Annotated in this window: 55 protein-coding genes and 5 tRNA genes; 35 read left to right on the top strand and 25 right to left on the bottom strand. The window is 66.0% G+C overall.

All coding sequences use genetic code 11. The features are described 5' to 3' along the window. Positions 1-37 precede the first annotated feature (37 nt). The 5 genes from rbfA to O0J15_RS10205 all read left to right on the top strand — a co-directional run bounded on the left by rbfA (position 38) and on the right by O0J15_RS10205 (position 5605). Positions 38-421 (top strand): 30S ribosome-binding factor RbfA, encoded by a 384-nt coding sequence (gene rbfA / locus O0J15_RS10185; RefSeq protein ID WP_019660575.1) that lies wholly within the window; start codon positions 38-40, stop codon positions 419-421. A 108-nt stretch (positions 422-529) separates the two neighbouring features. After that, positions 530-1438 carry a tRNA pseudouridine(55) synthase TruB gene (truB, locus tag O0J15_RS10190; RefSeq protein WP_021202194.1) on the top strand — a complete coding sequence of 303 codons (909 nt, stop codon included), beginning with the start codon at positions 530-532 and terminating at the stop codon, positions 1436-1438. Positions 1439-1612: 174 nt separating this feature from the next. Beyond that, complete coding sequence (gene rpsO, locus O0J15_RS10195) at positions 1613-1873, top strand: 30S ribosomal protein S15 (protein WP_005417886.1); 261 nt, start codon at positions 1613-1615, stop codon at positions 1871-1873. A 151-nt stretch (positions 1874-2024) separates the two neighbouring features. Further along, a complete protein-coding gene (gene pnp / locus O0J15_RS10200; protein WP_308305595.1) occupies positions 2025-4133 on the top strand; it encodes a polyribonucleotide nucleotidyltransferase in 2109 nt (702 codons plus the stop codon). A gap of 281 nt (positions 4134-4414) precedes the next feature. Then, positions 4415-5605, top strand: a complete 1191-nt coding sequence (locus tag O0J15_RS10205; RefSeq protein ID WP_308305596.1) for a glycoside hydrolase family 18 protein — start codon at positions 4415-4417, stop codon at positions 5603-5605. A 126-nt stretch (positions 5606-5731) separates the two neighbouring features. Here the strand turns inward: O0J15_RS10205 and O0J15_RS10210 are convergent, their stop codons facing one another. The 3 genes from O0J15_RS10210 to O0J15_RS10220 are packed head-to-tail and all read right to left on the bottom strand — an operon-like array spanning position 5732 to position 7861. Then, positions 5732-7291: a PepSY domain-containing protein gene (locus O0J15_RS10210; protein WP_227845064.1), complete on the bottom strand. Its 1560-nt coding sequence runs from the start codon at positions 7289-7291 to the stop codon at positions 5732-5734. A 10-nt stretch (positions 7292-7301) separates the two neighbouring features. Next, on the bottom strand, positions 7302-7565 hold the full coding sequence (locus O0J15_RS10215; protein WP_111097927.1) for a hypothetical protein: 264 nt from the start codon (positions 7563-7565) through the stop codon (positions 7302-7304). Beyond that, positions 7565-7861: a hypothetical protein gene (locus O0J15_RS10220; protein ID WP_021202190.1), complete on the bottom strand. Its 297-nt coding sequence runs from the start codon at positions 7859-7861 to the stop codon at positions 7565-7567. Before O0J15_RS10220 ends, O0J15_RS10215 begins: the two co-directional genes overlap by 1 nt. A gap of 429 nt (positions 7862-8290) precedes the next feature. Here O0J15_RS10220 and thrS point away from each other — a divergent pair, with 429 nt between their 5' ends. From thrS to O0J15_RS10290, 14 genes are all read left to right on the top strand, one after another. Further along, positions 8291-10192, top strand: a complete 1902-nt coding sequence (thrS, locus tag O0J15_RS10225) for a threonine--tRNA ligase (protein ID WP_058979607.1) — start codon at positions 8291-8293, stop codon at positions 10190-10192. 48 nt (positions 10193-10240) lie between these two features. Continuing rightward, a complete protein-coding gene (infC, locus tag O0J15_RS10230) occupies positions 10241-10783 on the top strand; it encodes a translation initiation factor IF-3 (protein ID WP_019660568.1) in 543 nt (180 codons plus the stop codon). A gap of 266 nt (positions 10784-11049) precedes the next feature. Continuing rightward, the gene (rpmI, locus tag O0J15_RS10235) at positions 11050-11247 is read left to right on the top strand and encodes a 50S ribosomal protein L35 (RefSeq protein WP_005410436.1); all 198 of its coding nucleotides are present in this window, start codon (positions 11050-11052) and stop codon (positions 11245-11247) included. 11 nt (positions 11248-11258) lie between these two features. Next, positions 11259-11618 (top strand): 50S ribosomal protein L20, encoded by a 360-nt coding sequence (rplT, locus tag O0J15_RS10240; protein ID WP_005410435.1) that lies wholly within the window; start codon positions 11259-11261, stop codon positions 11616-11618. Positions 11619-11811: 193 nt separating this feature from the next. Then, positions 11812-12807, top strand: a complete 996-nt coding sequence (gene pheS / locus O0J15_RS10245; RefSeq protein ID WP_207049019.1) for a phenylalanine--tRNA ligase subunit alpha — start codon at positions 11812-11814, stop codon at positions 12805-12807. 121 nt (positions 12808-12928) lie between these two features. Beyond that, complete coding sequence (gene pheT, locus O0J15_RS10250) at positions 12929-15325, top strand: phenylalanine--tRNA ligase subunit beta (protein ID WP_308305597.1); 2397 nt, start codon at positions 12929-12931, stop codon at positions 15323-15325. A 27-nt stretch (positions 15326-15352) separates the two neighbouring features. Further along, the gene (locus O0J15_RS10255) at positions 15353-15652 is read left to right on the top strand and encodes an integration host factor subunit alpha (protein ID WP_005410432.1); all 300 of its coding nucleotides are present in this window, start codon (positions 15353-15355) and stop codon (positions 15650-15652) included. Beyond that, positions 15633-15989: a MerR family transcriptional regulator gene (locus tag O0J15_RS10260; RefSeq protein WP_005410431.1), complete on the top strand. Its 357-nt coding sequence runs from the start codon at positions 15633-15635 to the stop codon at positions 15987-15989. The genes O0J15_RS10255 and O0J15_RS10260 overlap by 20 nt, the downstream gene beginning before the upstream one ends. Before the next feature lie 68 nt (positions 15990-16057). Next, positions 16058-16134, top strand: a tRNA-Pro gene (locus O0J15_RS10265). A 606-nt stretch (positions 16135-16740) separates the two neighbouring features. After that, positions 16741-17382, top strand: a complete 642-nt coding sequence (locus O0J15_RS10270) for a hypothetical protein (protein WP_171952888.1) — start codon at positions 16741-16743, stop codon at positions 17380-17382. Between the two features lie 38 nt (positions 17383-17420). Further along, the gene (locus tag O0J15_RS10275; protein WP_308305598.1) at positions 17421-17984 is read left to right on the top strand and encodes a M35 family metallo-endopeptidase; all 564 of its coding nucleotides are present in this window, start codon (positions 17421-17423) and stop codon (positions 17982-17984) included. Positions 17985-18213: 229 nt separating this feature from the next. Continuing rightward, positions 18214-18283 (top strand) — tRNA-OTHER (locus O0J15_RS10280). 118 nt (positions 18284-18401) lie between these two features. Beyond that, positions 18402-18602 carry a hypothetical protein gene (locus O0J15_RS10285; protein ID WP_171952885.1) on the top strand — a complete coding sequence of 67 codons (201 nt, stop codon included), beginning with the start codon at positions 18402-18404 and terminating at the stop codon, positions 18600-18602. Beyond that, a complete protein-coding gene (locus tag O0J15_RS10290) occupies positions 18599-18940 on the top strand; it encodes a low molecular weight protein tyrosine phosphatase family protein (RefSeq protein WP_021202184.1) in 342 nt (113 codons plus the stop codon). Before O0J15_RS10285 ends, O0J15_RS10290 begins: the two co-directional genes overlap by 4 nt. Here O0J15_RS10290 and O0J15_RS10295 read toward each other — a convergent pair. Both O0J15_RS10295 and O0J15_RS10300 read right to left on the bottom strand, forming a co-directional pair. After that, positions 18919-19368, bottom strand: coding sequence for a GNAT family N-acetyltransferase (locus O0J15_RS10295; protein ID WP_171952883.1), 450 nt, complete (start codon positions 19366-19368; stop codon positions 18919-18921). The genes O0J15_RS10290 and O0J15_RS10295 overlap by 22 nt on opposite strands. A gap of 85 nt (positions 19369-19453) precedes the next feature. After that, positions 19454-19963: a DUF3011 domain-containing protein gene (locus O0J15_RS10300; protein WP_111102445.1), complete on the bottom strand. Its 510-nt coding sequence runs from the start codon at positions 19961-19963 to the stop codon at positions 19454-19456. A 243-nt stretch (positions 19964-20206) separates the two neighbouring features. On the opposite strand from O0J15_RS10300, the gene O0J15_RS10305 reads away from it, so the two are divergent. Further along, the gene (locus tag O0J15_RS10305) at positions 20207-20602 is read left to right on the top strand and encodes a hypothetical protein (RefSeq protein WP_019660558.1); all 396 of its coding nucleotides are present in this window, start codon (positions 20207-20209) and stop codon (positions 20600-20602) included. A 24-nt stretch (positions 20603-20626) separates the two neighbouring features. On the opposite strand, the gene O0J15_RS10310 is transcribed toward O0J15_RS10305, so the two are convergent. Continuing rightward, complete coding sequence (locus O0J15_RS10310; RefSeq protein ID WP_026347077.1) at positions 20627-21319, bottom strand: aspartate/glutamate racemase family protein; 693 nt, start codon at positions 21317-21319, stop codon at positions 20627-20629. 86 nt (positions 21320-21405) lie between these two features. Between O0J15_RS10310 and O0J15_RS10315 the strand changes: the two genes are divergently transcribed. From O0J15_RS10315 to O0J15_RS10335, 5 genes are all read left to right on the top strand, one after another. Further along, positions 21406-21717, top strand: a complete 312-nt coding sequence (locus O0J15_RS10315; protein WP_308305599.1) for a metalloregulator ArsR/SmtB family transcription factor — start codon at positions 21406-21408, stop codon at positions 21715-21717. Then, positions 21717-22067, top strand: a complete 351-nt coding sequence (locus tag O0J15_RS10320) for an SRPBCC domain-containing protein (RefSeq protein ID WP_134735700.1) — start codon at positions 21717-21719, stop codon at positions 22065-22067. Before O0J15_RS10315 ends, O0J15_RS10320 begins: the two co-directional genes overlap by 1 nt. A 37-nt stretch (positions 22068-22104) precedes the next feature. Continuing rightward, positions 22105-22713 carry an ATP-dependent Clp protease proteolytic subunit gene (locus O0J15_RS10325; protein ID WP_155029888.1) on the top strand — a complete coding sequence of 203 codons (609 nt, stop codon included), beginning with the start codon at positions 22105-22107 and terminating at the stop codon, positions 22711-22713. Positions 22714-22811: 98 nt separating this feature from the next. Continuing rightward, entirely contained in the window at positions 22812-23453 is a 642-nt protein-coding gene (locus O0J15_RS10330; RefSeq protein ID WP_308305600.1) for a LysE family translocator, read from the top strand. Positions 23454-23547: 94 nt separating this feature from the next. Beyond that, entirely contained in the window at positions 23548-23721 is a 174-nt protein-coding gene (locus tag O0J15_RS10335) for a DUF1328 domain-containing protein (protein ID WP_021202178.1), read from the top strand. A gap of 22 nt (positions 23722-23743) precedes the next feature. Here the strand turns inward: O0J15_RS10335 and O0J15_RS10340 are convergent, their stop codons facing one another. The 4 genes from O0J15_RS10340 to O0J15_RS10355 all read right to left on the bottom strand — a co-directional run bounded on the left by O0J15_RS10340 (position 23744) and on the right by O0J15_RS10355 (position 25056). Next, positions 23744-24076 (bottom strand): SMR family transporter, encoded by a 333-nt coding sequence (locus O0J15_RS10340; protein WP_019660551.1) that lies wholly within the window; start codon positions 24074-24076, stop codon positions 23744-23746. Further along, complete coding sequence (locus O0J15_RS10345) at positions 24073-24279, bottom strand: hypothetical protein (protein WP_229301557.1); 207 nt, start codon at positions 24277-24279, stop codon at positions 24073-24075. The genes O0J15_RS10340 and O0J15_RS10345 overlap by 4 nt, the downstream gene beginning before the upstream one ends. Before the next feature lie 246 nt (positions 24280-24525). Next, complete coding sequence (locus O0J15_RS10350) at positions 24526-24759, bottom strand: DUF1653 domain-containing protein (protein ID WP_019660549.1); 234 nt, start codon at positions 24757-24759, stop codon at positions 24526-24528. Positions 24760-24771: 12 nt separating this feature from the next. Further along, the gene (locus O0J15_RS10355; protein WP_308305601.1) at positions 24772-25056 is read right to left on the bottom strand and encodes a hypothetical protein; all 285 of its coding nucleotides are present in this window, start codon (positions 25054-25056) and stop codon (positions 24772-24774) included. A 400-nt stretch (positions 25057-25456) separates the two neighbouring features. Here O0J15_RS10355 and O0J15_RS10360 point away from each other — a divergent pair, with 400 nt between their 5' ends. The 3 genes from O0J15_RS10360 to O0J15_RS10370 all read left to right on the top strand — a co-directional run bounded on the left by O0J15_RS10360 (position 25457) and on the right by O0J15_RS10370 (position 26732). After that, positions 25457-25663: a hypothetical protein gene (locus tag O0J15_RS10360; protein WP_021202175.1), complete on the top strand. Its 207-nt coding sequence runs from the start codon at positions 25457-25459 to the stop codon at positions 25661-25663. A 133-nt stretch (positions 25664-25796) separates the two neighbouring features. After that, on the top strand, positions 25797-26360 hold the full coding sequence (locus O0J15_RS10365; protein WP_308305602.1) for a DUF3011 domain-containing protein: 564 nt from the start codon (positions 25797-25799) through the stop codon (positions 26358-26360). Positions 26361-26528: 168 nt separating this feature from the next. Beyond that, complete coding sequence (locus O0J15_RS10370; protein ID WP_005417823.1) at positions 26529-26732, top strand: hypothetical protein; 204 nt, start codon at positions 26529-26531, stop codon at positions 26730-26732. Positions 26733-26875: 143 nt separating this feature from the next. Here O0J15_RS10370 and dxs read toward each other — a convergent pair whose 3' ends face one another. The 8 genes from dxs to O0J15_RS10410 all read right to left on the bottom strand — a co-directional run bounded on the left by dxs (position 26876) and on the right by O0J15_RS10410 (position 34199). Further along, positions 26876-28783, bottom strand: a complete 1908-nt coding sequence (dxs, locus tag O0J15_RS10375; protein ID WP_308305603.1) for a 1-deoxy-D-xylulose-5-phosphate synthase — start codon at positions 28781-28783, stop codon at positions 26876-26878. 107 nt (positions 28784-28890) lie between these two features. Beyond that, complete coding sequence (locus O0J15_RS10380; protein ID WP_019660544.1) at positions 28891-29556, bottom strand: HNH endonuclease; 666 nt, start codon at positions 29554-29556, stop codon at positions 28891-28893. A 597-nt stretch (positions 29557-30153) separates the two neighbouring features. After that, on the bottom strand, positions 30154-31944 hold the full coding sequence (locus tag O0J15_RS10385; protein ID WP_308305604.1) for an acyl-CoA dehydrogenase C-terminal domain-containing protein: 1791 nt from the start codon (positions 31942-31944) through the stop codon (positions 30154-30156). 65 nt (positions 31945-32009) lie between these two features. After that, complete coding sequence (locus O0J15_RS10390) at positions 32010-32486, bottom strand: LEA type 2 family protein (RefSeq protein WP_010486516.1); 477 nt, start codon at positions 32484-32486, stop codon at positions 32010-32012. 162 nt (positions 32487-32648) lie between these two features. Further along, positions 32649-33200, bottom strand: coding sequence for a lipocalin family protein (locus tag O0J15_RS10395; RefSeq protein ID WP_308305605.1), 552 nt, complete (start codon positions 33198-33200; stop codon positions 32649-32651). Between the two features lie 97 nt (positions 33201-33297). Further along, the gene (locus O0J15_RS10400) at positions 33298-33873 is read right to left on the bottom strand and encodes a hypothetical protein (RefSeq protein WP_171952872.1); all 576 of its coding nucleotides are present in this window, start codon (positions 33871-33873) and stop codon (positions 33298-33300) included. Positions 33874-33974: 101 nt separating this feature from the next. Further along, positions 33975-34050 (bottom strand) — tRNA-Phe (locus O0J15_RS10405). 73 nt (positions 34051-34123) lie between these two features. Next, positions 34124-34199: transfer RNA gene (locus tag O0J15_RS10410), tRNA-Phe, on the bottom strand. Between the two features lie 365 nt (positions 34200-34564). Here O0J15_RS10410 and O0J15_RS10415 point away from each other — a divergent pair. Next, positions 34565-35590: an NADP-dependent oxidoreductase gene (locus O0J15_RS10415; RefSeq protein ID WP_308305606.1), complete on the top strand. Its 1026-nt coding sequence runs from the start codon at positions 34565-34567 to the stop codon at positions 35588-35590. A gap of 73 nt (positions 35591-35663) precedes the next feature. Here O0J15_RS10415 and O0J15_RS10420 read toward each other — a convergent pair whose 3' ends face one another. After that, positions 35664-36506 (bottom strand): bifunctional transcriptional activator/DNA repair enzyme AdaA, encoded by an 843-nt coding sequence (locus O0J15_RS10420; RefSeq protein WP_288041456.1) that lies wholly within the window; start codon positions 36504-36506, stop codon positions 35664-35666. A gap of 132 nt (positions 36507-36638) precedes the next feature. Between O0J15_RS10420 and O0J15_RS10425 the strand changes: the two genes are divergently transcribed. Continuing rightward, complete coding sequence (locus O0J15_RS10425) at positions 36639-37400, top strand: SDR family oxidoreductase (protein ID WP_134735705.1); 762 nt, start codon at positions 36639-36641, stop codon at positions 37398-37400. Between the two features lie 6 nt (positions 37401-37406). Here O0J15_RS10425 and O0J15_RS10430 read toward each other — a convergent pair whose 3' ends face one another. Next, complete coding sequence (locus O0J15_RS10430; protein WP_308305607.1) at positions 37407-37892, bottom strand: hypothetical protein; 486 nt, start codon at positions 37890-37892, stop codon at positions 37407-37409. 159 nt (positions 37893-38051) lie between these two features. Between O0J15_RS10430 and O0J15_RS10435 the strand changes: the two genes are divergently transcribed. After that, entirely contained in the window at positions 38052-38222 is a 171-nt protein-coding gene (locus O0J15_RS10435; protein ID WP_019660537.1) for a hypothetical protein, read from the top strand. Positions 38223-38284: 62 nt separating this feature from the next. Here the strand turns inward: O0J15_RS10435 and O0J15_RS10440 are convergent. The 4 genes from O0J15_RS10440 to O0J15_RS10455 all read right to left on the bottom strand — a co-directional run bounded on the left by O0J15_RS10440 (position 38285) and on the right by O0J15_RS10455 (position 41341). Then, positions 38285-38360: transfer RNA gene (locus O0J15_RS10440), tRNA-Ala, on the bottom strand. Between the two features lie 94 nt (positions 38361-38454). After that, complete coding sequence (locus tag O0J15_RS10445) at positions 38455-39381, bottom strand: alpha/beta hydrolase (RefSeq protein ID WP_308305608.1); 927 nt, start codon at positions 39379-39381, stop codon at positions 38455-38457. Further along, on the bottom strand, positions 39371-40264 hold the full coding sequence (locus O0J15_RS10450) for an alpha/beta fold hydrolase (protein ID WP_155029880.1): 894 nt from the start codon (positions 40262-40264) through the stop codon (positions 39371-39373). The genes O0J15_RS10445 and O0J15_RS10450 overlap by 11 nt, the downstream gene beginning before the upstream one ends. Positions 40265-40285: 21 nt before the next feature. After that, positions 40286-41341: a sugar phosphate isomerase/epimerase gene (locus O0J15_RS10455; RefSeq protein WP_233653916.1), complete on the bottom strand. Its 1056-nt coding sequence runs from the start codon at positions 41339-41341 to the stop codon at positions 40286-40288. Between the two features lie 101 nt (positions 41342-41442). Here O0J15_RS10455 and O0J15_RS10460 point away from each other — a divergent pair, with 101 nt between their 5' ends. Both O0J15_RS10460 and O0J15_RS10465 read left to right on the top strand, forming a co-directional pair. Then, positions 41443-42024 carry a TetR/AcrR family transcriptional regulator gene (locus tag O0J15_RS10460; RefSeq protein WP_010486565.1) on the top strand — a complete coding sequence of 194 codons (582 nt, stop codon included), beginning with the start codon at positions 41443-41445 and terminating at the stop codon, positions 42022-42024. A gap of 180 nt (positions 42025-42204) precedes the next feature. Next, a complete protein-coding gene (locus O0J15_RS10465; RefSeq protein ID WP_308305609.1) occupies positions 42205-44535 on the top strand; it encodes a TonB-dependent receptor in 2331 nt (776 codons plus the stop codon). Positions 44536-44667: 132 nt separating this feature from the next. Here the strand turns inward: O0J15_RS10465 and rnd are convergent, their stop codons facing one another. Continuing rightward, entirely contained in the window at positions 44668-45747 is a 1080-nt protein-coding gene (gene rnd, locus O0J15_RS10470; protein WP_308305610.1) for a ribonuclease D, read from the bottom strand. 84 nt (positions 45748-45831) lie between these two features. On the opposite strand from rnd, the gene O0J15_RS10475 reads away from it, so the two are divergent. Continuing rightward, the gene (locus O0J15_RS10475) at positions 45832-47718 is read left to right on the top strand and encodes a formylglycine-generating enzyme family protein (RefSeq protein ID WP_308305611.1); all 1887 of its coding nucleotides are present in this window, start codon (positions 45832-45834) and stop codon (positions 47716-47718) included. An 88-nt stretch (positions 47719-47806) separates the two neighbouring features. Continuing rightward, a complete protein-coding gene (locus tag O0J15_RS10480) occupies positions 47807-48703 on the top strand; it encodes a M48 family metallopeptidase (RefSeq protein WP_019660530.1) in 897 nt (298 codons plus the stop codon). Positions 48704-49127 lie beyond the last annotated feature (424 nt).

Raw genomic sequence — 49127 nt, forward strand, 5'->3', positions numbered from 1 at the left:
ACCGTTGGTCGGGCGACAACTGAACCAAGAGCTCCTCGTGCCCAAGACTTTCCATCGAACCGACCGTGTCTCTGCCCAGCTGCGCCGCGAACTCGGCACCCTGGTGCACAACGCCGTGCGCGAGCACGGGTTGCCCTCGGTGAGCGTGTCCGACGTGGAAATCACCCGCGACATGGCTCATGCCAAGGTCTTCGTCACCGCGCTGATGCCGGAGCGTTCGGCGGAAGCGGTGGCCGGCCTGAAGGAACTGGGCTACCGCCTGCGCATGGACCTGGCCCGGGCGATGAAGCTGCGCCATGTGCCGGAGCTGCATTTCCACTACGACGACTCGGTCGATCGTGGCGAGCATATCGACAACCTCCTGCGCGACCTGCCCGATACGCTGGCCGCGGAGAAGCGTCGCGAGAGCGACGAAGAATAAGCCAGCGCCGGGCCCATGCCCGGCGTCTTTTCATTCTGACCGTGCGAGGCCGGACGCTGGCCGCGCTTCGCGCTCGCCGGGCATGGCCCGGCGCTACCCGTATCTGTCATGACCCGAATTCAGTTCCGCCGCCTGGATGGCATCCTGCTGCTCGACAAGTCGACCGGCATGAGCTCCAACGCCGCCCTGCAGGTGGCCCGTCGCCTGTTCCGTGCCGAGAAGGGCGGCCACACCGGCAGCCTCGACCCGCTGGCCACCGGTCTGCTGCCGCTGTGCTTCGGCGAGGCGACCAAGATCGCTGGGCTGCTGCTGGGGTCGGCCAAGGCCTACGATGCCGAGATCGTGCTCGGCCAGACGACCGATACCGACGATTCCGAGGGCCAGGTGCTGCTGCAGCGCCCGGTACCGGCGATCGGTGCCGAGGCCCTGCAGGCCGCGTTGGCGCCGCTGACCGGCAACATCCGCCAGCGTGCCCCGGTCTATTCGGCACTGAAGCAGGGTGGTGAGCCGCTGTATGTGAAGGCCCGCCGTGGTGACGTCATCGAGGCGCCGGAACGCGAGGTGCAGGTGCACGCCATCGACGTGCTGGAGCAGCAGCCTGAGCGCTTGCGGCTGCGCGTGACCTGCGGTTCGGGCACCTACATCCGCAGCCTGGCCCGCGACCTGGGCGAGGCGCTGGGATGTGGCGCACACATCAGTGCGCTGCGCCGGCTATGGGTGGAGCCGTTCCGCGAACCGGCGATGGTCACCCTGGACCAGCTGCGGGCGATGGCCGAGGCCGGCGACGAGGCGGCCATGGATGCGCTGCTGCTGCCGCTGGCGGCCGGCCTGGCTGAATACCCGCGGGTCGATCTCGATGCCGACCAGACCCATCGCTTCTGCGTCGGCCAGCGCCAGCGCGACCCGTCCTGGCCCCACGGCCTGGTGGCGGTGTTCGGTCCGGGCGATACTGTCCAGGGGCTGGGCCAGGTCGATGACAGTGGTCTGCTGGCTCCGCAGCGTCGTTTCAACCTCTGACCGGGGCCAGGGCGGTTCAGCCCCGGTCCTTGTCCCGGAAGCCCCTGGCCGTTACAATTTCGCGGCCGTTTTCCGGCAGCCTGCCTCGTGCAGGTTTCATCCTCGTAGTCCACGGCGAGCCTGGCGGTGCGCGAAGCGCGTTCCTGCCGGCCACGCATCACAGAGAAAAAAGAAATGTCGATCGACACCCAGAAGGTCATTGAAGACAACAAGCGCAGCGCCGCTGACACCGGCTCCCCGGAAGTCCAGGTGGCCCTGCTGACCGCCCGCATCGAACTGCTGACCGGCCACTTCAAGACCCACAAGAAGGACCACCACAGCCGCCGCGGCCTGCTGCAGATGGTCAACCGCCGTCGCAGCCTGCTCGACTACCTGAAGAAGAAGGACGTCGAGCGTTACAAGGCCCTGATCGAGAAGCTTGGCCTGCGTCGCTAAGCAACGAATTCCCCGCGGCGCAGCGATGCGCCGCGGTTTTGTTTTGTAGTACCGCAATCCCCGATTCAGGCCGGAACGATCCGGTCACCCGCTGGCGGCAAGGGTCGCCGACGGTCCAAATTCGCAGACAGCATCCCCAAGGACACCCTCCGTGGCAAAAATCACCAAAACCTTCCAGTACGGCAAGCACACCGTCACGCTTGAGACCGGCGAAGTCGCCCGCCAGGCCAGCGGTGCCGTCATCGTCAAGATGGACGACACCGTACTGCTGGTCACCGCCGTCGCCGCCAAGAGCGCGCGCGAAGGCCAGGACTTCTTCCCGCTGACCGTCGATTATCAGGAAAAGTTCTACGCCGGCGGCCGTATCCCGGGTGGTTTCTTCAAGCGTGAAGGCCGTGCGACCGAGAAGGAAACGCTGATCTCGCGCCTGATCGACCGTCCGATCCGCCCGCTGTTCCCGGAGGACTACAAGAACGAAGTGCAGATCATCGCCACGGTGATGTCGCTGAACCCGGACGTGGACGGTGACATCCCGGCCCTGATCGGTGCCTCGGCTGCCCTGGCCCTGGCCGGTACCCCGTTCATGGGTCCGATCGGCGCTGCCAAGGTCGGTTACAAGAACGGCGAGTACATCCTGAACCCGACCGTCAGCGAACTGGCTGACTCGCAGCTGGAACTGGTCGTCGCCGGTACCTCCAACGCCGTGCTGATGGTCGAATCCGAAGCCGCGCTGCTGTCCGAAGAAGTGATGCTGGGCGCCGTGACCTTCGGTCACCGCGAAATGCAGAAGGTCATCAACGCGATCAATGAGCTGACCGTCGAAGCCGGCACCAAGCCGTCGACCTGGGAAGCCCCGGCCAAGAACGACGCGCTGATCTCCGCCCTGAAGGAAGCCATCGGCCCGCGCCTGGGCGAAGCCTTCCAGGTGCGTGACAAGCTGCAGCGCCGCGACGCCATCTCGGCGATCAAGAAGGACGTATTCGAAGCCCTGGCGGGCCGCGTGGCCGCCGAAGGCTGGAACCCGGCCGAGCTGTCGAAGGAATTCGGCGAGCTGGAATACCGCACCATGCGTGACTCGGTGCTGGACACCAAGGTCCGCATCGACGGCCGTGCGCTGGACACCGTCCGCCCGATCACCGTGAAGACCGGCGTGCTGCCGCGTACCCACGGTTCCTCGCTGTTCACCCGCGGCGAAACCCAGGCCATCGTGACCATCACCCTGGGCACCGCCCGTGATGGCCAGGTCATCGACGCCGTTGCCGGTGAGTACAAGGAAAACTTCCTGTTCCACTACAACTTCCCTCCGTTCTCGGTGGGCGAGTGCGGCCGCATGATGGGCCCGAAGCGCCGCGAAATCGGCCACGGTCGTCTGGCCAAGCGCGGCGTGCTGGCTGTCATGCCGTCGCTGGAAGCCTTCCCGTACACCATCCGCGTCGTTTCGGAAATCACCGAGTCGAACGGTTCCTCGTCGATGGCCTCGGTCTGCGGCTCGTCGCTGGCCCTGATGGACGCCGGCGTGCCGGTGAAGGCCCCGGTGGCCGGTATCGCCATGGGTCTGGTCAAGGAAGGCGATCGTTTCGTGGTCCTGTCCGACATCCTGGGTGACGAAGATCACCTGGGCGACATGGACTTCAAGGTGGCCGGTACCGCTGAGGGCATCTCCGCCCTGCAGATGGACATCAAGATCGAAGGCATCACCGAAGAAATCATGAAGCAGGCCCTGCAGCAGGCCAAGGCTGGCCGCCTGCACATCCTGGGCGAGATGGCCCACGGCCTGACCGCTCCGCGTGAAGAGCTGTCGGACTACGCGCCGCGCCTGCTGACCATCAAGATCCACCCGGACAAGATCCGCGAAGTGATCGGCAAGGGCGGCTCGACCATCCAGGCCATCACCAAGGAAACCGGCACCCAGATCGACATCCAGGACGACGGCACCATCGTCATCGCGTCGGTCAACGCCATCGCTGCCCAGGCTGCCAAGGGCCGCATCGAGCAGATCACCTCGGACGTCGAGCCGGGCCGCATCTACGAAGGCAAGGTCGCCAAGATCATGGACTTCGGTGCGTTCGTCACCATCCTGCCGGGCAAGGATGGCCTGGTCCACGTCTCGCAGATCTCCAGCGAGCGCGTCGAGAAGGTCGGCGACAAGCTGAAGGAAGGCGATGTGGTCAAGGTCAAGGTGCTGGAAGTCGACAAGCAGGGCCGTATCCGCCTGTCGATGAAGGCAGTCGAAGAAGGCGAAGGCGCCAGCGCCGAATAATCGGTACTGCTGATCGTGCGGTGGGTGAGGACCGTTGGTCCTCACGCTTTCGCAAATGAAAAAGCGGGCTTCGGCCCGCTTTTTCTTTGCCTCGATGTTGCGAAGAGAAGCTCATCCAGGTCGCTGCATGTCCTGCTGCAGTGCATGATCGCCGCCACGCGGCCATCGTTCTGTCTCGGTTGCACGGATCGCGCCTGTCCATGGGACGACATGCCGCGATACCCGTACCGCAGCCCCATCGGTTTGCTAACGTGGCGGCGCCTTCGAACCGGGAGATCTCCATGTTCCGCCAGACCGTGGCCGTCCTTGCCGTGCTGATTGCCGGTGTCTTGCCCATCGCCGCGCACGCGGCGCCCGCGCAGCCGCCGATCTTCGGCGCCTACTACCCGGGCGGCTCGGCCGAACGCTATCCGGTCTCGAGCATTCCAGCCGAGCGCCTGACGCATCTGTTCTATGCGTTCTCCACCATCGAGGACGGGCGCTGCACGATCGGTGCGGAAGCGCCGAAGAATTTCGCCGCACTGGCCGAACTCAAGAAGGCGCATCCGCACCTGCGCACGCTGATTTCGATCGGTGGCTGGGGTGCCGGTGGGTTCTCCGATGCAGCGCTGACCGAGGCCAGCCGCAAGCGCTTGGTCGATTCGTGCATGGCGCTGTTCTTCGATCGCCATGCCGGCAGTTTCGACGGGGTGGACATCGATTGGGAGTTCCCGGTCAGTGGCGGACCGAAGGAGCTGGCGCATCGCCCGCAGGATCGCGTCAATCTGACCCGGCTTGCCCAGGCCTTCCGCGCGGCACTCGATGCGCGCGGCCGCAGGACGGGGCAGTCGATGCTGCTGACCGCCGCGCTGGCCGCCGGTCGCCTGCAGACCGATGGCCCCTACGATCCAGCAGCGAGCTATGACCTGCCGGCGCTGGCCAAGGTGTTCGATTTCATCAACCTGATGAGCTACGACATGGGCACCGGCTTCTCGGCGGTGTCGACCTTCAATGCGCCTCTGCATGAAGTGCCGGCCGATCCGCTGGCGCCGGAGCTGCGGCGCTGGAACAACGTGGCCGGCGCGGTGCAGTTCTACCGCGAGCACGGCGTGCCGGCCGGGAAGCTGGTGCTGGGCGTACCGTTCTACGGGCGCGGCTTCAAGGTCACCGGCGACGCCCCGGATGGGCTGTACCAGGCCTACAGTGCGCCGGCTGATGCCGGCGACTGGCGGGTGATCAAGGCGCGCTATCTCGACCAGCCGGGTTGGACGAAACACTGGCAGCCGCAGGCGCAGAGCCCGTGGCTGTACAACGCCGCGCAGAAGATTTTCATCAGCTATGAAGACCCGCGCTCGATCGGGCTGCGTGCGCAGTTCGCCCGTGAGCAGGGCCTGGCCGGGGTGTTCATGTGGGAACTGACCGGCGATGACGAACAGGCCAGCCTGCTCAATGCCATGCTGGGCCCCTGGCAGAAGGCGCGCATCGGCGATTGAGTGTCGGGTGGCGCGTCGTGCTGGGCCCATGCCGCAACGTCACCGACCTGATACACACACTGCGGTGTACGTCGTTGCCCGTGCCAAGCCGACTTCCAGTAGCACCGGGCCATGCCCGGCGAAGGCTCAATCGGCCCAGACGCTGTTGGGATCGCCGTTGCGGGCGCGGCGTTGGCTGGCCACGGCCAGACGCGCGAAGCCGAAGGCCATCGCCAGCGCGATGGCATCGACCCAGAACAGCGGCCAGTGCCCCCCTGCGGCGGCGCGCCACAGCCAGTCACCATTGAGTGCGCCGTGCAGCACCGGCACCAGCGCGGTACTGACCGCCGCCGCCCACAGCAGTTCGCGCGCGGCCTGCGCCGGGCGGCGCAGCGTGGCCCATAGCGCGCAGGCCGCCCAACTGCCGAAGCAGGCCCAGCGGATGCCGTGGTCGACCGCCGACGGTGCCAGCCGCTCCAGCACCAGTGCGGTGCCGAACGCGATCGAGATCGCCACGCACAGGCCGATGCACACGCCGACCGTGGCCCGCGCCATGTTCACACCGGCACGTGGCTGTTGCGGCTGGCGACGCTTGCGCCGCGACTCGATCCACAGCAGGTTGCCGGAGTAGAACAGGAACGCACCGCCGAGTCCGAGCAGGAAGTACAGCCAGACCACCACGCCATTGCCGAATTCGCCGAAGTGCAACGCGTAGGCGGCGCTGAGCGTGGCGTGGTTGGCGTCGCGCTGGCCCGGCAGCTGCGACGCGAGCAGATTGCCGGTGGCGACGTCCAATGCCACGGCACCAAGCGGGCCGAGGGTGCCACTGGCCTCGCCGGTGATCTCGATCGTCGCGTTGGCATCGCCGCCATTGGCCAGCTTCAGATAGGCCGGTTCGAAGTTGGCGACGCCCTGTGCGCGGGCCACTTCAAGTGCGCGCGCATGCAGCACGCGCAGGCTGCCCGGCGGTGCCGGGATGCCACTGGCATTTCGCACCGGCGCGGTGTCCATCGCAGTCGGTACTGCCTGCAGCGCGTTGCCGTCGTAGATCAGCGGATTGAGCAGGGCCATCTGCACGAACACCAGGCAGAGCAGGGCGCCGGTGACCGCGAACATCAGGTGGAAGGGCAGGCTGAGCACACCGACCACGTTGTGCGCGTCCTGCCACAGCTGCTTCAGGTTGCGCCCCGGACGCAGCGCGAACAGGTCGCCGAGCAGCTTCGGCAGATGGATCACCAGGCCGCTGAGCAGTGCCATCCCGTACAGCAGGCTGACAATGCCCATCACGTAGATCCCGGCCACGGGCAGGCCGAGGCTGTAATGGAGCTCGTTGACCAGTTCGGCCAGTCCGGTCTGCGGTGGTGTGGGGCTGCCGGCGATCTGGCCGGGCCAGGCATAGCGCCAGCTGCCGTCATCGGCCTGCCAGTAGGCCAGAGGCTGCGGGTGTTCGGTGCCGGGGAAGGTCATGCCGACGTGGCGGCGCGCTTCCGGATGCGCCGCCAGCACGTCCTCCAGCAGGTACTGGGCGTCATCCAGGCTGGCCGGGAGTGCCGTGGCGGCGCCCGGTGTCTGCCACCGCGGCAGGTCATGGTGGAACAGGGTCAGCGAGCCTGCGTAGAAAGCCACGAACAGGCCGAAGCCGGCCACCAGGCCGACCCAGGTGTGCAGGGTGGTGAACGTGCGCAGGGTCTGCGAACTGAACTTCATGGCGTGGATCTCATTGCACCGCGCCGGTCAGGCGCAGCAGCCCGAGCACGACGAAGCCGGTGGCGGCGCTGCCGCCCAGCACCAGCCAGGCGCGCAGCGCGCTGCGGAAGCTGAACGCCCACAGGGCGGCCAGCATCCACAGCGGGATGAAGGCGATCAGGGTAGGTACCAGCGCTCGCTGCCAAGGGCCCGGCGGAAGCCAGGCGAGCAGGCCGGTAACGGCGGCTGCAAGCAGGAAGCCGACGATGATGCCGGCGAAGGCGCGCGCCCACATCAGGGCAACTCCGTGCCCGGTCGGTGCCAGGCGGCCAGCGCCGGCAGCAGCATCGCCGCGAGCATCCAGGTGCACAACATCGCCACCAGGCCGGCGGCAAAGCCGAGCTCGGCCATCCACAGCCACAGCGCGGCGGCAGCGGCGACCAGGCCGATCTGGCGGCCCAGGCGGCCGGCGCGGCGCAGGCGCGGCCAGCGGCAGTGGGGCGAGGCCGCATAGAAGGCCAGTGCCGAGAACATCGCCGCCAGCATGCCCAGGCTGCAGAAACCCAGCGTGGAGAGGCCGACGGTGATCATCGCGGGCAGCCTGCGCGGCGGCGGGTCGGCGAACGCGGGGCACGGGCGGGGCCGGCGGCAGCCGGTCGAAGCGGGTGGCGCATCACGAGGTCCTGGGGGAAAGCGGGCAGGCTGGCACGGGGCGGGCTGCGCGCACATGGTAATCATTGCGTTTTCACGCCGCCAGCGCGGCTCATTCAGCGGGCCGTATGGTGGCCCTTGGGCTTTCCGGTGCGCTGGTTTAAGATCATCGCAGAACCCCTGACTGGAACAAGGTGGCCCGCGCCCAGCGCCGGCCGAGCGTGCGACATGAGCACTACCACCGCCCACTGTTGACCTGCCCCCGAAGGCCCTGCGTTCCAGGCGCCCTCGCGGCGCTTTTTTATTGCCCGGGCAACGGCCCGGGAACGCTTTCCAGCCCGCCCGGCGGGCCCGCACGAAGCCACTGCGATGATCAACATTACCCTTCCCGACGGCAGCCGCCGCGAATTCGAAAACCCTGTGAGCGTCATGGAGGTTGCCCAGTCGATCGGCGCCGGCCTGGCCAAGGCCACCATCGCCGGTGCCGTGGATGGCGTGCTGGTCGATGCCAGCGACGTCATCGACCACGACGCCAGCCTGCGCATCATCACCGCCAAGGACGAGGAGGGCGTGGAGATCATCCGCCACTCCTGCGCCCACCTGGTCGGCCACGCCGTCAAGCAGCTGTACCCGGATGTGAAGATGGTGATCGGTCCGGTGATCGCCGAAGGCTTCTACTACGACATCTATTCCGAGCGCCCGTTCACCCCGGACGACATGGCCGCGATCGAGAAGCGCATGGGTGAACTGATCGCCCAGGACTACGACGTCATCAAGAAGATGACGCCGCGCGCCGAAGTGGTCGAGATCTTCAAGGCCCGAGGCGAGGACTACAAGCTGCGCCTGATCGAGGACATGGCCGACGACATCCAGGCGATGGGCATGTACTACCACCAGGAATACGTGGACATGTGCCGCGGCCCGCACGTGCCGAACACGCGCTTCCTGAAGGCCTTCAAGCTGACCCGCATCTCCGGCGCCTACTGGCGCGGTGACGCGCAGAACGAGCAGCTGCAGCGCATCTACGGCACCGCCTGGGCCGACAAGAAGCAGCTGGAGGCGTACATCAAGCGCATCGAAGAAGCCGAAATGCGCGACCACCGCCGCATCGGCAAGCAGCAGGACCTGTTCCACCTGCAGGAAGAAGCCCCGGGCCTGGTGTTCTGGCACCCGAAGGGCTGGGCGCTGTGGCAGGTGGTGGAGCAGTACATGCGCAAGGTCTACCGCAACAGTGGCTATGGCGAAGTGCGTTGCCCGCAGATTCTGGACGTGAGCCTGTGGAAGAAGTCCGGCCACTGGGACAACTACCAGGACAACATGTTCTTCACCGAATCGGAGAAACGCACTTACGCGGTCAAGCCGATGAACTGCCCGGGCCACATCCAGGTGTTCAACCAGGGCCTGCACAGCTACCGCGACCTGCCGATCCGCTACGGCGAGTTCGGGTCGTGCCACCGCAACGAGCCGTCCGGCGCGCTGCACGGCATCCTGCGCGTGCGTGGCTTCACCCAGGACGACGGCCACGTGTTCTGCACGGAAAACCAGATCGAGTCGGAAGTGACTGCCTTCCACCAGCAGGCGCTGGCGGTCTACCAGCACTTCGGCTTCGACGAGATCCAGATCAAGATCGCGCTGCGCCCGGAATCGCGCCTGGGTGACGACGCCACCTGGGACAAGGCCGAAGGCGCGCTGCGCTCGGCACTGACCGCCTGTGGCGTGGAATGGCAGGAGCTGCCGGGCGAGGGCGCCTTCTACGGCCCGAAGATCGAGTACCACCTGAAGGATGCCATCGGCCGTACCTGGCAGCTGGGCACGATGCAGGTCGACTTCATGATGCCCGGCCGCCTGGGCGCCGAGTACGTGGACGAGAACAGCCAGAAGAAGCACCCGGTGATGCTGCACCGGGCCATCGTCGGCTCGATGGAGCGTTTCCTGGGCATCCTGATCGAACACCATGCCGGCCAGTTCCCGGCCTGGCTGGCGCCGACCCAGGTGGTGGTGGCCAACATCACCGACGCCCAGGCCGACTATGTCTCGGGCGTGACCAAAACCCTTGCGGAGCAAGGCTTCCGCGTCAGCTCGGATTTGCGTAACGAGAAGATCGGCTATAAAATCCGCGAGCATACGTTGCAGCGCGTGCCCTACCTGCTGGTCATCGGTGACCGCGAGAAGGAAAATGGGGCTGTGGCGGTGCGTACGCGTTCTGGCGAAGACCTGGGCAGCATGAGCCTGCAGGCCTTCATCGAGCGGCTCCACGCCGAGGGCGCGTAAGCAAAGGTCCGGTCCGGGGGCACAGGCACCCGGGCCGGTTCGATACCCTTGGGAGAACGTAATATCAGCACCCCTGACAACAAACAGAACCGCAAGAATCAGGAAATCCGTGTGCCGCGCGTCCGCGTGATCGGCAGTGACGGAGAAATGATCGGCGTGTTGTCGCGCGACGAAGCGCTGTCCATGGCCGAAGATGAAGGCCTGGACCTGGTCGAAATCCAGCCGCAGGCCGATCCGCCGGTCTGCAAGATCATGGACTTCGGCAAGTTCAAGTTCGAAGCGCAGAAGAAGGCCAGCGAGGCCAAGAAGAAGACCAAGCAGGTCGAGATCAAGGAAGTGAAGTTCCGTCCGGTCACGGACGAGGGCGACTACCAGATCAAGCTGCGCAAGATGCGCGGGTTCCTCGAAGATGGTGACAAGATCAAGGTCAACATCCGCTTCCGTGGCCGTGAAATGAGCCACCAGGAGCTGGGCCGCGAAATGGCCAACCGGATCGAGGCCGATCTGGGCGAGGACATCGTCATTGAATCCCGTCCGCGCCTGGAAGGGCGTCAGATGGTCATGATGATCGCGCCGAAGAAGAAGACCTGAAGCCTGACGGGCTGCCTTTCGGGGCGCCTGGCTGAATGGCTCAGGGTAAGGGGGCGCCGCTGGCGTCCCTTTGCTTTTGTGGCGGGCCGGCGGGTTGCGGATGAAAGGCGGGCAGGGGCTGGTGGCAGGGCCGTTTTGCCTGTATCATGCCCGGCTCGACCCACCCAGGACGGGTCGTACGCCGATCATGGCAGGACGGAAAGAGCGGCCCAGGCCGCCGCCAGATCAGTCAGAAACCAGGGTCAAATCCCATCAAGGACATTGCAATGCCCAAGATCAAGACCAACCGGGCAGCGGCCAAGCGTTTCCGCAAGACCGCCTCGGGCAAGTACAAGTGCGGCCACGCCAACCGTAGCCACATCCTCACGAAGAAAGCGACCAAGCGTAAGCGTAATCTGCGTCAGACGGGCCATGTCCGTGCAGAAGACGCAGGCCGTCTGGACCGCATGCTCCCTTACCTCTGAGGAACTGAAAAATGGCACGAGTTAAGCGTGGCGTACAGGCGCGTCGCCGCCACAAGAAGATTCTGGATCTCGCCAAGGGCTACTACAACGCCCGTCGCAAGGTCTTCCGCGTTGCCAAGCAGGCGGTCATCAAGGCACAGCAGTACGCCTACATCGGCCGTAAGCAGAAGAAGCGCAACTTCCGTTCGCTGTGGATCACCCGCATCAATGCGGCTGCCCGCATCAACGGCCTGAGCTACAGCCGCTTCATGAACGGCCTGCTGAAGGCCGGCATCACCCTGGATCGCAAGGTCCTGGCTGACATCGCCGTGCACGACGCAGCCGGTTTTGCCGCGCTGGCCGAAAAGGCCAAGGGCGCGCTGGCGGCATAAGTCCTTCCCGATGCCGTAACCGTTCACTCGGAACGGTGTCAGGTCAAGGCAATGCATGGGGAAGGGCGCAAGTCCTTCCCCATTCTTTTTTGGGTCCCGGTGCGGCCACAGCGGCAGCGCGGGGACGGCGGTGGCGACAGGGGTCGGCCCTTCGCGCATCGCGATGGCAGATCGACTGGAGTTCCGGCCCCCCATGAGCGACATCCAATCCCTCACCACCCAGGCGCTGGCCGATGTGGCCGCCGCACAGAGCCCTGACGTGCTGGAACAGCTGCGCGTGGCCCTGCTTGGCAAGAGCGGCAGCATCACCTCGCAGCTCAAGCAGCTCGGTACCCTGCCGGCCGAGGAGCGCAAGGCCGCCGGTGAAGCGATCAACCAGGCCCGCGACACACTGACCCGTGCGCTGGCCGAGCGCAAGGCGCTGCTGGAAGACGCCGCACTGGACGCGCGGCTGGCTGCCGAAGCCATCGACATCACCCTGCCGGGCCGCAATGGCGACCGCGCTGGCCTGCATCCGATCACCCGTACCCTGGAACGCATCACCGGTATTTTCGGCCGGCTGGGCTACGAGCTGTCGGAAGGGCCGGAGATCGAGGATGACTGGCACAATTTCGAGGCGCTGAATTTCCCGCCGCACCACCCGGCGCGCGCCATGCACGACACCTTCTACTTCGGCGACGGCCGCCTGCTGCGCACGCATACCTCCGGTGTGCAGGTGCGCTACATGGGCGACCACGCGCCGCCGCTGCGCATGATCGCTGCCGGCAAGGTGTACCGCAGCGACAGCGACCAGACCCATTCGCCGATGTTCCATCAGGTCGAAGGCCTGCTGGTGGACGAGCACTCGACCTTCGCCGACCTGAAGGGCACGCTGGCGGAATTCGTGCGCGCGTTCTTCGAGCGCGATTTCGAGATGCGCTTCCGTCCCAGCTACTTCCCGTTCGTCGAACCGGGTGCGGAAGTGGACATCGCCTGGCAGCAGCCCGATGGCACGACCCGCTGGCTGGAAGTGCTCGGCTGCGGCATGGTGCATCCGAACGTGCTGCGCAATGTTGGCATCGATCCGGAGCGTTACACCGGCTTTGCCTTCGGCATGGGCGTGGAGCGTTTCGCGATGCTGCGCTACGGCGTCAACGACCTGCGCGCGTTCTTCGAGAACGATGTGCGGTTCCTGAAGCAGTTCGCGTAAGCCGCAACCGTGTAGAGCCGGGCCATGCTCGGCTGCCTTTCTGGATGGACGCCTCCTTGCGCATGCGCTGGGCGACCACAAAAACCGCAACGGGAGGCACGCCTCCCACCAGGGTGACACCATGAAATTCTCCGAAAACTGGCTGCGCAGCCACGTCCCGACCTCCGCCTCGCGCGATGAGCTGAGCGCGGTGCTGACCGCCATCGGCCTGGAAGTGGAAGAAGTATCCGCGCTGGGCGAAGGCCTCGATCACGTGGTCGTGGCACGCATCGTCGAGGCCGCGCGCCACCCGGAAGCCGATCGCCTGCAGGTGTGCAAGGTCGATGCCGGGCAGGGCGAGCTGCTGCAGATCGTCTGCGGTGCGCCGAACGCCCGCGCGGGCCTGGTCGCGCCACTGGCGATGGTCGGTGCGCAGATCGGCGAGCTGAAGATCAAGCCGGCCAAGCTGCGTGGCGTCGAGTCCAACGGCATGCTGTGCTCGGCCAAGGAGCTGGGCCTGGACAACGATGCCTCCGGACTGCTGGAACTGCCCGATGACGCCCCGGTCGGCCAGACCCTGGTCGACTACCTGGGCCTGCCGGACGCCAGTATCGAAATCAAGCTGACCCCGAACCGCGCCGACTGCTTCAGCCTGCGCGGCATCGCCTACGACGTCGCCGCCGCTACCCGCAGTGAAGTGCTGGATTTCGCCGCCGACGCCATTCCGGCTGCCGGCAGCCGTGAGCTGGCCATCCAGCTCGACGCTGGCGCCGAAGCGCCGCGTTATCTGGGCCGTGTGATCGAGGGCGTCAACGCTGCCGCCAAGACCCCGCTGTGGATGGCCGAGCGCCTGCGCCGCAGTGGCGTGCGTCCGGTCTCGCTGCTGGTCGACATCACCCAGTACGTGATGCTGGAACTGGGCCAGCCGATGCATGCCTACGACCTGGCCACCCTGCAGGGCAGCATTGCCGTGCGCCGTTCGCGCGCGGGCGAGACGCTGAAGCTGCTGGACGGCCGCGATGCCGCGCTGGACGACAGCTTCCTGGTGGTCACCGACGCCGATCGTGCGGTCGGCCTGGCCGGCCTGATGGGCGGCTTCGACACCCGTGTCACCGACGCGACCACCGCCGTGTTCCTGGAGGCCGCGCACTTCGCGCCGGCCGCGATCATGGGCCGTGGCCGCAAGCTGGGCCTGCACACCGATGCCGGCCACCGCTTCGAGCGCGGTGTCGATCCGGCACTGCCGCGTACCGCGATCGAGTACGCCACCCGCCTGGTGCTGGACCTGGCCGGCGGTACCCCGGCGCCGGTCACCGAAGCTGTGCGCGAGGCCGATCTGCCGCAGCCGGCCACGATCGTGCTGCGCCGCACGCGCATCACCCGCGTGCTTGGCATCACCATTGACGATGCCGAAGTCGAGCGCATCCTGCGTGCGCTGGGCATGGACGTGGCCGCCACCGCCGACGGCTGGCAGGTCACCGCGCCGAGCCGCCGCTTCGATATCGCCATCGAAGAGGACCTGATCGAAGAACTGGCCCGCATCCACGGTTACGAGCAGATCCCGACCACGCTGCCGGGCGGTGCCTCGCGCGTGGCGATGCCGAGCGAGACCCAGCTGGACGCGCTGAGCGTGCGCCGCCAGCTGATCGCTCGCGACCTGCAGGAAACCGTCAATTTCGCCTTCGTCGACGACGCACTGCTGGCCCAGTGGCAGCTGCGCGACGCTCTGGTGCCGCTGGCCAACCCGCTGTCGGCCGAACTGGCGGTGATGCGCCCGTCGCTGCTGCCGGGCCTGGTTGCCACCCTAGGCCGCAATGCCGCTCGCCAGCTCGGCCGCGTGCGCCTGTTCGAGCTGGGTCGGGTGTTCGCCCAGCAGGCCGGAGATGCGTCGCTTGGCGAAAGCCAGCCGGCACCGCTGGAAACCCCGCGCGTGGCCGCTGCGGTCTGCGGTGATGCGCAGGCGGTGCAGTGGGGCCTGCCGACCCGCAAGGTCGATTTCCATGACCTGAAGGGTGACCTCGAATCGCTGGCGGCCGCCAGTGGCGCGCAGCTGGAGTTCCGTGCGTCCACCCGCGCCTACGGCCACCCGGCGCGTTCGGCCGAGGTGTTGCGCGATGGCGTGGCGATCGGCTGGATCGGCCAGGTTCACCCGCGCCTGGCCAGGGCGATGGACATCGAAGCCGACGTCTACGCCTTCGAACTGGACCTGGAACCGCTGACCGCCCGCCGCCTGCCGCGTGCCGGCGAACTGTCGCGCTTCCCGGCGGTGCGCCGCGACCTGGCATTCCTGGTGCCTGAACAGGTGGCCTGGGCCGATCTGGCGGCGACCGTCCGCCAGGCCGCCGGCCCGCTGCTGCGCGACCTGAACCTGTTCGACCGCTATGTCGGCCAGGGCGTCGAGCCGGGATTCAAGAGTCTCGCTATGGGCTTGATTTTGCAGGACAAGTCGCGCACTCTGACGGACCGCGACGTGGATGCGGTGGTGGCCGAGGCGGTCACTGCCATCGAGCGTGAACATCACGCCCGGATCCGCGGCTGAGCGGGCAGCACTCGGGGGTAGCAGGCAATGGCATTGACCAAGGCGGAGATGGCGGAAAAGCTGTTCGACGAAGTCGGTCTGAACAAGCGGGAAGCCAAGGAATTCGTCGACGCGTTTTTCGATGTGCTGCGTGAAGCATTGGAACAGGGACGTCAGGTGAAGCTGTCGGGCTTCGGTAATTTCGATCTGCGGCGCAAGAACCAGCGCCCGGGTCGCAACCCCAAGACCGGCGAGGAAATTCCGATTTCCGCCCGTACGGTGGTCACCTTCCGTCCGGGCCAGAAGCTCAAGGAGAGGGTGGAAGCTTATGCTGGATCCGGGCAGTAACCGCGAACTACCGCCGATTCCGGCCAAGCGCTACTTCACCATCGGTGAAGTCAGCGAGCTGTGCGACGTCAAGCCGCACGTCCTGCGCTACTGGGAAACCGAGTTTCCCAGCCTTGAGCCGGCCAAGCGCCGAGGCAACCGCCGCTACTACCAGCGCCACGACGTGCTGATGGTCCGGCAGATCCGCAGCCTGCTGTACGAACAGGGCTACACCATCGGTGGTGCACGCCTGCGTCTGGACGGTCCCGATGCCCGCGAGGAATCGGCGCTGAGCAACCAGATCATCAAGCAGGTGCGCATGGAGCTGGAAGAAGTGCTGCAGTTGTTGCGCCGCTGATCCCATTTCCATCGTAATCCGCTATACTTCACGGCCCGCCGCACTGGCGGGCACATCGCAGCATCAGTCGGGGCGTAGCGCAGCCTGGTAGCGCATCTGCCTGGGGGGCAGAGGGTCGTCGGTTCGAATCCGGCCGTCCCGACCAAAAGCAGCGATAGAACAAGGGCTTGCGCCATACGGTGCAGGCCCTTCTTCGTTGTGCACCCTATCGCCACCCTATCGAATGGCGAGGATGCCCGTGTTGATCTCGGTCCACGGCCTTTCGTGGCCTTCCAGATACACCTCGGTCATCGCCGGCGAGCTGTGTGTGAGAAGGTGCTGCACTTGTTCTTCCGACCAACCTCGACGGTTGTGTGGAAGAGCACCGCCAAGCCTGCGGATCTCCTGGAGTGACACCTGATGCATGCCGATCCAAGCTGATTGACTCGCGGACGTCCTGGAACTCGCGGCTCTCCGCTGATGCGCTCGATTGCCAGGCGAAAGGCGTAGTTCTTCGACGCTTCACTGAAGTCCAACGGTCTCGCCGGCGATGGCCTTTGCGATGATGGCCGAGCTCGGCACAGTGGCGTAGGCGCGGTAGCAAAAGATCCTGGAGGTCAGTGCCTGCAAAAACGTGATTCTTATGGCGGTTCGAAAATTTAATCTGCGGTTCGGGGAAGTCCTACAGATCGATGGCTGAGGTTCGGGTTGGAAAATGCTGATCTGTATGTTAATAACGCATCCTGAATCATGGAAGAAGGCGGGTGGCGGAATGAAATCACCCATTAAAGTGGCAATGCTGTTCATCGCGCTTTGTAGCAGCAATGTTGCGATGGCCGACGCTCGGCTACAAGTCGAAATAGTTCCGCTGAAGGGCGACCTGGGAGAAACTTCAATCGCGTTGAAGCTCTCGAATGTCGGTGACCAGGTTGCGGTAGTCGCTGAGTCTTCTCTGCCGACGCTCAATGCTCGCAAAATGTTGTTGGATGATCCCTTCATAGTGAAACAGCAGGATGGGCGCGAAGTCCAGTTCTTCGGGATAATGAGGGATACGCTCTCCGAAACTCCGAGTTCTTTGTCCATACCTCCTGGCGGCAGTTTCAGCCTAGATATAAATCTTGCAAGTGGCTATAGTCTGTCGCCAGGGCTGAGTTACACCATTGGCTTGCGAGCCCCGATTTCCTATCGCACCGCCGACGGCAGGAATGCGGAAGCTGGGCCCATAAAGCGGCAATCAGGCAAGTGGCAAAGTGCGTATCCCGCACCCCGCACGGTTGTTGTACCCGTTACTGGAAGAACAATGAAGCAAGCCCGGGCGGGGGAGTTTCTTGAACCTGTGGCATGTGTCGATCCGGCCGGCACCCCGCCTTCGGCCAAAAAAGTGCAATTTTTCAGAGTGTATTGGCTGGGGTAACGATTGGTGCAGGAAATGCGCTGAGCCAGCTCCAGCAGATGACTGAGGTCGATACAACATCTGAAACTGAGTTGTGGCTGAGGTTCAGCCCCTCAGTTCACTATACGCGCTACTTCGGGGAGCATGGCCCGGACGTCAACGTCGTTGCCGGTGAAGATGTCAACGAAGATGATGCGCTGGTTGATAGCACTTTGATGGCGATCATCTGGAGAATTTCGGGAGACGGAGTGACCCCGAAGCCGCCGGTGTCCCTCTCCTGCCGGTGCAATGCTGACGAAGTGCCGGCAGACACCATTGCTTATGTGCAGTCAGGTGCTCCATACGTAATTCACGCATGCCCTGTATTTTGGTCCCTATCTATGCTGCCCGCCAATCACATTGGTGAACCCTCAAAGGTTGGCACGATGGTCCACGAGTTCACTCATTTTACTGACGACAAGGGCATGGCGCTGCGGCATCCGCCGGTCCCCGGCGAGAATTTCTCATCTCTTTCGTACGCACTAGAGTTGGCGGCCAGCTCACATCCAGGCGCTGTTCGATTCCCGAACGCGTACAAGTTTTTCGTTTTGGGTCAAGCACACGGTTTTTCTCCGCCGGAATAGTCCGAGGCAGGAGGGTGCGGTCATTGGAGCCCGCCAAGCCGCCGCCGGTGACCAAGCTCCGTCCGAGCGACGCCCGTAGGGCGTAGATGAGGGCAGGGCCGCAGCAGATGCGGAGCCATGTTTAGTCCCGGTGGCTGCAACCCTATCAGCGCGGAAGTAATTGATTGAATTGGGCCTCAATCGGCACTTATGGGAGGCCCGGTGCAGGCCTGAAACCCTTATAGATCAACGGGATGGGGCAACCAGTGATGATGCCTGGGGGCAGAGGGTCGTCGGTTCGAATCCGGCCGTCCCGACCACTGTGATGAATCAAGAAGCCCGCGCAGCGATGCGTGGGTTTTTTTTGTGCGTGCGGTGTATGCTGCGCGCCACTCGTACTACCGCGGCTGCTGAACCCGGTACTCACGAGAACACATCATGGAATCTGCAAGAAACCGTGCCTGGCGTCGCAGCCAGGCCCGCAACCGTGGTGGCGGCCGCGCCACGACTGCCTACAGCTACAAGCCCGAGAAGAACTGGAAGCTGCTGTATACGCGCGATGCCAAGCTCGCGCGCGCACGCCAGCTGGGCTTCACCTATCCGGTCCTCAGCGCCCGCCAACTGCAGGAACAGGAATGATCAACCTGCTGTTCGTCTGCAGCCGCAACCAGCTGCGCAGCCCGACCGCCGAAGCCATGTGGCGACGGCGGCCCGGCTTCAACGCGCTGTCGGCCGGTACCAGCCCGCACGCACGACGCCCCATCGGCCCGGCGGATATCCGCTGGGCCGATGTCATCTTCGCGATGGAGGCCAAGCACCAGCATCGCCTGCAGGCCACGTACGCGCGACTGCTGGAACACAAGCGCCTGCATTGCCTGGACATCCCCGACGACTATCGCTGCATGGATCCGCTGTTGATGGACCTGCTGGACGCCAAGGTGGCCGTGTATCTCGATCAGCTGCCGGCAAAGCAGTAGATCAGTTCCGGATCGCCTTCGTCCAATCCATGCACGATGCCACTTTCGATGAAACCCGAGGCGGCGAGCAGGCGTTGCATGCTGGTGTTGGATGCATTCGTCGAAGTAAACAGCTTGCCTTGCCCCTGCAGCGCGATGGCATGGCGCAGCAGGGCGGCGCCGGCGTCCTGTCTGCGTTGTTCGCGCGCCACCATGAGCATCTCGACGAAGGCTTCGCCGAAGAAATGACGATGGATGACCAGGTAACCGGCCAGCTGGCCGGACCGTTCGGCCACGTGCATGCCACCGCTGGCCTGCCAGTCGCTGATCTGCCGTGCGCGCCGCGGATCGTGGGCCGCAACGCTGTCGAGCGCGATCAACGCGGGAACGTCGGCGGGCATTGCCTCGCGGATATGCAGCGTCGTCGAGGAAGGATCGGGCGGCACCATCGAAGCTCCTGGGCTGGTTGCGCCCAGTCTATCGATCACGTCGGCCGTGTCCGCGCATGCGCCACAGCCAGCGCGTGGCAGGCAGTCAATACACCCGGAACTCGGCACGACAGCCGTCGCTGACCCACACGCCGCGACGGTCCCAGCCCCAGTTGCGGTCCTCGATGCAGGTCGTCACCGATTTCTGCTTGACCAGCCGCACCTCGTGGCGGACGCGGATGCGGCACTCCTTGTCCTTGTTCTCGTAGGACTCGCAGACCAGGCGTTCACCCTCGTTGTCGCGGTCACGGCCGCGGCCACGTCCCGGCCAGCGCCCGTATCCATCGGCGACGAACTCGGCGCGGCAGCCGTCGGTCACCCATAACGTGCGGCGGCTCTGGCCCCAGTTCTGGTTCTCCACGCAGCGGGTGACCGACAGTTGCCTGGCCAGGCGCATCGGGCCCTCAATGGGGCATTGCTCGGTCTTGTTGAACTGGGATTCGCAGCGCAGCGCTGGAATGTGATCAGTGTCGTGGTCCTGGGCGGCCACGGCGGTGGCGGCCAGCAGCAGGGCAAGGACGGCACCGGTGATCGGCAGCAGCGGGCGAAGGGTCATGGGGAGCCTCGAGCGGGGGATTCGGGCGGCAAGAATGACCCAGCACGGGGCCGTCGGAACGCATCGTTCCGGAAGTGGCTCAGTAAGGATTTAGTAGTGCGCACGGGCCCATGCAGAGGCTTACATCCCGTATCATCGCTGCACATCCGATCGCATCGGTTTACACCTTCTTACATGTCTTCCACGCCTGTCGGCGCAGCCTGTGGCTGCCGTCACTGGTGTGCGGGCGGCCTGTGCGGGAGGATGCGCGGACCACGACGACCACAGGGGGTTGCGTTGATCAGCAGTACCGTCATTCATCGCTCGGCCGACGCAGGCGGCGCCGAGGTGCGGGTCCTGGACACCACGTTCAAGGGCAAGCACGTGTTCACTGCCTGGGGCCTGCGCGGGCCGGAACTGACCCGCAGCGCGGACCCGGTTGCGACCGTGGCCGCACGCAAGGCGCTGCACGCGGTTGCCGGCCACAGCGAAGGGCCGCGCAGCCCGGAAGTGTTCATCGCCAACCAGTCGGCGGTGGCGATCACGGTCTATCGCCTGCTTACCGAAGCGCGCTCCGGCGATGCCATCTTCTTCCTGTGCGATTCCCAGGCGGTGGTCGAATGGCTGATCACCGCGCTGGAAGTGCAGGGCGCGGACTGATTCCGCGTTCCGGCGCGCATTGATTCACGCCAGCGCCGCGTCCACGGCGGCCCGCGCATGCAGTGCAGTGGTATCGAACAGCGGCACTGTGCTGTCCTCCGGCCGTACCAGCAGCATGATCTCGGTACAGCCGAGGATGATGGCCTCGGCGCCGCGCGCGACCAGTCTCTCGATCACGCCGGCGTAGACCTGTCGTGAGTGTTCGCTGACCACGCCGGCGATCAGTTCCTGGTAGATGATGTCGTGCACGCTGCGACGATCATCGGCTTCGGGAACCAGGACCTCCAATCCGAAGCGATCCTGCAGCCGGCCGCGGTAGAAGTCCTGCTCCATGGTGAAGGCGGTGCCGAGCAGGCCCACCTTTCGCGCCCCTGCCTGCACGATGGCCTGGGCGGTGGGGTCGGCGATATGCAGCAGTGGCAGTGGGCAGGCCGCCTCGATGCGGTCGGCCAGTTGGTGCATGGTGTTGGTGCAGACCAGCAGCAGTTCGGCACCACCGGCCTGCAGGCGCCGTGCGGCCTCAACCATGTGGTCGCCCAGTGCATCCCAGTCGCCGTCGTGCTGCAGCTGCTTGATCGGGGCGAAGTCCACCGACCACAGCAGCAGCTGCGCCGAATGTGCGCCACCGAGGCGCTGCCGCACGTCCTCGTTGATGAGCCGGTAATACTGCGCCGAGCTTTCCCAGCTCATGCCGCCGATCAGGCCAAGGGTCTTCATGCACAGCTCCATGCCGGGGAGCCGTCATTGCAGCACAGCCGATGCGGGAGTTGCACTACACATTAGTGATTGCTAATGTATTGGTCATGATCGAGAACGCCCTCTTCAAAGCGCTGGCCGACCCCACCCGCCGCCACATCTTCGAAAAGCTGGCCGAGGGCGGGCAGCATGCCAGCGCGCTGCGCGAGGGCATGGCGATCAGCCAGTCTGCGATGTCCCAGCACCTGGCGGTGCTGCGCGATGCCGGGCTGGTGAGCGAACAGCGCCAAGGCCGCTTCGTCTACTACGAGGTCGATCCGCGCGGGCTGGCTCACATCGGACGCTGGTTGCAGCGCTACCGGGCCTACTGGCCCGCGCGTATGGATGCCTTGCAGGATCTGCTGAAGGAGATGAATTGATGGACGACGTTCTGAACGAAGCGGCTCCTGCGTTGGTGATGGAGCAGTGGCTGCCAGCGCCACCGGAACGGGTCTGGCGCGCACTGTTGGACCCGGCGCTGCGTGAGCGCTGGTTGCCTGCGGCCGATCTTGCCGATCCGCAGCCTTGCCTGCGCGAGGAGGGGCGGGAGCTGGGGTTCCACCTGCGCGATGCGCATCCCCCGCATCTGCACAGCCAGGTGTGTTTCCGGCTGCGCGCGGATGAGGGTGGAGGGACGGTGCTGACCATCGTGCATCGGCTCACTGACCGGCGGTCTCTGATCCCGCCGGCTTCCAACGATGAGCATCGCACGGTGATGCGCGCGGCTTGAACCAGCGCTTGGATCGAACGCTATAGGGAGCAGGCACATGCGGGACAGGATGCAGCTGGTACCGATGGTGGTGGAACGCAGCGAGCGCGGCGAGCGTTCCTATGACATCTACTCGCGGCTGCTGCGCGAGCGCATCATCTTTCTCAACGGCGAAGTCGATGACACCGTATCGGCGCTGGTCTGCGCGCAACTGCTGTTCCTGGAATCGGAAAACCCGGAGAAGCCGATCCATCTGTACATCAACTCGCCAGGCGGAGTCATTTCCAGCGGCTTGGCGATGTACGACACGATGCAATACATCTCTGCTCCGGTGCATACGCTGTGCATGGGCACCGCGCGGTCGATGGGGTCGTTCCTGCTGATGGCCGGCGAGCCGGGTCACCGCGCGGCGTTGGCCAATGCCAGCCTGCACGTGCACCAGCCGCTGGGCGGGGTACAGGGCCAGGCTTCGGACATCGTCATCCACGCCGAGGAAATGCAGCGCACCAAGCAGCGCATCACCCGGCTGTATGCGCAGCATTGCGGACGCAGTGTCGAGGAGGTCGAGCAGACCCTGGACCGCGATCGTTTCATGAGTGCGGAGCAGGCATGCGAATGGGGCCTGATCGACCAGGTACTGGTACGGCGCGACGCGCACGCGGCCTGAGCCTGCCTCTGTAACCACCACATCCACGCTGTGCTGTATGTGCCGCGCGTTGCAGACGCACTCTATGCTGGTACGGTCTTCTGAAGTGGATGTGCGCCATGGCCCTGCATACCTGGTGGTGGTTCCTCGCCACGGTGTTCGTTCTGTGTGGCACGCCGGGGCCGAACATGCTGCATATCCTCGGCCGCAGCGTCGGACTCGGCTTCCGCGGCAGTGTACCGGCGATGGCCGGCTGCCTGCTGGCGATGCTGCTGGTGCTGGCCGCGTCCGCTGCTGGCCTGAGCGCATTGCTTCATTCCTCGCCGATGCTGTTCGAAGTGCTGCGCTATCTGGGCGTGGCCTACCTGGCCTGGCTGGGCCTGAAGGCATGGCGCGACAGCTGCCGTCCCGCGCCTGCGGTGACGGTGGATGCCGCACTGCCGATGATGCCGACGCTTGGTGCCTGGACCGTGTTCCGTGGTGGCCTTCTGGTGGGCCTGAGCAATCCCAAGCTGCTGCTGTTCGCGGCGGCGTTCCTGCCGCAGTTCGTTGACCCGTCACGTGGCCAGGCGTTTCAGTACAGCGTGCTGGTGGCCACCTTCGCCGCTTGCGAACTGTTCTGGTACGTGATGTATGCAGCCGGTGGCCATGGCCTGCGCCGCTGGCTGGCCGAACCCTTTGCGCGACGCTGGTTCGAGCGGTTGGTCGGTAGCGTGTTCCTGGCGTTTGCCGTCGCGCAGCTGCGCTTTCGTCCGCGCTGATTCACGCCGCGCACGCGGCCTGTTCACGACTGCCGCATCGGTGACGGCCTAGCCTGATCATCCAGTACGCAGTCCCCGCAGGGAAAGGTTTGACATGATCAAGTGGGCCATCATCTTCGCCATCATCGGTGTGATCGCAGGCGTGCTCGGCTTCGGTGGCATCGCCGGTGCCTCGGTCGGCATCGCCAAGTTCCTGTTCTGGGCCGGCATCATCATCGCCGTGGTGCTGTTCCTGCTCGGCATGACCGTGGCCAAGAAGGTCAGCTAGCGTTGATCGCGCAGCAGCGTGCTCAGTGCGCGCTGCTGCGCGAAAACAGGTTGATCACGAGTACACCGGCGCAGATCAGGCCGATGCCGATCAGCGCGGGTGCATCCAGGCGCTGCTTGAACACCACCAGCCCGATCAGCGAGATCAGCACGATGCCGACGCCGGACCAGATCGCGTAGGCGATGCCGGTCGGGATCGACTTCATGGTCATCGACAACAGGTAGAAGCACAGTCCATAGCCGACCAGTGCGCCCAGTGTCGGCGCCAGCCGGCTCATGCCGTCGGACGCCTTCAGCAGTGATGTGGCAATCACTTCCAGCACGATGGCAGCGGCAAGGTAGAGATAGGAATTCATTGACCGCTCCAGCTCATTGCGCTCAGTTTCAGCGCCTGTTCGGCCATGGTCAATGCGCTGGCACGTTCCTGCGCGTCCAGCGGGTAGGCCGTGGCCCAGCAGCCATTGGCAGCGTGCAGCGCGCCGCGTACCGTTGGCGTCGCCAGGATTCGGCCAGCATCGCACGCTTCCAGGACGTCAAGCGCAGGCAGCGCTGGTTCCATCGGGTTGCCCGCGCTTCGAAATCGCCGATCAGCGCGCCGGTGGCTTCATCCACCAGCAGCCAAGCCATTACGGCAGGCTACTTCGATGGTGGCCCGCAGCAGTGATTGGCGCACGCGGTCGGCTGCCTTGCAGCGCGAACAGGAGCGGATACCGGCGTGGCGGGAAGAAACTGACTGGACGGTACGACTGTAGCGCAGGCCCACCGCGTTGCCGCGCGCTGCCGGCCAAGGCCGGCAGCGGAGCCATCATGCGTCGATGCGGGCGAAACGCGGTTGCGGTCCGTGCTCGCCCGGCACCTGCTCGACGAACATGGCGTACGGGCGTACCCACAGGCCACCTTCGCCATACAGCGCGCGGTACAGCACCATCGGTTGCAGGGTCTCACTGCTGCGGACGATGTCGAGCACTTCGTACTCGCCGCCCTTGAAGTGGCGGTAGCGGCCCGGGGCCAGGGTGGGTAGCGGACTCAGCTCGGCCATGGGCGGCGCGACTCACTTGCGCGCCGGGCTGGCCGGCTTCGCGCAGTAGGCATCGATGGCTTCGGCGGTGTTGGCCAGACCCTGTGCCTGCGCCAGTTCCCACGGACGTTCGCAACGCTGGCTGTGCTCGCACCACTGGTAGCCGGCCGAACCGATGCAACCGTGGGCATCGCGGTCGCCACCCATCTTCGGCGTGGCAGGCGAAGTGGCCGCCGTATCGGCACGCGCAGCGGCCTGATGCTGGTTGGCACAGGCGGACAGCACCAGCAGGGCTGGAATCAGAAGAAGCGCTTTCATCGGGCGGGCTCCGTGCCTAAAGCGACAGTGTCTGCCGCAAATAGCCCTGCAGCAAGCGCTCAGTGCATGGCGGCGCGGATCAGTTCCTCGATCAGCACGAGGTAGCTGGCCACGAAGTAGAACTTCAGCAGCGTCCAACGCTGCTGCGAGAAGAAGGTGCGCATGTGGAAGGGGCCCCTGTTGGTGACGGTAGTGTGAAGCTCCGCCAACTCCGTGACAAGGGTCACGAAAGGGGACTCACTAAACGGCCTCAGGGATGTGATGGCGGGGGCCCTGACAGCGCGGCGCGGCATTTTCGTACAAATCTGATGGGCCATCCCGGACGCGATCGCTAGCCTGATGGGGTACCGGTGCTCAGGGCCTTCCGTCGCCGGCTTGACCCATTCCGCAGGAGTCTCCAATGGTCATTACCGTTCAATGCAATGCCCGGCACTGGTCCGTACTGGACCCGCAGGCGCATGACGCAACCCGTTATGCACGGGGCGCCGAGGCCTTCGATGTCGCCGCAGCGCGGGCCCAGGAGCACCACCGCCGCACCGGCCAGTGCAGCACGGTACGGGTCGAGGCGCTTGGCAATTCCGTGGACGCACTCCACTTCGGACGTTGACACCACCCGGCCGAGGTGCAGTCAGCCACGGTTGAGCTGTTTGAATGGGGAAAGAACCGCCTTGGGGGCGCCCCCTGTCCGCCGGGCCGCGAATCCCGGATGCTTGCGCCATCGTATTCATGTGGAGATTCCGATGGGCAAGGCACTCACCTGGCGCACGTTGGCCTGCACGCTGCTGCCGATGTTGGCCGCCGCAGGCGGCGCGCAGGCGCAGAGCTATGGCTACGGTTATGACGACGATCGCTATGGCGGTCGCGACGGCGGCGGCATCGTACGCTGCGAATCGATCAAGAACCGCAGCAATGAATGCCGCCTGGAAGGCCGTGCCCGGATGATCCGCCAGTTGTCCGGCTCGCCGTGCGTGGAAGGCGAGACCTGGGGGCAATCGCGCTACGGCGTCTGGGTCACCCAGGGCTGCCGTGCCGAGTTCGTCGGCGAGTACCGCCGCGGCGGTGGCTGGGGTGGTGGCCATGGCAACGGCTGGGGCAATGGTGGCGATGGCTGGGGCGGGGGCGAGGTGATCACCTGCCATTCCAACGGTCACCGCCAGGAATACTGCGATGCCCGCATCCGCCGTGGCGTGCGCCTGGTCCGCCAGGATTCACGCAGTGCCTGCATCGAAGGCCAGACCTGGGGCTGGGACCGCCGTGGCATCTGGGTCAGCGACGGCTGCCGGGCGCAGTTCCAGGTGAATTGAGCGCGCCCCTCGAAAATCAGAATAATCTGATACAGCTCACATTTTGAACGTCGTATCTTCTGCGAATCAGGGCACCCCTGTGTGCCCCTGATCCGTCGCGATGAAGTCTGCCGTAACCGGCACGCCCATCCCGCCACCGTCGATACGCTGCCTCAAGGAGTGAGCTGCATGTTGATCCGCCTGCAATGCGAGCAACGCCAATGGCGCGTGCTGCACCCGGACCGGCCCGAACCGATCGAGTTCCGCGACGGTGCCAGAGCCTATGATTTCGCCGAGACCCTTGCACGTCTCCACTTCGTCGACACCGGGCAGCGCGCTGCGGTGCGGGTGGAAGCCAGCGGCGCCTTCGTGGAAGCGGTCAGCTACGGCTGAGGGTTGGGGCTTCCGGCCAGATCCGGTTCTGGGACCCCGCTATCCACGCATGGCGTCGATCTACTTTGCATCTGGCGTGGGTCTGCGCCTCTGTTCCGCAGTAGATCCACGCCATGCGTGGATCCACGGATTGGCAATCGGCCTCAGCCGGCCGCGCTGAGCGGCGGTGTGCCGGCGGCCAGCTGCGGCCAGCGCTTGAGTACCGCCGCGCGGATGCCCGCGGCATCGATACCGGCTTCGGCCAGCAGGTCTTCACGGCTGGCGTGGTGCTGGTAGCTGTCGGGCAGGCCCAGGTGCAGGATGGGGCGCAGCACGCCTTCGGCGTTGAGCAGCTCACCGACGCCGGAGCCGGCGCCACCGGCCACCACGTTGTCTTCGATCGTCACCAGGCCCTCGTGCTGGGTGGCCACAGCCAGCAACAGCTCGCGGTCCAGCGGCTTGATGAAACGCATGTTGACCACGCTCAGGCCCAGTTCGCGGCCGACCTGCTCGGCGGCGGCCACCGTGCTGCCGAAGGCCAGCAGGGCGATGCGGCTGCCCTGCAGGCGCAGCTCGCCCTTGCCGATCGGCAGGGTGGACAGGTCGGTGCCGGCAGCCACGCCGGTGCCGGTGCCACGCGGATAACGCACGGCTGCCGGGCCGGGGTGCTGCAGGCCGGTGCTGAGCATCTGCCGACATTCTGCTTCGTTGGAGGGGGCCATCACCACCATGTTCGGCACGCAACGCAGGAAGCTCAGGTCGAGGTTGCCGGCATGGGTCGCGCCGTCCGGGCCGACCACGCCGGCGCGGTCGATCGCGAACAGCACATCCAGGTCCTGGATGGCCACGTCATGCACCAACTGGTCGTACGCGCGCTGCAGGAAGGTCGAGTAGATCGCCACCACCGGCTTGCCCCCCTGGGTCGCCATGCCGGCGGCGAGGGTGACCGCGTGCTGTTCGGCAATGGCCACGTCGAAGTAGCGCTGCGGGTATTCCTTGCTGAAACGCACCAGGCCGGAGCCTTCGCGCATCGCGGGGGTGATGCCGTACAGGCGCGGTTCGGCGGCGGCGGCATCGCACAGCCAGTCGCTGAACACATCGGTGTAGGTCGGCTTCTTGGCACCGGCCTTGGCCACCAGGCCCTTGTCCGGATCGAACGGACCCACCGCGTGGTAGCCGATCTGATCGCCTTCAGCCGGCTCGTAGCCCTTGCCCTTTGTCGTCATCACGTGCAGCAGCTTCGGGCCCTTGGAGGCGCGCAGCGTCTTCAGCGTGGACAGCAGGGCGGGCATGTCGTGGCCGTCGATCGGGCCGGTGTAGTGGAAACCCATTTCCTCGAACATCGTGGACGGCACGAACATGCCCTTCCAGTGTTCTTCCCAGCGCTTCACGAAGCGCGCCGGGTTGTTCTTCTTGTCACCGAGTATCTTCTTGCCGCTTTCGCGCAGCGCATTGAGCGTGCGGCTGCCGGTAGCACGGCCGAGCATCTTGGTCAGGCCGCCGACCGCCTCGGAGATCGACATGTTGTTGTCGTTGAGGATCACCAGCAGGTTCGGTTCCGGCTCCATGCCGCCGGCATGCATCAGCGCTTCGAACGCCATGCCGGCGGTCATCGCGCCGTCACCGATCACGGCCACGATCTTGCGGTCGTCGCCTTCGGACTGGCGGGCGATGGCCATGCCCAGTGCCGCCGAGATCGAGGTCGAGGAGTGCCCGACGCCGAAGGTGTCGTACTCGCTTTCCTCGCGCTTCGGGAACGGCGCGACGCCGTCCTTCTGCTTGACGGTATGGATCTCGTCGCGGCGGCCAGTCAGGATCTTGTGCGGGTAGGTCTGGTGACCCACGTCCCAGACCAGCTGATCGACCGGAGTCTGGTAGAGGTAGTGCAGGGCCACGGTGAGCTCGATCACGCCCAGGCCGGCGGCGAAGTGGCCGCCGCTCTTGCCCACCGATTCGATGAGGTAGGCGCGCAGTTCGTCGGCGACCGCCCTCAATTCGGATTCGTCGAACGTGCGAAGGTCATCCGGAGTCTGGATGCGCGCGAGGCGGGGATAGCGGGCAGAGTCGATCATCATGTTCGCACTTTTTCTGAACGCCCATTTTCGCCCTCAAACGGGGGTGGGGCAAGCAAACGCCGCCGCCCGTGACAGGACGGTGAGGGTTGCATTTTTTCAGGCGTTCAGGTGCTCAGTTTCGACCGCTTGGGCAATTGCGCCTTCAGGAAGGCCATCTGGTCGGCCAGGATGTTGCGGTTGGACAGGATCAGGTGCTCGATCCAGCTGGGCCGGTAGGGGACTGCCAGCAGGGGCATGCCGGCCTGCTGCGGGGTGCGGTCGCTCTTGCGCGAATTGCAGTGGAAGCAGGCGGTGACCACGTTTTCCCAGCAATCCAGGCCGCCCTTGGACAGCGGCACGACGTGGTCGCGGGTGAGCGTGGGGCGGTTGAACTGCTGGCCGCAGTACATGCACAGATGGGCGTCGCGGGCGAACAGGGCCGGGTTGGTCAGGTTCGGTGTCGGATCGATCGCGCGGGAGCGGGCGTGGCCGCGGGCGGCAATGATCGGGTGCAGGTCCATGCCGCTCTGCAGGCCGCTGAAGCGGTTGGTACCGCCGTGGATGTGCAGGCAGGGATCGCCCAGCGTCCAGGCAACCGCTTCGCGGGCGTAGAGGCAGGCTGCGTCCTGCCAGGTGATCCAGTCCAGTACGCGTCCGTGGGCATCAAGCGAGAGCAGCCGGACCGAACCGGGGCGATGCAGCGTCGTGGCGTTGGGCGATGCTTCGGCGCCCGGAGCAGAAAGCGGAGCTCCGGCTTCGATCAGACCCAAGCGTGTAGTGTCTGTCTCCATCGGGAGAACAGCTTATACCTGAATCATTGCGATTTGGGTATCGCCCTGTGGGCGAAACCCAAATCGCAAGATTCAGGTCCGCGCATTCCGCATCCCAGCCCGCCGATGGCGGGTTGGGATGCCCACGCATTCCTCCTATCCCCTGCGCCATCGGCGCGCCCCCCTTAACAAAGGGGGGCTTTTCTCCAGATGGATTTCGGTGGTTTTCATCCACGCATGACGTGGATCTACGCAGATCGCGGGGAACTGTCAGAGGCGGGGAGGTGTGGGTTGGCAGGACCGTTGGCGCCATGGGCCCGAGGCATGCCTCGGGCGGGTTGGGCAGGACGCCCCAACCCCGGTCTTGCCGTGTGCGCAGGACAGCGCACACGAGCAAGGCGCCATCGAGCCCCCAGGGGTGAGGGCGCTTTGCTTGCGAAGCACTGCTTCGCAAGCGCCCGAACGCCCAGCCGCCAGCGGCTGGGCCGGACCGCGGAGCGGGGTTTACGGCGTGTCCTGCCAGCCCACACCGCCCCGCCATCCACCGGGATCCAGCTGTTGCTTTGCGGTTGCCGGCCAGCGGCCGGCACTACCGCGGGTGCCGGGCGGCAGCCCGGCTCAGGCGCCGAAGCGCTCGTCGTCCATCGCCATCAGCGGGGCGGCGCCGGCCTGGATGGCGGCGGCATGGCTGAGCGTGCGCGGCAGCACGCGGGCGAAGTAGAACCGCGCGGTCTCGCGCTTGCCCTGGGCGAAGGCGGCGCCGTGCGCGCTGGCATCGGCGGCGGCCACGCTGCGGGCCCACCAGTAGGCCAGCACCACGTATCCCGAATAGAACAGGTAGTCGTAGCTGGCCGCACCCAGTTCGTCCGGGTTGGCGGCCGCGCGCTGCAGCACGTCCAGGGTCAGCTTGCCCCATTCGGCGGCCTTGGCGCGCAGCGGGCCAATGAACTCGGCCAGCGCTTCGTTGCCCTCGTGTTCCTTGGCGAAGGCTTCGATCTCGGCCAGCATCAGCTTCAGGCCGGCGCCCTGGCTGGAGGCGGTCTTGCGGCCGATCAGGTCCAGCGCCTGGATGCCGGTGGTGCCTTCATACAGCGTGGTGATGCGCGCATCGCGGGCCAGCTGTTCCATGCCGTGCTCGCGGATGTAGCCGTGGCCACCGAAGCACTGCAGGGCGTTGTAGGTGTTCTCGATGCCCCATTCGGTCTGGCAGGCCTTCGAGATGGGCGTGAGGAAGCTCACCAGGGTGTCGGCGCGCTCGCGCTCGGCGGCATCCCCGGCATGGTGGGCAATGTCGATCAGGGTGGCAGCGTGCAGCGCCAACAGGCGGCTGCCTTCGACCAGCGACTTCACCGTCAGCAGCATGCGTCGCACATCCGGGTGGACCAGGATCGGGTCGGCCGGCTTGTCCGGGAACCTGGCGCCACTCAGGGCGCGCGACTGCAGGCGCTCACGGCTGTACTTCAGTGCGTTCTGGTAGGCGCGCTCGGACAGGCCGATGCCCTGCAGGCCAACGCCCAGGCGCGCGGTGTTCATCATGGTGAACATCGCCTGCAGGCCCTTGTGCGGCTGGCCGACCAGGTAGCCCTGTGCGCCATCGAAGTTCATCACGCAGGTGACCGACCCCTTGATGCCCATCTTGTGCTCGATCGAGCCGCAGCGCAGTGCGTTGCGCTCGCCGACGTTACCTTCGCGGTCGACCTTGAACTTGGGGGTGACGAACAGCGAGATGCCCTTGGCGCCCGGAGGGGCGTCGGGCAGCTTGGCCAGCACCAGGTGCACGATGTTGCCGGTCAGGTCGTGCTCGCCGGCGGTGATGAAGATCTTGGTGCCGGTGATCGCGTAGCTGCCATCGGCATTCGGCTCGGCCTTGGTCTTCAGCAGGCCCAGGTCGGTGCCGCAGTGCGGTTCGGTCAGGCACATGGTGCCGGTCCAGCGGCCTTCGATCAGCGGCTTGAGGAAGGCCTCGTGCTGCCAGGCTTCGCCGTGCTGCTTCAGCGCTTCGATGGCGCCGTGCGAGAGCAGCGGGAAGTTGCCCCACGCCAGGTTGGCGGCGTTGATCATTTCGTTGAGCGGCACGCCCAGGGTGTGCGGCAGGCCCTGCCCACCCAGTTCCGGCGAGGCGGTCAGGCCGGTCCAGCCGCCATCGACGAACTGGTCGTAGGCCTGCTTGAAGCCGGGCGGGGTGGTCACTTCACCGGTGGCCTGGTCGAGCACGCAGCCGATCTCGTCGCCGACGCTGTTGAGCGGGGCCAGCACGGTAGCGCTGAAGCGGCCGGCTTCCTCCAGCACGGCATCGACCACGTCGGCGGTGGCGTCGGTGAAGCCCAGGCGGGCGAACAGGGGTTCGACCTTGAGCACGTCGTGCAGGGCGAAACGGAGGTCGGAAAGCGGGGCGGTGTAGCTGCTCATCGGTACGTCTCGGTTTGATCAGGGCAGGGGAGAGTGGCGCCAGGCGCCGCGACGGAAGGTGGAAATCAGCGCAGCACGCCCGGCAGGCCGGGCGCCTGGTTGAGGGTGCTGCGGCTGCTGATATCGAAGCTGCGCTGCTTCTTTTCCTGCGGCGTGGCCGCCACCGTTCCCTTCAGGCCGTAAGCCAGGGTGCGGTTGCTGGCCAGCGCGTCGGCCACCACCAGGCGTGCGGCCGAGCTGGGCACGAGGTCAACATTGATGACATCGGCTGAGGTGCCGCCAATGGAGATGCCCGGCTTGGCCTGCAGGGTGCCGGCGTCGCTGTCGCCGACGGTCAGCGCCAGCGCGACGTCATCGAAGGTCATGGGCATGGAGCTGTAGTTCTGCAGGCGCAGGGCCACGGTCCAGTTGCCGTCGGCGCGCACGGTCAGCTGCTGGAGGCTGGCCGCCGGTTCCGAAACACGCTTGACGATGCCGTTGTTGCAGGCAACAAGGGCGAGGGTGCACAGGACGATCAAGGCGATACGGAAACGGTGGAGCATGGGCGCAGTTCCTCTGAAGGGGTGCGTTGGATAAGCATACTATGGCGTATGGTCGTTTGGATCGCCTGTGGCGACCCGTCGCAGAGGGTAGCGCGTGAAGATGGCGGCCGGGCGTGCGCGGCGCCGGATGGCGCGCGCGTGGTGCGCCGGATGCGGGGAGGTTCAGTCGGTGGGTGTATCGCGGATCGGGGCCATCAGGCGCAGTGGGCCGAGGTCGTAGCCCATGGCTTCGGCTTTTTCTTTCAGCTGTTCGAACCGGGCGCGATCCATTTCCGGCAGGCGCGAGAGAATCCACAGGTACTTGCGGTCCGGTTCACCGACCAACGCCCACTGATAGTCCGGGTCCAGGGCCAGGACCCAGTAGTCGGCCCAGACCAGCGGCACCCAGCTCAGCCAGTCCGGCACGAAGCGCACCTGCAACTGGCCGGGATGGCCGGCAACCGGGCGCGCCACGCCTTCAGCAACCACGCGTTCTCCGTCGCCGTTGCGGCAGGCATTGGTAACGCTGATGCGGCCATCGCGGCGCAGCCCGTAGTTGGCGGTGATATCGCCCACGCATTGCTTCTGGAACGAAACAGGAAGATGCGCAATCTCGTGCCACTGGCCGGCGTAGCGGTCAATATCCAGCGCGTCGACCGCGCGCACCGGCTCGGCGGCCAAGGCCGGGCAGGTGGCGAGCAGCAGGAATGCGAGCAGGGCAGGGCGCAGAGGCATCGGCGTACTCCGTTCAGGAGTCCTGAGCTTAGGCGAGCGGCCAAGGCCACGTGTAAAGGTTCCATGCGCCGGCAACCATTGCCGCCGACTTTTGCAACTACTGCTCGAACGGGCGTTGACTGCGCTCGTCGCCGTCAAAAGTAAGCGTTCGCGTATGCAGCATGCCGCTGCTCATATCCCATTTGAAGGTGTCCAGCCCTCCGCCGCCGGTTCCCTTGGAATGCAGGCGTACTGCGCCGCGGGTCAGATTGTCGGTGAGCAGCAGTTGCGCGGAGCCGTCGGCGTCCACACGGAGTCCGGCCCGGTCCCGCCACCGGTCCTCGCCCTGTCCCTTCGGGGCATCCAGGGCAAGAGCGACGCTGTCGTCCTCGAATGTACTCAGGCCGCCTCGCTCGGCGCCGGAAGCATCGAAAATCAGGATGCCCGCGGCGCGGCTTCGTCGCCCGTCTTCTGCGCTGTCCTGGCCAATCTCCACCCGCACCACGCCGTGCTCGTCGAGTACCTGCAGCTGCCGCGTGCTCAAATGATCGACGTGTAATGGGGCATCGCGCTGCGAAAGCAGCCAGGCCGTGACTGCGGCCAGGCCCAGCAACAACATGGACAGCCCGGCAACCAGCCAGTGCAGGCGTCGCAGCGATTGCTGCAGTTGGGGTAGAGAAGGTGCGTCATCCATGTCATCAGTGCTCCATACAGTGGACCAAGGACAGTACTACAGAGCCGGCAGGCACGGTCACGCAAAAAAAAAAGACCTGCATTTCTGCAGGTCTCTGAAGATGGTGGCCGAAGACGGAATCGAACCGCCGACACGGGGATTTTCAATCCCCTGCTCTACCAACTGAGCTACTCGGCCAAATTGTGTGGCAACCGCAATCAATCGCGATTCCCGGAAAAAAAGACCTGCATTTCTGCAGGCTCTCAAAACGTGGTGGCCGAGGACGGAATCGAACCGCCGACACGGGGATTTTCAATCCCCTGCTCTACCAACTGAGCTACTCGGCCACGTAGTTCATTGCAGCGAGGTCGCTGCCAAGGACGCGCATATTACGGAGGTCGGCCGCCTACGGCAAGCATTTTGGCAAAAAACCTTCACATTGCCGTCTGCGTGGATGCAAGTGCTTGATCCTCCGTCACGGGGCAGAGGGCAGTGCCCTGAGTGCCGGTTCATCGGCGCCGCGACGCGGTGATCATCGCCTGCGGCGGAATTCAGCGGGCCACGGTGATCGGCAAAGCTGCGCCGGCAAGGGCTGCACGCGGCCAAGGCCAAGCTTGGCGATGGAACGCTGTTTTCGTGGGCGCCATCGGGGATGGCTGCGGCGTAGTGTCGGTACTCCTTTCCCAATGCTGGCAACAGCAGAGACTTGGCCATGTCCGATTCCTCGATCACCTCCCGCATCGTGCTTGCGTCGCGTCCGCAGGGAGCGCCCACTGCGGCCAACTTCCGCCTGGAGCAGGCAGCGCTGCCGGTACCGGCGGACGGCGAGGTACTGCTGCGCAACCGCTATCTGTCGCTTGACCCGTACATGCGTGGACGCATGGACGAGGGCCCGTCGTACGCCGCGCCGGTGGCGGTGGGCGCGGTGATGGAAGGGCAGACCGTGGCCGAGGAGTTGCAGTCGAACGCCGAGGGCGTAGCCACAGGTGAGCTGGTGCTGGCACCGGGTGGCTGGCAGACCCACGCGGTGCTGCCGGCCAAGGCACTGGGGCGCCGGCTGGATCCGGCCGGGCTGCCGCTGAGTACGGCGCTGGGGGTATATGGCATGCCCGGCTTCACCGCCTATTCCAGCCTGCATGAAATCGCCCGTCTGAAGCCGGGCGAGACGTTGGTGGTGGCTGCCGCGACCGGGCCGGTGGGCGCGACCGTGGCGCAGCTGGCCAAGTTGCAGGGCGCGCGCGTGGTCGCCATCGCCGGTGGCGAAGCCAAGCGCGCTTACCTGCAGACGTTGGGGGTGGACGTGGCGCTGGATCATCGCGCCGCTGATTTCGCCGCGCAGCTGCGCGCAGCGGTTCCTGCGGGTATCGACGTGTATTTCGAGAACGTGGGCGGGCACGTGCTGGATGCAGTGCTGCCGCTGCTCAACGACTTCGCCCGCGTTCCAGTGTGCGGCACCATCGCCACCTACAACGAGCGCGGCGTCGAGCAGCCCGGTCCGGACCGGTTGCCCGCACTGTTCAGCCAGATTCTGCGCCAGCGCCTGACCGTGCGCGGTTTCATCGTGCACGACTTCAACCACCTGTGGCCGGACTTCGAACGCGAGATGCCGCAGTGGCTGCGCGAAGGCCGCATCCAGTACCGCGAGGATGTGGTGGAAGGGCTGGAGAATGCGCCGGAGGCGTTCTTCGGGCTGTTGAAGGGGCACAACTTCGGCAAGCTGGTGGTGAAGCTGGATTGAGGGCTTGGCGGTGTGCCAACCAAGGTCGGCACCTACCGGAAGCTGGGCGTGCCGACCAAGGTCGGCACCCACGTCAGGCAGTCGAGGCCTTTTCCCGGCGCAGCAGTTCGCGCTTGCGCGCTACGCCCCACGCATAGCCGGACAGGTCCCCATCGCGACGTACGACGCGGTGGCAAGGGACGGCCACCGCCAGTGGATTGCTGGCGCAGGCGCGAGCCACCGCACGGCTTGATCGCGGCGCGCCGATGCGCGCGGCGATGTCGGCATACGAGGCGGTCTGGCCACGTGGGATCTGCTGCAAGGCCTGCCACACCCGTTGCTGGAATGCGGTGCCGCGGATATCCAGCGGCAGCGTGGCGCCCCGCGAAGGATCCTCGACCAGGCCCACGACCTGCGCCACCAGTTGCTCATAGCCCTGGTCGGCGCCAATCAGTTCGGCCTGGCGGAAGCGTTGCTGCAATGACTGCAGCAGCGTCTCCGGATCGTCGCCGAGCAGTATCGCGACCACGCCGGTGGCACTGCTGGCCACCAGCACGCTGCCCAGTGAACTTTCGGCAAGCGCGAAGTGGATGACTTCGCCGCGACCACCTGCGCGCCATTGCTTGGGCGTCATGCCCAGCAACTTCGGTGCGTTCTCGTAGAAGCGCCCACTGGAACCGAAGCCGGCATCATGGAAGGCATCGGTGATGCGTTCCTGCTGTTCAAGCCCGGTGCGCAGGCGGTCGGCGCGCAGCGCGGCAGCGTACTGCTTGGGGGTCAACCCTGTGGCCTGCTTGAACAGGCGGTGCAGCCGGGTCGGGCTGCAGCCGGCGATGTCGGCCAGTTCCTGCAGTGAGGGTTCGTCGAGGCTGGTCTGCAGGTGGCGGCAGACCCGTTCGACGCGGGCATCGAGGGCGGTGGTGGCGGTACTGTCCATGGCCGGATTCTGGCACGCGCCGGTTCTGCGGAAACTCCGTTTCCTGCACCGACGGGCCAGGCCCGGAAACGGAGTGTTGGCAGGCCGAAGGCGCGGCATCGTGGCGGCCACTTCACAACCGGCACCACGACCATGCGCCTGAACAACAAGATCGCTCTCATCACCGGTGCCAGCGCTGGCATTGGCCGCGCCAGCGCGCTGCGCTTCGCCGCCGAAGGGGCGAAGCTGGTGCTCAACGCACGGCGGCCGGAGCCGCTGCAGGCGCTGGTCGAGCAGATTCGCGCCGCCGGTGGCGAAGCCGTGGCGCATGCCGCTGACGTGGCTGACCCGGGCACGGCACAAGCGCTGGTCGATCTGGCCCAGCAGTCCTTCGGCGGCCTGGACATCGCGCTCAACAATGCTGGCATGCTCGGGCCGGGCGTGCCGGCAGCGGAGTTCCCGGTGGACGCTTGGCGTGAAGTGATGGCCACCAATCTGGATGCCGCGTTCCATGCCGCACGTGCGCAGTTGCCGGCACTGCTGGCGCGCGGCGGCGGCTCGCTGGTGTTCGTTGGCACTTTCGTCGGTCACACCGTGGGCTTCCCGGGCATGGCGGCCTATGCGTCGAGCAAGGCCGGGCTGATCGGCCTGAGCCAGGTGATCGCCGCCGAATACGGTGCGCGCGGCGTACGCAGCAATGTGCTGCTGCCCGGTGGTACCGATACCGAGATGGGGCGGCAGGCCGCACCCACCGGCGATGCCCGCGACTTCGTGCGCGCGCTGCACGCATTGAAGCGCATGGCCGAGCCGGAGGAGATCGCCAACGCGGCGCTGTTCCTGGCCAGCGATGAAAGCAGTTTCGTTACCGGAACCGCGATGCGTGTGGAAGGTGGGGTGTCGATCACACGTACCTGAGCGGGGTCAGGAGCGTGGCGCGTAGCGGATGCCGCTGCTGGCCATGAAGCCCTTCGGATCGAAACCGGCCCAGGCTTCGCCCCAGTCGAACCGGGCGCGGCCACCTGCCAGTTTGCGCCCCAGTGCCGTGGCCAAGGTGCGCCGCATGAAAGCGACTTCGGCATCGATCGCGGCCTGGGTCGGCCAGCCGTCTTCCAGTGTCGCACCAGGCAGATCGACGCCGATCGTCACCATGTCGAGCTGTTGCCCGTGGAAGCACAGGCTGATGCCAGCGGGCACACCGCCCAGGCTGAGCCGGTGCAGGCTGAGCCAGCGATAGCCGGTGCCGACATCGCGCTCCCCTCGGACCAGCGGGGCAAAGGCGGCACGCGCTTCGTCCAGTAACAAGGTGGGGCCGATCAATGCTGGCAGGATGCCGAGCTGGATGCTGCCGTCGGTCGCATTGAGGAGCATCGGCAACGCGTGGGCTGCGTGCTGGGCAGAGGAGGGCATGGCACACCGGTGAGCGTGGTGCCCCGCATTCTGGCTGGGCGGGGCGGTGGCGGCAAGCCGCTTCCTGCACAGGATGTTGGCGCGGGACTGACCTGCGGCTCACCCGGCAACCTCTAGCGTGGTGGCAGCGCTGGCCTGCTGCCGGCGAGGGAGTTTTCGATGAACGAGCAAAGCAGGGATCAGGACCCGAAGCAGGGCATCCAGGAAAGCCGCCAGGACAGGAAGCAGGACGATGTGGCCAAGCAGCGGCCGGGGCAGCGCGATCAACAGGTGCGTGATACGCACTCGCGCGGCCCGCAACGCAAGGATGGAGACCAGGAGCCGGCCTGAGCCGGAGGCGCTGAAAAGAAAAAACCCGCAGATCATGGCGATCTGCGGGTTCTTCTGAAGAGTGGTGGAGCCAAGGAGGATCGAACTCCTGACCTCGTCATTGCGAACGACGCGCTCTCCCAGCTGAGCTATGGCCCCACGGCAGGCTTTCAGTGTAGCGCCGCCTGCCGCGCTTGCCAAGCGCCCGGCCGGGACGGGGCAGGGACGGGATCCACCGCCGTCCCGGGCCGTTTCAGGCCAAGGCGTGGCGCAGCAGATTGCCCGCGCGTTGTACCGCCACTGCAGTGGCGGTGCTCACCGCCTGCAGGTGCATGCAGGCATGGATCATCCCGGGCAGTTGCTCCAGCGTGCAGGCGATACCCTCGGCCTGCAGGCGTCGCGCGTAGTATTCGGCCTCGTCGCGCAGCGGGTCGTGCTCACAGCTGAGCACGGAGGCGGGCGCCAGCCCCTTCAGGTCGGTTGCGTGGGCCGGCGAAGCCAGCGCCGGCGGCTCGGCCAGATCCCCCAGATAGGCCTGCCAGCAGCGCTGCATCAGTTCGGCGCTGAGGTAGTAGCCAGCGGCGTAGTCGCGGTAGGAATCGCTGTCCATGCCGGCATCCAGCGCCGGATACAGCAGCAGTTGGTGGCACGGTTGCGGCAGGCCGAGATCGCGCAGCAGCAGGCAGCAGGCGGTGGCCAGATTGCCACCGGCGCTGTCGCCGCCGATCGCCAATCGCTGCGGGTCCAGCCCGAGGCGCTCGGCGTGGTCCTGCAGCCACTGCCAGGCGTCAGCGATGTCGTACAGCGGCACTGGGAACGGGTGCTCCGGCGCCAGCCGGTAGCCCACGGCGGCGACCACGCAGCCGCTGGCATTGGCCAGCGCACGGCAAGGACCGTCATAGACCGCCAGCGAACACTGGAACCAGCCACCCCCATGAGCGAACAGCAGGGCCGGCGCGGGCCCATGGGACAGTCCTTGCGGCGTGTAGAGGCGGAGCTCCAGCGCCTGCCCGTCGCGAGCGATCACGGTGTGTTCGACCACATGTGCTACCGGCTGGGGCGCGCCCTGCAGCTGTGGCAGCGCGTTCTCGCTGATCGCGCGCAGTTCGCGCAGGTCCTCCGGCAGCGGATGGGCCGCGACGGCGTCAACGAACTGCTGCAGTGCCGGCTCAAGCAGCATGGCGTGCCTCCTGCAGGAACGGCAACAACTGTTCGAGGAACGCCTGGGGCGCTTCTTCCATGATGAAGTGGCCGCAGCCCGGCACGATGCTGCCGCGCACATCATCGGCATGCGGTTGCAGGGTCAGCATCGGCGCATCGGCGGTGGCGTGTTCGGCGCCGATCGCGAGCACCGGCATCGGCAGCCGGCGCTGCGCGCGCAGCTTGTTCTGGCGGATGGTCTCCGGAATCGCGCGGTACCAGGCGAAGCCTGCCCGCAGTGCGCCGGGGCGGCTGTAGGCGGCGATGTAGGTGTCGGCAGCCACCGCGTCACGGCGGTACGACCAGCGGTCGAACATGAACTCCAGGTAGGCGCGTTCGCGGCCACTGATCAGTGCTTCGGGCAGGTCCGCGACCTGGTTGAACATGAAGTGCCAGAGGAAGATGTTGTCGGCCGGTGCGGCGAAAATGCCGGGTTCCGGCGCGAGGCCGGGAATCACCGCTTCGGTGACCGCCAGCTGGCGCACGGCCTGCGGCTGGTCGCTGGCCAGTGCATAGGCAATCCACATACCGATGTCATGTCCGACTACCTGGTAGCGCTCGTGGCCCAGCGCCCGCATGGTCTGGTGCAGGACGGCGGCGGCACTGCCGGTGTCGTAGCCGTGGCTGGGGCGATCGGATTCGCCGATGCCCGGCGGATCGACCGCGATGGCTTCGAAGCCGGCTTCGGCCAGGGCGTGCAGCACATGGCGCCAGGCGTACCAGGTCTGCGGCCAGCCGGGAATCAGCAATACGGGTTCACCGTGACCCGCGGACACGCAATGCACGCGCTGGCCGTCGATGCGCAGGTAGTGGTGGCGCAGCGAAGCGTCGCCGGCAGCGCCGGCGGAAAGGAAGGTGGTCATGGGGGAATGCTCCGTTGGGGCTCAGGCAATGCCGAGCATCTGCTGCATCTGTGCGGTGCTGATCGGTGCACCGGCGAAGTCGTCGAAGATCTTGTCGGTGACCGGAATGATGTGGTCGCGGATGAACGCGGCGCCTTCGCGCGCGCCAGCTTCCTGGTCCTTCAGGCAGCACTCCCATTCCAGCGTTGCCCAGCCCTGGTAGTCGTACTGCGCCAGCTTGGAGAAGATCGACTTGAAGTCGACCTGCCCATCGCCCAGCGAGCGGAAGCGACCTGCGCGCTGGGTCCAGTCGGCATAACCGCCATAGATGCCCTGGCGGCCGCTGGGGCGGAACTCCGCATCCTTGACGTGGAACATGCGGATCAGTGGGTGGTAGATGTCCAGATACTCCAGATAGTCCAGCTGCTGCAGCACGAAGTGGCTGGGATCAAACAGGATGCGGCAGCGCTCGTGCTGGCCGACGCGCTCGAAGAAGCGCTCGAAGCTGGTGCCGTCGTGCAGGTCTTCGCTGGGATGGATCTCGTAGCAGAGGTTGATGCCGTTGTCCTCGCAGGTGTCGAGGATCGGTCGCCAGCGTCGCGCCAGTTCATCGAACGCGGCATCGACCAGGCCCGGCGGGCGCTGCGGGAACGGGAACAGGTAGGGCCAGGCGAACGAGCCGGAGAAGGTGCCCATGTCCTGCAACCCAAGACGGCGCGAGGCGCGAGCGGCCAGGTGCAGCTGCTGCTGTGCCCATTCCGTGCGGGCCTGCGGATTGCCGCGCAGTGCTTCCGGCGCGAAGCCATCGCAGAGTTCATCGTAGGCCGGATGCACGGCCACCAGCTGGCCGAGGATGTGGGTGGTCAGCTCACTGACCTGCAGGCCGTGCTCGGCCAGGGTGCCACGGATGTCGTCGCAGTAGTCCTGGCTGTCGGCGGCGGTGGCCAGGTCGAACAGGCGTGCATCCCACGCGGGAATCTGCAGCGCCTTGAAACCGTGGCCGGCGGCCCACGCGGCAATGCTGGCAAGTGAGTTGAACGGGGCCTGGTCGCCGGCGAACTGCGCCAGGTGCAGGCTGGGGCCCTTGAGGGTCTGCATGTGTTGCTCCAATTATTTGTCGGTCGACAAAGAATAGGCGCGACTCTCGCGATGGTCAACACCCGCGTTACACTGCGCGCCTCACTGGAGCAGGCAGGCAGATGGCAGGGCGACCGCGCGAATTCGACAGGGACCAGGCGTTGCGCAAGGCGATGCTGCTGTTCTGGCAGCACGGCTATGAAGGCACGTCGATGTCGGCACTGGTCGAAGCACTGGGCATTGCCTCTGCACGCATCTACGCCGCGTTCGGCAGCAAGGAGCAGTTGTTCCGCGAAGCCGTGGCGCTGTACGAAGAAGGCGAGGGCGGTTTCGCGCCGCGCGCGCTGGAGCAGGCAACATTGCGTGAGGCGATCGGTTCGATGCTGCGCGAGGCGGTGATGACCTACACCCGTCGCGGGCGCCCGCATGGTTGCCTGGTGGTGTCCTCGGCCAGCAGCGTGTCGCCCGATGGCGAAGGCGTGCGGGACTGGCTGGCCAGTCATCGTCGCCAGCGCACGGCGGCGATCATCGCGCGGCTGCAGCAGGCGCAGGCCGAGGGGGAGCTGGCCGACGACGCGGCGGTGCAGGCGCTGGGCGACCACTTCGCCACGGTGCTGCATGGCATCTCGGTGCAGGCGCGTGACGGCATCAGCCGCGAGCGCCTGCTGGCGATGGTCGATGTCGCGTTGACCCCGCTGCCCTGAGTCAAGCCTTCAGGGCGTGCGGAATGCCCTGTAACTGTGCCGGAAGCGCTTGTTTCGCCGGGTTTGGGTGCTGCGCAACGAAATCGTAACAATTTGGGGGATAATGGCCGCTTGCGCAGTTTTCCTCCTTTTTGCCGCCCGGCCCGCGCAGGCCGCTCGGACGCCTCCTCAGAGCATTGCATGCCCTCCCATACCGATTCCCGCCGCCTGTCGGGTCTGTCGTCTTCCCTTGTTTCCTTCCGCCGCCACCCGCTGGCACTGGCCTGTGCCGGTCTGGCCCTGGTCGGCAGCTTCGGCGCCGCCGCGCAGGACAGCGCGCCGACCCCGACCGGCCTGGACACGATCACCGTGACCGCCGAACACCGTGAGCAGAACCTGCAGGAAGTGCCGGTTTCGGTCGGCGTGGTGCAGGGCGAGCGCATGCGCGACTTCACCGCTGGCGGCGACGACACCCTGCTGGCGCTGTCCGGCCGCGTGCCGAGCCTGTATGCGGAAACCACCACCGGCCGTATCTTCCCGCGCTTCTACATCCGCGGCCTGGGCAACATCGACTTCTACCTGGGTGCCTCGCAGCCGGTCTCGATCATCCAGGACGACGTGGTGCTGGAGCACGTGGTGCTGAAGTCCAACCCGGTCTATGACGTAGACCAGGTGGAAGTGCTGCGCGGCCCGCAGGGCTCGCTGTTCGGCCGCAACACCACCGCCGGCATCGTCAAGTTCGACACCCTGAAGCCGACCCAGGACTACACCGGCCGCGTCAGCGCCAGCTACGCCACCTACAACAGCGTGTCGATCGACGGCGGCTTCGGCGGCCCGATCAACGACATCGCCTCGTTCCGCGTGTCGGCCCTGTACCAGCACCGCGACGACTACGTCGACAACACCTACAGGGGCCCGAGCGCCGACGGCACGGTCAGCCCGAAGAAGAACGCCATGGGCGGCTTCGATGACCGCAACGTGCGCGCGCAGCTGCTGCTGACCCCGAGCGACCAGTTCTCGATCCTGGCCTCGGCCCATGCTCGTGATTACGAAGGTACCTCGACCCTGTTCCTGCGCGGTGCGCTGACCAAGGGCTCGAACAAGACCAACGTGCCGCGCGACAAGGTTGCCTACGACGAAGCCGACAACAATCCGCAGGCCTACAAGACCTACGGCGGCTCGGTGAAGGCACGTTACGACTTCGGCGCGATCGACTTCACCTCGATCACCGCCTACGAAACCACCTCCGGCTACAGCCGTGGCGACACCGACGGCGGCGCTGCGGTGAACTTCCCGGTGAACGGCGTGCCGAACGGCTACGGCCAGTCGATGGGCCGCATCCGCGACCTGGACCAGTGGACCCAGGAATTCCGCCTGGCCAGCCATGACGACAGCGCGCTGCAGTGGCAGGCCGGTGCGTTCTACTTCAACGGCAGCGACACCACCGACTTCTACCAGCGCGCCTGGTTCCTGCAGGGCGCGGCACGCAACCCGAACAACTGGGTGCGCCTGCGCAACAAGAACACCTCGTGGGCCGGTTTCGGCCAGCTGAGCTACGCCTTCACCGACAAGTTCACCGTCACCGCCGGCCTGCGCCAGACCAGGGACGAGAAGCACACCCGCCTGCTGAAGACCGCCGACACCGCTGCCGGCGTGGTCACCTACAAGGGCCGCACCGACGTCAAGATGTCCGACACCACCCCGAGCTGGGATCTGAGCGCGATGTATCAGATCACGCCGGACGTGAGCGTCTATGCCAAGGTCGCCCGCGGCTTCCGCGGCCCGACCATCCAGGGCCGCTCGGCGGTGTTCAATGCCGACTTCACCACCGCCGATTCCGAGACCATCCTGTCCTGGGAAGCGGGCGTGAAGAGCAGCCTGTGGGACAACCGCCTGCGCTTGAACGCCACCGCGTTCACCTACACCGTCAACGACATCCAGCTCAACGGCAACGATTCGGACGGCAACGGCGTGCTGTTCAACGCCGACAAGGCCAGGGCCTATGGTTTCGAAGCAGACATGGAGCTGCGCCCGATCCCGAACCTGACCTTGAGCGCCGGCCTGAGCCTGCTGCACAGCGAAATCAAGGACCAGCGCGTCTACGCACAGGTCTGCGGCCTCAACGGCCAGGTGGTGTGCACGGTGAATGACCCGACCATCAAGGTCGGCGCCAACACCTTCGCGCAGATCGACGGCAACCCGCTGCCGAACGCACCGAAGTACAACGTGAACCTGGCTGCCCGCTACGACTTCCCGGTCAGCGACGCTGGCACCATGTTCGTGTCCACCGACTGGAACAAGCAGGGTTACACCAGCTTCGTGCTGTACGACAGCAAGGAGTTCAACTCCAAGGGTGACTTCGAAGGTGGCCTGAAGATCGGCTACTCGGGCAACTACGGTGCCTACGAAGTTGCGCTGTTCGCGCGCAACATCACCAACGAGAAGAACCTCAAGGGTGTGATCGAGAACTACATGGCGGCGGTCTACAACGAACCGCGCACCGTGGGTGTCTCGCTGAACATGAACTGGTAAGGCGTTGCCACGGTGGCGGGTCTTCCCGCCATCGCACTGCTGGAATGCAAAGGGCGGCCCGGTGATCCGGGTCGCCCTTTTTCGTGGCCTTCGACGGTAGCCGGACCGCAATCCGGCGCCGTGCTCGGCGCTTCAGCGTGCCGGCAGCAGCGCCTGCAGCCGCGACTCCAGTTCCTGCTGGCGCCAGCCGGCCAGAGCGGCCGGCCATTGGCGGCGCTCCAGGTAGCTTTCCAGATGCTTGCGCGAGGCCAGCACGCCATCCGGCAGGCCCAGCTCGCGGCTGCGCTCGGCAACGGCGTCCTGCAGCCTCTTCAGTGCCTGCTTGTTGGTGTCGTTGGCGGGCAACGCCAGCGGTGCCTCGGCCTCATCGGCCAGCGGCGTGTCCAGCGCCTGCCACACCGCGCCTGCCAGCTTGCGCGGTGCCTTCGGGAACTGTTCAAACAGCGTGGTCAGCGCGGCGGCATCGGCCGGTGGCGTGCGTGCCAGCGTGGCGGCCAGTTCGTTGTCCAGGATCCAGCTGCGCGGGCGGTCGCTGCTGCGTGCCTGCACATCACGCCAGCGCAGCAGGCGCAGCAGGCGGCGCTGCGCGGGAGCATCGAGAAACTGCGCTGAGCGCATCGCCAGATGTGGCCAGCGGTCCTCGTCATTGGCGACGCTGGCCAGCAGGCGCTCGCCGTCGTCGTGCAGCCACTGTTGGCGGCCCAGCGCCTGCAACTTGGCATCAATGGCGTCATGCAGCGCGAACAGATGCTCGACGTCGTCGGCGGCGTATTGCAGTTGCGACTCCGAGAGCGGACGGCGCATCCAGTCCGAGCGGGTTTCGCCCTTGGCCAGCGCCACGCCGGTGATTTCCGCGACCAGCTTCTGGTAGCCCATGCCGCCACCAATGCCGGCCAGCGAGGCGCCGATCTGTGTGTCGAACAGCGGTCGCGGCAGCACGCCGCACGCCCACTTGAAGGCGACCAGGTCTTCGCTGGCGCTGTGCATCACCTTGGTGATCGATTCATCGGCCAGCCAGGGCGCCAGCGCCTCGGTCATGCCGGGAATCAGCGGATCGATCAGCAGGATGTCCTGCCCGACCGCCATCTGCACCAAAGCCAACTGCGGCCAGAAGGTGCGTTCACGGATGAATTCGGTGTCCAGGCCGATGCGGGCCGGACGCTGCTGGAAGTACGCATCCAGCTCGGCGGGGGTGGTGATCCAGGTTGCCACGGGTCAGGGCCTACTACTCGGGTTTGCTCAGGCAGGGGAGAATAGCCTAACGTCGGTGCGCGTCCCTGCCGAAGGAGATCCTGCTTGCGTTTTCCGCTGTCGTCCGTGCTGTGCACCGCCGTGGCCGTGGCCCTGGCCGGCTGCACGCCGTCGCCCCCCACGGCAGTGGACCCCAGTGCCGGGGAAGGGACGCGCCTGTCTGCGAACACAGACAGCGACGAGCGTCCACAGGCCGGGCAGGGCAGCGTGACCATCGCCGGCGAGGATGCCGCCGAGGATGTGCAGCAATGGACGCCGCCGCGGGTGGACCGACAGGGGCGAAGCCTGGCGCAGTTGCGCCGCGCGGCCGGACAGGCCTTCAACGAGGGCCGGCTGTACGAGGATGCCGATGCCGCCATTCCACTGTGGCTGGCGGTACAGGAAGAGGATCCGGATGACCGCCAGGCCCGCCAAGGCCTGCAGCGTGCCCGCCAGCGGCTGCAGCAGCAGGCGGATGCGCTGCTGGTGCGGCCGCTCAGGCAGCGCGAGGCGCTGGCCGAGGCCAGCCGCCAGGCGCTGGTTCTGCTGACGCTGGCGCCGAAGGACGGGAAGGTGCGCGCACTGCAGGGTCGGGTGGAGCTTGCCCAGCGGGTGGTCGCTTACAACCGCGCCGGTGAAGAGGACCTGCGCTCGGACCGGATCGGCGAAGACGGGGACGGGGCTATTGGCAACTTCCGCGAGGCACTGGCACTGGATGGGAACAACAGCCGTGCGCGGCAGGGACTGGCCGCAGCCGAAAGCGGGCTGATCCGCCGCGCCGAAGATGCTGCACGCGCGCGCGATTTCGCCAGCGCGGGCACTTGGTTGGCCGAAGCCAGCAAGGTGCGCGACTCATCGCCGACCATTGCCGACGCGTTCGAGCGCATCGAGCAGATCCGTGCGGCGGTGTTGCTGCAGCTGCGCGATGACGGCCTGCGCGACCTGTCCACGCCGCAGGGCCTGAAGCCGGCACGCGAGAAGCTGGCCGAGGCCCTGCGCATCGCCCTGCCGGGAGACCCGGTGGTGGCCCAGCTGCGTGAGCGCATTGACCTGGCCACGCACTACGGCAGCTTCCGCCCGGGGCAGGTATTCAGCGATGCCATGCGCGATGGCGGGCGCGGGCCGCAGATGGTGGTGGTCCCGCACGGCGGCTTCCAGATGGGGGCCGGTGATGCCGAGCCGGGCGCCAGCGATGCCGAGCGGCCATCGCATTATGTACGCTTTGATCGAGGCTTCGCGATGGCGATCACTGAGGTCACGGTCAGCGATTTCCAGCGCTACGTGAAGGCGACCAACGCGCGCCCGCGTGCGACCCGTCGCGGCCATTCGGTGGTCTATGACGAACGCAGCGGCAACTTCATCCGCCGCAGCGGCGTGGACTGGCGTTCGGACTACGACGGTGGCCTCGCGATGGCCAATTTGCCGGTGATGCATGTCAGTATCCGCGATGCCGAAAACTATGCGGCGTGGTTGTCCGAGCAGACCGGGCGCAGCTACCGGTTGCCCAGCGAGGCCGAGTTCGAATACGCGCTGCGCGCCGGCAGCAGTGGCCGCTATCCGTGGGGCGCCGCCGGCACGCCGCCGCCCGGCGCTGGCAACTTCACTGGCAGCAAGGATGTCTCGCCATCGGGACGGCACTGGCACAACGCCTTCATCGGCTATGGCGATGGCTGGTGGGGGCCCGCGCCGGTGGCCAGTTTCCAGGCCAATGCCTTCGGCCTGCACGACATGGCGGGCAATCTCAGCGAGTGGGTGGCCGATTGCTGGCATGCCAGCTACCGGCGCGCGCCCTCCGATGGCGCGGCCTGGTTCAACCCGGGCTGCCGCGCACGGGTGATCCGCGGGGGCAACTGGGCCAACGCGCCGGAGCAGACCCGTGCGGCGTGGCGGCAGTCGCAGGATTCGGACACCACCAGCGCGCGCATCGGTTTCCGCCTGGTGCGGGGCATCTGAGCGGCACCGGGCTTCACCCGCTGCTGGCGCCCGCGCACTAAGATTGCGCCGTGCCCGCCGGCCGGCGGGGCCTGCTGGACGACCCCTGATGCGCAATGATCCCTTTTCCCGCTCGCCCCAAGGCCCGCAGCGTCGCGGCCTGTTTGGCAACATCCGCTGGTGGGTGCTGTTGCTGGCCGCCGGCTATGCGCTCTTCTACTGGTTTTCCAATCGCACGGTGGACCCCTACACTGGCGAGAAGGTGATGATTGACAGCAGCCTGGACGCCCGCCAGGAGACCGCCTTGGGCCTGCAGGCCTACCAGCAGATCCTCTCGGAGGAGCCGCCGATGGACTCCAACGCGCCGATCGCGCGCGATGTGCGCGACATCGCCCAGCGCCTGATTGCCAAGGTTGATGTGGTGGAGACTGCACTGGCGCAGGAGCACGGCGTTCAGCCGGCGCATTTCGCGCGTGATTTCCAGTGGGAAGTCAACGTGATCCCATCTGAACAGGCCAACGCATTCTGCCTGCCTGGTGGCAAGATGGCGGTCTATACCGGCCTGGTGCCGGTGGCGCGCACGCGCGACGCGATGGCGGTGGTGATGGGCCACGAGATTGCCCATGCGCTGCTGCGCCACGGTGCGCAGCGGATGGCGCAGCAGAAGCTGACCCAGATCGGGCAGATGGCCGGCGCCGCCAGCGGCATGGATGCGCAGCAGCAACAGATGATGATGTCGGCGATGGGCTACGGGTATCTGCTGCCCTATGCGCGCAGCCACGAGACGCAGGCCGATGAAGTGGGACTGATGCTGGCTGCGGCGGCGTGCTTCGACCCGCGCGAGGCGGTGCCGCTGTGGCAGCGCATGGGCCAGGCCAGTGGTGGCCAGTCACCGCCGGAGTTCGCGTCGACTCACCCGAACCCGGGTACCCGTATCCAGAACCTGCAGGCGTTGATGCCGAAGGCACTCGAGTACCGGCAGAAGTTCTGCGAGCAGGCAAAGTAGGGGGGTGTTCGGCAGGGCTTGCAGCCCTGCACCTGCCGAAGCAACAGCAACAGCAACAGCAACAGCGTGCATTCCGTGGGATGGCGGGGTGGGTCCGGTTGCGGGGGCCGCTGCAAGTACGTCCATGTAAGCTCGGTCGCCGCATCCATGCGGCTCACGCCCCCGCAACCGGACCCACCCCGCCTTCGACAGATGTCCGCGATCTGCCGGAATGGCGCTTGCGGTCACACCCTTTTCCCCCAGAAAAAGGTATCGGACCCCGAATTGATTCGATATCTGAAAGAGATTCATCCACGCATGGCGTGGATCTACCGACCGTCATCGGGACACTGTCGAGGGTGGGGCGGTGTGGCTGTGCAGGACCGTTGGCGCCATGGATGGCGCCATCGAGCCCCCAGGGATGGGTTTACGGCGTGTCCTGCAC

Source organism: Stenotrophomonas sp. Sm10, from assembly GCF_030985515.1.
GTDB classification, from domain to species: Bacteria; Pseudomonadota; Gammaproteobacteria; order Xanthomonadales; family Xanthomonadaceae; genus Stenotrophomonas; species Stenotrophomonas hibiscicola.

What these genes read in the sequence shown, in the direction of transcription:
- O0J15_RS10300 (WP_111102445.1), bottom strand. Translation starts at nt 19,963, where the DNA reads ATGACCCTTCGCCCGCTGCTGCCGATCACCGGTGCCGTCCTTGCCCTG.
- O0J15_RS10395 (WP_308305605.1), bottom strand. Translation starts at nt 33,200, where the DNA reads ATGCCTCTGCGCCCTGCCCTGCTCGCATTCCTGCTGCTCGCCACCTGC.
- O0J15_RS10455 (WP_233653916.1), bottom strand. Translation starts at nt 41,341, where the DNA reads ATGCAGACCCTCAAGGGCCCCAGCCTGCACCTGGCGCAGTTCGCCGGC.
- O0J15_RS10295 (WP_171952883.1), bottom strand. Translation starts at nt 19,368, where the DNA reads ATGGTGCCGCCCGATCCTTCCTCGACGACGCTGCATATCCGCGAGGCA.
- O0J15_RS10255 (WP_005410432.1), top strand. Translation starts at nt 15,353, where the DNA reads ATGGCATTGACCAAGGCGGAGATGGCGGAAAAGCTGTTCGACGAAGTC.
- O0J15_RS10215 (WP_111097927.1), bottom strand. Translation starts at nt 7,565, where the DNA reads ATGTGGGCGCGCGCCTTCGCCGGCATCATCGTCGGCTTCCTGCTTGCA.
- O0J15_RS10260 (WP_005410431.1), top strand. Translation starts at nt 15,633, where the DNA reads ATGCTGGATCCGGGCAGTAACCGCGAACTACCGCCGATTCCGGCCAAG.
- O0J15_RS10465 (WP_308305609.1), top strand. Translation starts at nt 42,205, where the DNA reads ATGCCCTCCCATACCGATTCCCGCCGCCTGTCGGGTCTGTCGTCTTCC.
- dxs (WP_308305603.1), bottom strand. Translation starts at nt 28,783, where the DNA reads ATGATCGACTCTGCCCGCTATCCCCGCCTCGCGCGCATCCAGACTCCG.
- O0J15_RS10385 (WP_308305604.1), bottom strand. Translation starts at nt 31,944, where the DNA reads ATGAGCAGCTACACCGCCCCGCTTTCCGACCTCCGTTTCGCCCTGCAC.
- O0J15_RS10335 (WP_021202178.1), top strand. Translation starts at nt 23,548, where the DNA reads ATGATCAAGTGGGCCATCATCTTCGCCATCATCGGTGTGATCGCAGGC.
- O0J15_RS10480 (WP_019660530.1), top strand. Translation starts at nt 47,807, where the DNA reads ATGCGCAATGATCCCTTTTCCCGCTCGCCCCAAGGCCCGCAGCGTCGC.
- O0J15_RS10340 (WP_019660551.1), bottom strand. Translation starts at nt 24,076, where the DNA reads ATGAATTCCTATCTCTACCTTGCCGCTGCCATCGTGCTGGAAGTGATT.
- O0J15_RS10325 (WP_155029888.1), top strand. Translation starts at nt 22,105, where the DNA reads ATGCGGGACAGGATGCAGCTGGTACCGATGGTGGTGGAACGCAGCGAG.
- pheT (WP_308305597.1), top strand. Translation starts at nt 12,929, where the DNA reads ATGAAATTCTCCGAAAACTGGCTGCGCAGCCACGTCCCGACCTCCGCC.
- O0J15_RS10390 (WP_010486516.1), bottom strand. Translation starts at nt 32,486, where the DNA reads ATGCTCCACCGTTTCCGTATCGCCTTGATCGTCCTGTGCACCCTCGCC.
- O0J15_RS10445 (WP_308305608.1), bottom strand. Translation starts at nt 39,381, where the DNA reads ATGCTGCTTGAGCCGGCACTGCAGCAGTTCGTTGACGCCGTCGCGGCC.
- O0J15_RS10380 (WP_019660544.1), bottom strand. Translation starts at nt 29,556, where the DNA reads ATGGAGACAGACACTACACGCTTGGGTCTGATCGAAGCCGGAGCTCCG.
- O0J15_RS10360 (WP_021202175.1), top strand. Translation starts at nt 25,457, where the DNA reads ATGGTCATTACCGTTCAATGCAATGCCCGGCACTGGTCCGTACTGGAC.
- O0J15_RS10355 (WP_308305601.1), bottom strand. Translation starts at nt 25,056, where the DNA reads ATGAAAGCGCTTCTTCTGATTCCAGCCCTGCTGGTGCTGTCCGCCTGT.
- O0J15_RS10365 (WP_308305602.1), top strand. Translation starts at nt 25,797, where the DNA reads ATGGGCAAGGCACTCACCTGGCGCACGTTGGCCTGCACGCTGCTGCCG.
- O0J15_RS10315 (WP_308305599.1), top strand. Translation starts at nt 21,406, where the DNA reads ATGATCGAGAACGCCCTCTTCAAAGCGCTGGCCGACCCCACCCGCCGC.
- O0J15_RS10270 (WP_171952888.1), top strand. Translation starts at nt 16,741, where the DNA reads ATGAAATCACCCATTAAAGTGGCAATGCTGTTCATCGCGCTTTGTAGC.
- O0J15_RS10210 (WP_227845064.1), bottom strand. Translation starts at nt 7,291, where the DNA reads ATGAAGTTCAGTTCGCAGACCCTGCGCACGTTCACCACCCTGCACACC.
- pheS (WP_207049019.1), top strand. Translation starts at nt 11,812, where the DNA reads ATGAGCGACATCCAATCCCTCACCACCCAGGCGCTGGCCGATGTGGCC.
- O0J15_RS10350 (WP_019660549.1), bottom strand. Translation starts at nt 24,759, where the DNA reads ATGGCCGAGCTGAGTCCGCTACCCACCCTGGCCCCGGGCCGCTACCGC.
- thrS (WP_058979607.1), top strand. Translation starts at nt 8,291, where the DNA reads ATGATCAACATTACCCTTCCCGACGGCAGCCGCCGCGAATTCGAAAAC.
- O0J15_RS10400 (WP_171952872.1), bottom strand. Translation starts at nt 33,873, where the DNA reads ATGGATGACGCACCTTCTCTACCCCAACTGCAGCAATCGCTGCGACGC.
- O0J15_RS10220 (WP_021202190.1), bottom strand. Translation starts at nt 7,861, where the DNA reads ATGATCACCGTCGGCCTCTCCACGCTGGGTTTCTGCAGCCTGGGCATG.
- truB (WP_021202194.1), top strand. Translation starts at nt 530, where the DNA reads ATGACCCGAATTCAGTTCCGCCGCCTGGATGGCATCCTGCTGCTCGAC.
- O0J15_RS10425 (WP_134735705.1), top strand. Translation starts at nt 36,639, where the DNA reads ATGCGCCTGAACAACAAGATCGCTCTCATCACCGGTGCCAGCGCTGGC.
- O0J15_RS10430 (WP_308305607.1), bottom strand. Translation starts at nt 37,892, where the DNA reads ATGCCCTCCTCTGCCCAGCACGCAGCCCACGCGTTGCCGATGCTCCTC.
- O0J15_RS10345 (WP_229301557.1), bottom strand. Translation starts at nt 24,279, where the DNA reads ATGGAACCAGCGCTGCCTGCGCTTGACGTCCTGGAAGCGTGCGATGCT.
- O0J15_RS10275 (WP_308305598.1), top strand. Translation starts at nt 17,421, where the DNA reads ATGACTGAGGTCGATACAACATCTGAAACTGAGTTGTGGCTGAGGTTC.
- rplT (WP_005410435.1), top strand. Translation starts at nt 11,259, where the DNA reads ATGGCACGAGTTAAGCGTGGCGTACAGGCGCGTCGCCGCCACAAGAAG.
- rpmI (WP_005410436.1), top strand. Translation starts at nt 11,050, where the DNA reads ATGCCCAAGATCAAGACCAACCGGGCAGCGGCCAAGCGTTTCCGCAAG.
- O0J15_RS10370 (WP_005417823.1), top strand. Translation starts at nt 26,529, where the DNA reads ATGTTGATCCGCCTGCAATGCGAGCAACGCCAATGGCGCGTGCTGCAC.
- O0J15_RS10330 (WP_308305600.1), top strand. Translation starts at nt 22,812, where the DNA reads ATGGCCCTGCATACCTGGTGGTGGTTCCTCGCCACGGTGTTCGTTCTG.
- O0J15_RS10420 (WP_288041456.1), bottom strand. Translation starts at nt 36,506, where the DNA reads ATGGACAGTACCGCCACCACCGCCCTCGATGCCCGCGTCGAACGGGTC.
- O0J15_RS10205 (WP_308305596.1), top strand. Translation starts at nt 4,415, where the DNA reads ATGTTCCGCCAGACCGTGGCCGTCCTTGCCGTGCTGATTGCCGGTGTC.
- O0J15_RS10460 (WP_010486565.1), top strand. Translation starts at nt 41,443, where the DNA reads ATGGCAGGGCGACCGCGCGAATTCGACAGGGACCAGGCGTTGCGCAAG.
- O0J15_RS10290 (WP_021202184.1), top strand. Translation starts at nt 18,599, where the DNA reads ATGATCAACCTGCTGTTCGTCTGCAGCCGCAACCAGCTGCGCAGCCCG.
- O0J15_RS10305 (WP_019660558.1), top strand. Translation starts at nt 20,207, where the DNA reads ATGCGCGGACCACGACGACCACAGGGGGTTGCGTTGATCAGCAGTACC.
- O0J15_RS10450 (WP_155029880.1), bottom strand. Translation starts at nt 40,264, where the DNA reads ATGACCACCTTCCTTTCCGCCGGCGCTGCCGGCGACGCTTCGCTGCGC.
- O0J15_RS10320 (WP_134735700.1), top strand. Translation starts at nt 21,717, where the DNA reads ATGGACGACGTTCTGAACGAAGCGGCTCCTGCGTTGGTGATGGAGCAG.
- O0J15_RS10285 (WP_171952885.1), top strand. Translation starts at nt 18,402, where the DNA reads ATGGAATCTGCAAGAAACCGTGCCTGGCGTCGCAGCCAGGCCCGCAAC.
- rpsO (WP_005417886.1), top strand. Translation starts at nt 1,613, where the DNA reads ATGTCGATCGACACCCAGAAGGTCATTGAAGACAACAAGCGCAGCGCC.
- O0J15_RS10435 (WP_019660537.1), top strand. Translation starts at nt 38,052, where the DNA reads ATGAACGAGCAAAGCAGGGATCAGGACCCGAAGCAGGGCATCCAGGAA.
- O0J15_RS10415 (WP_308305606.1), top strand. Translation starts at nt 34,565, where the DNA reads ATGTCCGATTCCTCGATCACCTCCCGCATCGTGCTTGCGTCGCGTCCG.
- O0J15_RS10310 (WP_026347077.1), bottom strand. Translation starts at nt 21,319, where the DNA reads ATGAAGACCCTTGGCCTGATCGGCGGCATGAGCTGGGAAAGCTCGGCG.